Origin of the sequence: Streptomyces sp. NPDC088252, from assembly GCF_044740965.1 — a bacterium.
Lineage (GTDB): Bacteria > Actinomycetota > Actinomycetes > Streptomycetales > Streptomycetaceae > Streptomyces.
The window spans coordinates 1-57,671 of sequence record NZ_JBIURS010000011.1; the positions used below are offsets into that span (position 1 = coordinate 1).

The window sequence follows — 57,671 nt, forward strand, 5'->3', positions numbered from 1 at the left end:
CAAGACGCTCGACTGGGATACCCCAGCCGAGCGTCTACGTGATCTACTCACCACCTAAAACCAGGCGGTGTTGCGAAGACCCCTAGAACCCAAGCCCCGTCGCGGGGTACCGGGCCTCGGCATGTGCGGCGCCCTCGGGCCGGGACGCCGCAGGGGAGGTGCGGGCAGCCGGAGCCCGCGTCAGGCCGAGTGCGGCAGCACTTCCGGCAGCACCGGGTCCGCGAAGGGCAGACCCCGTACGTACCGTTCCGTCTCGTCCAGCGCCTGGTCGGCCATCCGGTGCAGCTCGTCGCCCAGCGAACCCGCGACATGCGGCGTGAGCAGTACATTCGGCAGGTCGTACAACGGCGAGTGCGCGGGCGGGAGTTCGGGTTCCGTCACATCCAGCACCGCGTGCAGCCGACCGGCCGTCAGCTCGGGCAGCAGCGCCTCCTCGTCGACCAGCGAACCCCGCGCCGTGTTGATCAGCGTCGTCCCGGTCGCCATGGCCGACAGCTGGGCCGCGCCGACGAGATGGCGCGTCTCCGGAAGCTGCGGCGCGTGCACCGAAACGACGGAACTGCTCGCGCACAGCTCGTCGAGCGAGGTGAGCCGTACACCGAGCCGCGCCGCCTCCGGACCGTCCACGTACGGGTCGTACAGCAGGACGTCCAGATCGAAGGGGCGCAGCAGCTCGATCACGCGCCGGCCGATGCGGGAGGCGCCGATGATGCCGACCGTACGGCCGTAGTTGCCCCAGCCGTCGAGTTCCGCGAGCCAGTCGTGGTCGGCGCGCAGGGTGCGGTAGCGGTCCGCGGAGTGCAGGACCCGCTTGCCCGCGAAGAGGATCGCGGCGAGGGTGAACTCGGCGACGGGCAGCGCGTTGGCCCCGGCCGCCGTGGTGACGGCGAGCCCGCGCTCCCAGCAGGCGTCGGTGATGTGGTGCTTCACGGAACCCGCCGCGTGCACCACGGCGCGCAGCCGGGGCGCGGCCGACAGCACCTCGGCGGTGAGCGGAGTCGCGCCCCAGCAGGTGAACAGCACCTCGGCCTCGGCGAACGCGGCGGCCACCTCGGGCGTCGGATCGGCCAGGTCGTGGGCGACGAGGTACGGGTCGGTGCGGGTGAGGGCGGCGAGCCGGGTGCGATGGCGGTCGGCGAGCAGGCGGTCGGCGACGCCGGGGCCCATCGCGAGCAGGGCGGTCGGCCGGTTGTCGGTGGCGTGGGGCATGGTGGAACTCGTACTCCTCAGGGCTCGCGCGGTGGTCACTTGACGCTGCCGGCGGTCAGACCGGCCTTCCAGTGCCGCTGCAGCGAGACGAAGGCGACGATCAGGGGGATGACGGCGAGGAGCGAGCCGGTGACGACGAGCGGATAGAAGCTCGGCTCGCCATGGGTGTTGGTGTTCCAGGAGTACAGGCCGAGGCTCAGCGGGAAGAGCTTGCGGTCCGAGAGCATCACGAGAGGGAGGAAGAAGTTGTTCCAGATCGCGGTGAACTGGAAGAGGAAGACGGTCACGAAGCCCGGCATGACCATGCGCAGCCCGATGGACCAGAAGACGCGCAGCTCGCCGGCACCGTCGATACGGGCGGCCTCCAGGGCCTCGTTCGGTATGTAGCCGGTGCTGAACACCCGGGCGAGGTACACGCCGAACGGGTTGACCAGCACCGGTATCAGCACGGACCAGTAGGTGTTGACCAGGCCGGTCTTGGAGGCCAGGAGATACATCGGCAGGGCGAGCGCCGTGGTGGGGACGAGCACGCCCATCAGCACGAGGCCGAACAGCTTCTCCTTGCCCCGGAATTCGTACTTGTCGAAGGCGTACCCCGCGGCGACGCAGATCAGCGAGCAGACGATCGCCCCGCCGCCCGCGTAGAGGAGGCTGTTGAGGTACCAGCGGAAGTAGATGCCGTCGCCGTAGGAGGCCAGGTTCGACAGGTTCTCGCCGAGGTTGAAGCCCTCGAAGGAGAACGCGTTGCCCGCGAGCAGACCGCCGGTGTCCTTCGTGGCGGCGGTGACCAGCCAGACGAGGGGGAAGAGCATGTAGACGACGGCGAGCAGAAGGAAGCCGTTGACCGCGGTCTTCGACATCCAGCGGCCGCGGGAGGCGGGGGAGTTCATGCTTTCTTGCCCTTCCGGCCGGTGAAGCGGGTGACGACGAAGGACAGCAGCGCGGCCGTGAGCGCCAGCAGGATGGAGGCGGCCGCGGCGAGACCGTAGTCGTTGCGTTCGAAGGCCGCGGTGTAGGCGTACATGTTCGGCGTCCAGGTGGAGGAGACGGCGGAACCGGTTCCCTTGTTGAGGATCAGCGGCTCGGTGAACAACTGGAGCGAGCCGATGACCGTGAACAGCGCGACCATCACGACCGAGGCGCGGATCAGCGGCACCTTGATGCTGAGCGCGACGCGCCAGGCACCGGCCCCGTCGACCGTGGCCGCTTCGAGCACGGAGCGGTCGATGGCCTGCAACGCGGCGTAGAAGATCACCATGTTGTAGCCGAGCCATTCCCACAGGGCGATGTTGACGACGGAGGGGAGGGCGCCCTCGGGAGAGAAGAAGTCGAAGCCGATTCCGCCGGACTCCATGGCGCTGACCACGGGGCTGAGCTGGGGTGTGTAGAGGTAGACCCAGATCAGCGCGGCGATGATGCCGGGTACTGCGTGCGGCAGGAAGAGCGCGAGCTGGAAGAACCTGCGGGCGCGGGCCAGCGCGGAGTCCAGCAGCAGGGCGAGGGCGAGGGCCCCGATGAGCAGCAGCGGAATATAGAACAGGCAGTATCCGAGGAGTACGCCGAAGCCCTCGCGGAACGCCCGGTCGCCCAGGGCCGCCGTGTAGTTGTCGAGTCCGCTGAAGACGGTCTCGGTGCCGCCGAAGCCCAGGCCGGACTGTTTCTCGGTGAACAGGCTGAGCCAGACCGCGTATCCGATCGGCAGCACCATGGCCACGGTGAACAGTACGAAGAAGGGCCCCAGCAGGATGGCGGCGGCTCTGGTCGTCCGGGCGCGCTTCATCAGCCTGCGTCCTCGACCTTCAGACCGCGCTTCTTCAGCTCGGCGACCGTGGCGTCGTGCCCGGCCTTCACCGCGTCCTTGATCGTGGTGCCGCCACTGGCGACCTTGCCGAACTGGTCCTTCATGGTGGTGTTCGTGGTGCCGGTCGTCGGGCCCCAGCTCCAGTTCGGGCCGATGGACGTCGCGGCGCCCTCGAACACCTGGTAGATGTCCTCGCCGCCGTAGAAGTCCGCGTCGAAGGCCTTCTTCGCCACCGGGCGCAGCGCCGCCGCGGCCGGGAAGGCGCTCGAAGTGCCGGACTCGATACGGGCCTTGATGCCTTCCTCGGTGGTCGACATCCAGGTGGCGAACTCGACCGCGGCCTCGGCCTTCTTGCTGGTCTTCGTCACCGCGAAGGTGGAGCCGCCGAGCATGCCGCTGGCGGGCTTGCCGTCCCAGCTGGGCATCGGGGCGACGGCCCACTTGCCGCTCTGCTCGGGCAGCGTTCCCTTGAGGACGCCCGCGCCCCAGGCGGCGCCGAGGTAGCCGACGGTGCCGCCGTTCTTGAGCGAGTTGGTCCACTCGGGGCTGAACGAGGCGTTGGCGCGGATCAGGTCGTCGTCGAGCAGGCCCTGCCAGTAGTCGGCGACCTTGTCGGTGGCCGCGTCGGCCGTGGTCACCTTCCAGGTGTCGCCCTCGGGCCTGTACCACTGGGCGCCCGCCTGCCAGGCCATCGCCTGGAACGTGGTCGGGTCGTCGGGGAAGAAGGTGCCGATGCGGGCGTTCTTGTCGGCCTTCTTCACCTTCTCGGCGGCCTTGCGGAAGTCGGCCCAGGTCTTGGGGACCTCGACGCCGTACTTCTCGAACAGGTCCTTGCGGTAGTAGAAGGACTGCGGGGAGGCGTCGAACGGGACGGCCCAGTTCTTGCCGCCGAGCGTGGTCAGTTCGACCGCCTGCGGCAGCAGCTTCTTCCGGATGTCCTCGGTGAAGTACTGGCCGATGTCCTGGAGCGCGCCCTGGCTGACGTACTCCGGAAGCTGCGGGTACTCGATGGAGACCAGGTCCGGCGCGTTGCCCGCCTTCACCGCGTTGGAGATCTTGGCGTAGCCGCCCGCGTTGCCGGACGGGATCTCCTCGTACACCACCTTGATGTCCTTGTGCGAGGCGTTGAACGCGTCGACGACCTCCTTGGACCCCTTGGCCCAGCCCCAGAAGGTGATGCTGACGGGCTTGCCGTCGCTTCCGGCGGCGGCATCGCCGTCGCCGCTGCCGCCACAGGCCGTGAGAACGGCGAGGGCGGTGGCGGCGCCGACTACGGCGAGGGACGTTCTGCTCGAACTGCGGCTCACAGCGAGGCTCCTGAACAGGCGACGACATTGGCGTTGGCCGTGATCCTTGGACCAGCCGTGACCGAAGTCAAGAGCGAAAGAGCGATTGATCGAAAAAAGATCAGATAAGTTGCGTACGGAAGTGGGTGGAATGCCCTGTGTGAGCGGTTCGCGGGCACCGCGGGAACGCCGGCTCCGGAGCTCGTTCCGGGATCGCCGTCGCCGCCTGCGCCCGTGGGGCGCGGGCCACCGCCCGTCCGCGGCCTACGGGAGGCGCGCCCCGCACGAGTCCCGGACCCGCAGCTGCGGCAGCAGCGTCAGATGGCGCCGGGGTGCGCCCGCAGCCTGTCCGAGCCGCTCGACCAGCAGTTCCGTGGCATGGCGGCCCACGTCGCGCTTGGGCGGCGCCACCGCGGTGAGCGGGATGTCCGCGAGCGCGGCCACCTCGTCGTCGTAGGCGATCAGCGCCAGATCGTCCGGCACCCGTACACCCAGTTCGGCCAGGCGCTGCACGACCTGGATCGCGTCCACGTCGTTGTGGATCAGCGCCGCCGTCGCCACGCCCGAGCGGACCGCCTCGCGCAGTGCCTGCACGGCCTGCTCGAAGGCGTCCGGAGCGAGTTCCGCCGGTACGGACTCGATCACGTCCTGCGGTGCGTCCAGCCCGAGCAGGGCCAGGGCCTCCGCGTACCCGGACCGCACCGCGACGGCGGTCGGGGAGTCCGCGCGGGCCATCAGCAGCGGCGCCCCGTGGCCGAGGTCCACCAGGTGGCGTACGGCGAGCAGCACCCCGTGCGCGTGGTCCGAGCAGACCCGGTCCAGGCCGTCCAGCGGGGAGCCCGCGGTGGGCCTGCGCTCCAGCAGGACGGTCGGCACCGGCAGCGAGGCGATCCAGTCGCCGAATGCCGCGGGATCGCCGGGGTGCTGCCAGCCCGGGGCGACCAGCAGGCCCTCGGCCCCGGCGGAGAGCAGGCCCTCGGTGCGGGCCTGGTCCTCCTGCGGCCGGTAGTCGGAGATCCGCAGGATCAGCCGGGCCCCGGCGCGGGCGGCCGCCTCGTGGGCCCCGCGGATGACCTCGGCGAAGTAGTACGTCGACGAGGGCGCGAGCATGCCGAGGACCATGCCGCTGCCGCCGGCCCCCGCGGCGGACACGGGGGCGGCGTCCTGAGGCCAGGAGACCGAGCCGTGGACCCGGTCGAGCAGACCCCGGCCGGCCAGCTCCTCCACGTCCCGGCGCACGGTGACGGGCGAGACGCCCAGCTGCGAGGCCAGGTCCGAGACCCGGGCCGAGCCCCGTTCCCGTACCAGTCCCAGCAGGCGGTCATGTCGTTCAGCAGCACTTTCGCGCACGGCAGCGGTCCCCTCGCAGTGTGTGGCCCGGTCCCCGGTCCGGCCGTTGCCGGGGCCCTTCTCCGACCCTAGAGCAACGTGATCGAACGATGGGAGTTTCGATCATTCAAACGCAATCCATTGACGTTCGATCAATCCGAGTCCAGGATTCCGGCGATGCCGACTCGTCCCGTCCCTGACTGTTCGTACGGAGGAATTGTGAGACATCGCGTCACCGCCGCGGCGCTCGCGGCCCTGACGGCCGCCGCCGGGCTGACCGTCGCCGGTCAGAGCGCCGCACAGGCCGCGCCCGCCGGCCGCACCTTCCATGTCGACTGTGCCGCCGCGCCGGCCGGCGCCACCGGCAGCAAGCAGCACCCCTGGACCACGCTCGCCGAGGCCAACGCGCACACCTACGGACCCGGCGACCGGCTGCTCTTCAAGCGCGGCGCCACCTGCACCGGCACCCTCGCCCCCGAGGGCACCGGCTCCGCCCGTGCCCCGTTCACCATCGCCGACTACGGGAACGGCCCGGCCCGCGCCAGGCTCGACGGAGCGGGCGCCCACGATGTCGTCCTGCTCTCCAACACGCAGTACGTGCACCTCAAGGACCTGGAGATCACCAACGCCGCCGCCCCCGGCAGCGAGCGCAACGGCGTCCGTCTCCGCCTCACCGACTACGGCGTCGCCCGCGGCTTCGACATCTCCGGCCTCTACATCCACGATGTGCGTGGCGGCGACTACAAGACGGTGTCCGGCTCCAGCGCGATCCACATCGCGGTCCTGGGCATGGCGAAGGCCAGCTGGTACGACGGCCTGGACATCGGGCACAACCGCATCGAGGACGTCGACCGCGAGGGTATCTACTTCAAGTCGACCTTCTCCAAGCGCGATCTGGTCGGCCAGCAGCAGGACCCGGACGTCTACCCGGGGGAGTGGACGCCGAGCACCGGTGTCCGCGTCCACCACAACACGCTGAAGTCCCTGGCCGGCGACGGCATGAAGCTCGACACCACCAGCGGCGCCCGCGTCGACCACAACCGGGTCGACGGCTTCCAGCTCCGCTCGCCCTCCGCCAACGCGGGCATCTGGACCTTCAACACCGACGACACGACCGTCGAGTACAACGAGGTCTCGGGCGGCGGGAACACCCACGACGGGATGTCCTTCGACGCCGACGGCGCCTCGCAGAACACGGTCTTCCAGTACAACTACAGCCACGACAACAGGGGCGGATTCCTGCTGATCTGCCCGTACAGCGGCGCGAAGACCATCGGCACGGTCGCCCGCTACAACGTCAGCCGTGACGACGGCGCCCGCCTGATCCAGAACTGCTGGGGCCCGATCCTCGGCACGGAGATCTACAACAACACCTTCCACAACAAGGAGCAGATCCCCGGCTACCTCGTCCAGGACGACGCCGGCAGCCCGGCCACCACCCAGCACGAACTGTCCGTCCGGAACAACGTCTTCGTGAGCGAGGGCACCGGCGGCTACGCCTTCAAGAACCCGACGGCCGGGCTCTCCTTCGACCACAACGCCTTCTACGGCATCGACATGACGCGTCCCGACCCCGGCGGCATCACGGCCGACCCGAAGCTCCGCCCGGACTTCCGGCTCGGCGCTGGCTCGCCCGCCCTCGCCGCCGGAGCCGTCATCGAGAACAACGGCGGCAAGGACTACTTCGGCAACGAGCTGAAGCCCGGCGCCCCCAACATCGGCGCCTACGCGGGCCGGGGAGTGCGGTAACCGACCGCTCATCGAGGACCGTACTTGCGGCCTGTCTTGGAGGTGACCCCTCCGAGCAGGCCGCGCGGCGTCAGCTTCACGAGCCCCATCAACGCCTTGTACCGCGGGTCCGGCACCGAGACCGACCTGCCGCGCGCCAGGTCCACCAGGGCCGCCGCCACGAGCTTGTCCGCGTCGAGCCACATCCAGCCGGGGATGTTGCCGGTCCCCATCCCGGCCCGCTGGTGGAACTCCGTCCGTACGAAACCGGGGCACAGCGCCATCAGCCGCACCCCCGAATCCGTCAGGTCCTTCGCCGCGCCCTGGGTGAACTGCACGACCCACGCCTTGGACGCGCCGTACGTCCCGCGCGGCACGAACGCCGCCACCGAGGCCACGTTGACGACCCCGCCCCGCCCGCGCTCCCGCATCCCGGCCGCGGCCGCCGAGGTCAGTCGCAGTACCGCCTCGCAGTGCACCTTCAGCATCTTCAGCTCATCGGCCATGGGCACGTCCAGGTAGCGCCCCTTGTTGCCGAACCCGGCGTTGTTGACCAGCAGGTCGACCGGGTGGTGACGGTCCGTCAAGCGGTCCTCGACCGCGGCGATGCCCTTGTCCTCGGACAGGTCGGCCGGGAGCACCTCGGCCTCGATGCCGTGCCGGTCGTGCAACTCCGTCGCCTGCTCGCGCAGCCGTTCGGTGTCGCGTGCCACCAGCACCAGGTTGTGCCCGTCGGCCGCCAGCCGCCGCGCGAAGGCGGCTCCGATCCCCGCGGTCGCGCCCGTAATCAGTGCAGTCGTCATGAGCGGCACGTTAGTGCCTGTCCGGCGGATCACGGCCGGACAGGCACCGACGCCCCGCGCCCCCTCCGCGATCAGGCGCCCGCCGCCTCCTTCTCCGTCTTCTCCACGTACTTGAGCGCGGCACTCAGCGTCTCGGGATGCAGCGCGTCGCGCGCCGCGAGCAGCTCCGGGAGCAGCTCGCGCCGCGTCGTCGTGGCCCGGAACTCCAGGTCCACGGTGACGTCGTGGCCGGGCCGGTGCACGATCTCGACCGGGTCCCCGGCGCGGATCGAGCCCGGCTCGACGACCCGCAGGTACGCGCCGGGGGCGGCCGCCCGTGTGAACCGCTTGACCCAGCCCCGCTCGTCGAGATGGGCGGCGAACGTACGGCACGGAATCCGGCTCGACGCGACCTCCAGCACCAGTTCCGGACCGATCCGCCAACGCTCGCCGATCTTCGCGCCGCTCACGTCCAGCCCGCTGGTCGTCAGGTTCTCGCCGAACGCGCCATTGGGCAGCGGCCGGCCGAGCTCCCGCTCCCAGGCGTCGAGTTCCTCACGGGCGAAGGCGTACACGGCCTGGTCGGAGCCGCCGTGATGGCGCAGATCGCACACCGCGTCCCCGGCCAGTCCGCTGCCGCCGGTGCCCTTGGGACCGGGGTCGGTGACACGTACCGGGCCGTCGACCGGCCGCTTGTCGATCCCGGTCGCGCCGCCGGGGGCGTCGGTGTAGTCGACGGTCTTCGGCCGTCCCATGTTCACGGTGAGCAACTTCATCGGCTTCATGCGGGAAACGCTAACGGCCCGGTGCGCGATGGCGAGCGGGCTCCCGATCCACTCCCTGTCGTGCACCAGGCCGTCACCATGTCGACCCCAAAGATGCACGGTAATAATTCGCATCCGACCCAAGAGCGGCTTATGGTTGAAGGGTGATCGAAGCCCGTCATCTCCGTGTCCTGCGCGCCGTGGCCGCCACCGGCTCGTTCTCCGCCGCCGCCCGCGAACTGGGCTGCACCCAGCCCGCGGTCAGCCAGCAGATGAAGGCGCTGGAGGCCTCCGCGGGGACCACCCTGCTGATCCGCACGGGCCGCGAGATGCGGCTCACCCAGGCGGGCGAGGCCCTGGTCCGGCACGCCTCCGGCATCCTCGCCGGGCTCACCGCCGCCGAGGAGGAGGTCGCCGCGATCGCCGGACTGCGGGCCGGCCGGGTCCGGCTGGTCTCCTTTCCCAGCGGCAGCTCCACCCTGGTCCCCGGCGCCCTCGCGGCGCTGCGCGCGGCCCACCCCGGCACCCGGGTCTCCCTGGTCGAGGCCGAGCCGCCGCGCTCGGTCGAGATGCTGCGCGAGGGCGACTGCGACATCGCGCTGGCGTTCCGCTACGGCGTCCCCGGCGCCGAGTGGGACGACCTGGTCGTGCGCCCGCTGCTCACCGACCGGCTGATCGGCCTGGTCCCCGAGGGGCACCGGCTGTCCGGTTCGGCCGCGGTCGGCATCGCCGAACTGGCCGAGGAGTCGTGGATCGCGGGCTGCCCGCGCTGCCGCCGCCAGCTGGTGGAGGTCTGCGAGGAGTCCGGCTTCACGCCCCGGATCGACTTCGCCACCGACGACTACCCGGCGGTCGTCGGTCTCGTCGGCGCCGGACTGGGAGTGGCCGTACTGCCGGAGCTGGCGATCGAGTCGGTGCGTCCCAAGGGGGCCCGCACGGTGACGGTGGAACCGGCCATCGAGCGCGAGATCGTCGCCCTGACCCTGCCCGACCTGGCCCAGGTGCCGGCGGTGGCGGCCACCTTGGACCGGCTGTCCCTGGCGGCCGCCCGCTGAGGGGGCCTGCCTGTGACCCGGCCCCCTCGGTGGCCGGGTGAAATGCGGAAACGTTTTTTTAGTTACTGGGCGGGGTGGGCGGGATCAACCGTGCCCCGTCGGGGACGGAACGCCCGACGGCGCCGCCGCGATCAGACGATTGCGGGCCCGTCCCATGAGCTCCTCGCGTTCGTCCTCGGTCAGTCCGCCCCACACTCCGTAGGGCTCTCGTACCGCGAGTGCGTGGGCCGCGCACTCGGCACGTACCGGGCATCGCATACAGACCTCTTTTGCCGAGTTCTCGCGGGCGCTCCGTGCCGCCCCGCGTTCACCCTCCGGGTGGAAGAACAGCGAGCTGTCGACCCCGCGGCAGGCCGCCAACAGTTGCCAGTCCCACAGATCGGCGTTGGGTCCGGGAAGGCGGGAGAAATCTGCCATTGCTTGTCCCCTCGAAACCATGCTGCGTCGGAATCGTCGTTGTCGTCCATTGGTGACCGTGTCCATGACATTTACATCTACGGTGTAAGTAGATGTAAATATGACTGATTGCGAATCTAGCCACAGACACCAGCAAAAGGGAAGAAAACCCGCTAAATGGGGCATATTTTGATGAGGAGTTTCGGTTGACTGTTGGATGATCCGCGCCGCTCTCCTGTGTGCACGCGTCCTCACGTAGAGTGCCGAACCCGGCCGTCCGACCCGTAACTCTTTCGAGTGACCATCGTTGAGAGGGCGGAGGCGGTTGACAGAAAAAGCGATCGGGCAGATGTCCGAGAGCGTCAACCGCTCAGGTGACGACTTGTAACAGCCTGGAGGCTCAAGGTGACGCGCATCAGCTGCGGAGGACGGTCATGACATCCGTCCTCGTCTGCGACGACTCCCCGCTTGCCCGAGAAGCGCTTCGTCGCGCGGTCGCGACCGTGCCCGGCGTCGAGCGTGTGACGACGGCGGCCAACGGCGAGGAAGTCCTCCGCCGCTGGGGCGCCGACCGTTCGGATCTGATTCTGATGGACGTACGCATGCCCGGTCTGGGGGGTGTGGAGACGGTCCGGCGGCTGCTCTCCGCCGATCCCGGCGCCAGGATCATCATGCTGACCGTCGCCGAGGACCTGGACGGTGTCGCGCTCGCCGTCGCCGCCGGGGCCCGCGGATATCTGCACAAGGACGCCTCCCGCGCGGAGCTGAGGGCCACCGTCACCCAGGCGCTGGCCGATCCGACGTGGCGGCTCGCCCCGCGCCGGCTGCGGTCGGCCGAGATGGGTGCGGCGCCGACGCTCACCGCGCGTGAGATCCAGGTGCTCGAAGGGATGAGCCACGGCCGCTCGAACGCCGAGATCGGCCGTGAGCTCTTCCTCTCCGAGGACACGGTGAAGACGCACGCCAGGCGTCTGTTCAAGAAACTCGGTGCCTCGGACCGGGCGCACGCCGTCGCGCTCGGTTTCCGCTGGGGCCTGGTCCGCTGAGGTCCTGTCATGGCCGGCAGCCGTGCGGTTCCCCGTCCGCCCACCGGCGGACGGGGTGGGGTGACCGACGTGCGCGGGGCGGGCTCCGCCCCGCCGGTGGTGCCCTGCGCGCCGACGGTATGTGACGCTTCCCGGCCGATGACGCATCCTTGAGGCGTGGAGTTCCTCGGGAACGATTCGGTCGAGCGGAAGGGGAGGGCGCAGGACATGACTTCCGGCGCACCCGCTCATAACGCTTCGGTGCACAACTACGGACGCGGCGGAGCGGAAGACGAGGCTCCGAGGCACCATGGTCCGATGCGCGACGACGAGACGACGGTGATCGGTGCACTGGTGCACCGTGCTGTCGAGGGGGACGCGCAGGCCACGCACGACCTGCTGGCCCATGTCCACCCCCTCGCGCTGCGCTACTGCAGGTCCCGGCTGAACCGGCTGCCCGGTGATGCCCGCCACTTCGTGGAGGACCTGGCGCAGGAGGTCTGTGTCGCGGTGCTGATGGCGCTGCCGCGCTACAAGGACACCGGCAGGCCCTTCGAAGCCTTCGTCTTCGCCATCGCGGGCCACAAGGTCGCCGATCTCCAGCGGGCCGCCATGCGCCAACCGGGATCGACGGCCGTGCCTTCCGACGAGATGCCCGAGCGCCCCGACGATTCGCTCGGGCCCGAGGAGCGCGCCCTGCTCAGCAGCGATGCCGCCTGGGCCAAGAAGCTTCTCGCCAACCTCCCGGACAACCAGCGTGAGCTGCTCGTTCTGCGGGTCGCGGTCGGCCTGACCGCCGAGGAGACCGGACAGATGCTCGGCATGTCACCGGGCGCGGTCCGGGTCGCCCAGCACCGGGCGCTGAGCAGGTTGCGGGCCCTCGCGGAGCAGTGAGCCGGCTCACTGCCGATGTCCGTACGAAGCTACAGAACCTCTAGGTGATCTTGCTCGTGGAATGAGACACCCCCGAAGGCCGTTAGCATGGACATCCGCACCGATCAAGGCCATTTGGGGAAGGTGTCATGACTGCAAACGTCGACGGAGTGCCCGAGAAATTCGCGACGCTCGGGCTGACATACGACGACGTGCTGCTGCTGCCCGGCGCGTCCGACATGGCGCCCGACCAGATCGACACCTCCTCGTACATCTCCAAGAACGTGCGGGTGAACATCCCGCTGCTCTCCGCCGCGATGGACAAGGTCACCGAGGCCCGCATGGCGATCGCCATGGCCCGGCAGGGTGGCGCCGGTGTGCTGCACCGCAACCTCTCCATCGCCGACCAGGCCAACCAGGTCGACCTGGTCAAGCGCTCCGAGTCCGGCATGGTGACCGACCCCATCACGGTGCACCCGGACGCGACGCTGCGCGACGCCGACGAGCTGTGCGCCAAGTTCCGCATCAGTGGCGTCCCGGTCACCGACACCGCGGGCAAGCTGCTCGGCATCGTCACCAACCGTGACATGGCCTTCGAGTCGGACCGTACGCGCCAGGTGCGCGAGGTCATGACGCCGATGCCGCTGGTCACCGGCAAGGTCGGCATCTCCGGCGTGGACGCCATGGAACTGCTGCGCCGCCACAAGATCGAGAAGCTTCCGCTGGTCGACGAGGCGGGGGTCCTCAAGGGCCTCATCACCGTCAAGGACTTCGTCAAGGCCGAGAAGTACCCGAACGCCGCGAAGGACAAGGAAGGCCGGCTGCTGGTCGGCGCGGCCGTCGGTGTCGCGGGCGACGCCTTCGAGCGGGCCCAGGCACTGATCGAGGCGGGCGTCGACTTCATCGTCGTCGACACCGCCCACGGTCACTCCCGGCTGGTCGGCGACATGGTCGCCAAGATCAAGTCGAACGCCTCCGGCGTCGACGTCATCGGCGGCAACATCGCCACCCGTGACGGCGCCCAGTCGCTGATCGACGCCGGTGCCGACGGCATCAAGGTCGGCGTCGGCCCCGGCTCCATCTGCACCACCCGTGTCGTCGCCGGCATCGGAGTCCCGCAGGTCACCGCCATCTACGAGGCCTCGCTCGCCGCCAAGGCGGCCGGTGTCCCGGTCATCGGCGACGGCGGTCTGCAGTACTCCGGCGACATCGCCAAGGCCCTGGTGGCCGGCGCGGACACCGTGATGCTCGGCTCGCTGCTGGCGGGCTGCGAGGAGTCCCCGGGCGAACTGCTCTTCATCAACGGCAAGCAGTTCAAGTCGTACCGCGGCATGGGTTCGCTCGCCGCGATGCAGACCCGTGGCGACCGCAAGTCCTTCTCCAAGGACCGCTACTTCCAGGAGGGCGTCGCCTCCGACGAGAAGCTGGTCCCCGAGGGCATCGAGGGCCAGGTCCCCTACCGCGGCCCGCTCTCGGCGGTCGTCCACCAGCTCACCGGCGGGCTGCGCCAGTCGATGTTCTACGTCGGCGGGCGCACCGTCCCGGAGCTCCAGACCAACGGCCGGTTCGTCCGGATCACCTCGGCGGGGCTCAAGGAGAGCCACCCGCACGACATCCAGATGACGGTCGAGGCGCCGAACTACAGCAGGAAGTAACGCGTCAGCGCAGCTGAGGGGCGGCCCGGGGTTCCCGGGACCGCCCCTCAGCCGTGTGTCGGGGATACTGGACAGCGCAGACATAGAGGGAAAGGCCACACCATCGTGACTGAGATCGAGATCGGGCGCGGCAAGCGCGGCCGCCGGGCGTACGCATTCGACGACATCGCCGTCGTTCCGAGCCGCCGTACCCGCGACCCGAAGGAGGTCTCGATCGCCTGGCAGATCGACGCCTACCGTTTCGAGCTGCCGTTCCTGGCGGCTCCCATGGACTCGGTGGTCTCCCCGCAGACCGCGATCCGCATCGGTGAGCTGGGCGGCCTCGGTGTCCTCAACCTCGAGGGCCTGTGGACCCGGCACGCCGACCCGCAGCCGCTGCTCGACGAGATCGCCGAGATGCCCGTCGAGTCGGCGACCCGCCGTCTCCAGGAGATCTACTCCGCCCCCATCCAGGAGGAGCTGATCGGCCAGCGCATCAAGGAGGTGCGCGATTCCGGCGTCGTCACCGCCGCCGCGCTCTCCCCGCAGCGCACCGCGCAGTTCTCCAAGGCCGTCGTCGACGCGGGCGTGGACATCTTCGTCATCCGCGGTACGACGGTCTCCGCCGAGCACGTCTCCGGTGCGGCCGAGCCGCTCAACCTCAAGCAGTTCATCTACGAGCTGGACGTTCCGGTGATCGTCGGCGGCTGCGCCACGTACACCGCCGCCCTGCACCTGATGCGGACCGGTGCGGCCGGTGTCCTCGTCGGCTTCGGCGGCGGCGCCGCGCACACCACGCGCAACGTCTTCGGCATCCAGGTCCCGATGGCGACCGCGGTCGCCGATGTGGCCGGGGCCCGCCGCGACTACATGGACGAGTCCGGCGGCCGGTACGTGCACGTGATCGCGGACGGCGGCGTCGGCTGGTCCGGCGACCTGCCCAAGGCCATCGCCTGCGGCGCGGACGCCGTGATGATGGGCTCCCCGCTGGCCCGCGCGACGGACGCGCCGGGCCGCGGCCGGCACTGGGGCATGGAGGCCGTCCACGAGGACGTGCCGCGCGGCAAGCTGGTGGACCTGGGCTCCGTCGGCACGACCGAGGAGGTCCTCACCGGTCCCTCGCACACCCCCGACGGCTCGATGAACATCTTCGGTGCGCTGCGCCGGGCGATGGCGACGACGGGGTACAGCGACCTCAAGGAGTTCCAGCGCGTCGAGGTGACCGTGGCGGACTCGCAGCACCGCCGCTGAGTACGCCCGGCAGTACGCAGGAGGCCCGGACCGCAGACGCGGTCCGGGCCTCCTTCCGTGTCCGGGCAGGCGTTACGCGGCCTTCTTGGCGCCACCGAACGCGGCTACGGCACCGAGCAGCAGGAAGAGGTAGGACTTGAAGTCCGCCGCCTCGCTCCACGCCTTCGTCAGGACGTCGAAGTGGTCGAAGAAGAGGCTTGAGGCGGACTGGTGGGCCAGGTCGGAGAAGATGATCGAGATGCCCACGAGCTGGCCCAGGTAGACGGCGCCCACCGACAGAACGGCGCTGACCACGGGCAGCACCGGGTTCTGTCCGCCGACCTTGCTCGCCGCGAAGCCGACGAGGAACCCGACGCCGATGGCGATGTAGCCGACCTCGCGCTCGATCGCGCCCGCGATGACGCCGTACAGGAAGGCCGCGACGAGCGCCGTGACCACCGCCGTCAGCAGGCCGAGCCCCAGGTTGTCGCGGGCCGGGGCCGGCGGGGAGAACGGCGCTCCGCCGAACGCGGCGCCGGGCTGACCGGGCTGGCCGTACGGGCCGGGCTGCTGGCCCGCGAACGGGTTGCCGCCGCCGGGCTGGGCGTCGTACGGCTGGTTCGGCGGTGGCACGGGCTGGCTCATGGTGGTATCCCCCTGGGACGGAAGCGCACGGCTGTGCGAGAAGTGACGCCGCAGGCTAGCAGCCGCCTGTGACATCGCCCACCGAAATCCCCCGGAACGCCGTTCCTACAGCCGGTGTGCGGCCCCCGCCGGGGTCGCTCCCCGGGTGTCCAGGAGGAGCTGGGCCTTCACCGCGAGGCCCTGGAGGTCGTACGTACGGTGGTGCTGGAGCAGCACCGTGAGATCGGCGCTCGATGCCGCCTCGTACAGCGAGTCGGCGCGCGGAACCGGAAGTTCACGTACCCGCCAGTCCAGGACGTGCGGGTCGTGGTAACCGATCTGGGCGCCCATGTCCATCAGCCGGATCGCGACCTCCCGGGCGGGGGAGGCCTCCTGGTCCGCGAGGTCGGGCTTGTAGGTGACACCGAGGAGCAGCACCCGGGCACCGCGTACGGACTTGCCGTGTTCGTTCAGGAGGGTGGCGCACCGCTGGATCACGTACTGCGGCATCCGGTCGTTGATCTCCTGGGCGAGCGAGACCATCCGCAGGGGGTGTCCGGGGGTGCGGCTGTGGTACGCGAGGCAGCCCGGGTCGACGGGGACGCCGTGACCGCCGACGCCGGGGCCCGGACGGAACGGCTGGAAGCCGAAGGGCTTGGTCTCGGCGCACCTGATGACGTCCCACAGGTCGACGCCGAGGTCGTGGCAGAGCACCGCCATCTCGTTGACCAGGGCGATGTTGACGTGCCGGAAGTTGGTCTCCAGGACCTTCGTCATCTCGGCCTCGCGCGGCCCGCGGGCCCGGACGACCTTGTCGGTGAGGCGGCCGTAGAAGGCGGCGGCGGACTCGGTGCAGGCGGGGGTGAGGCCGCCGATGACCTTGGGAGTGTTGGCGTAGACGTGGGTCCTGTTGCCGGGGTCGAGGCGGCTGGGGGAGCAGGCGAGGTGGAAGTCGCGGCCGGCACGCAGCCCCGAGCCCTCTTCGAGCAGGGGCAGCACGTAGCTCTCGGTGGTGCCGGGCTGGACGGCCGATTCCAGCAGGACGGTGGTGTGCGGGCGCAGCCGGGCGGCGAGCGCGCGGGTCGCCTCGCCGACGGCGGTGAGGTCGAGGGTGCGGTCGGCGCCGAGCGGGGTGGGCGCGCAGATCACCGCGGTACGGACCCGGCCCAGTTCGGCCGGGTCGGTGGTGGGCCGGAAACCCCCCGAGAGCATCCGGCGGACGTCCGAGGCGGTGAGCGATCCCTCGGCGGGGGTGTGGCCCGCGGAGAGCTCCGCGTAGGCGCGTGGGTCGGTGTCGTAGCCGACGGTCTGGACACCGGCGGCGACAGCGGCTTGGGCGAGGGGCAGGCCGAGGTGGCCGAGTCCGATGACAGCGAGGTCTGCGGGCATGTGGATGGGCCGTCCTTCCCTTGGACCGAGAGAGCGGAAAGCGCAACCGCTGGGGACAGCGCAATGTCAGACTAGGCGTAAATATGACCTATATGTCGCATTGTCGGGCTCCTGTCGTCCTGGTGTTGTCCACAGGCAGTGGCCGAAGTCGTGGACGACGGACAGAATCGAGAGGTGGGCGCGGGGCGTCCGACCGCTCGGTCGGGTCGCGTCCCGTGCCGGACCACCCCGATCTACCCCGGGAGGCAGCGGTGAGGACAGCGACACTGGGACCCGCGGAGCGCGCCGAGGCGCTCGCCGCGATGGCCGAGCGCGAACTGGACGTGCTGGTCGTGGGGGCGGGCGTGGTCGGCGCCGGTACGGCGCTGGACGCGGCGACGAGAGGGCTCTCGACCGGTCTGGTCGAGGCGCGCGACTGGGCCTCGGGCACATCGAGCAGATCGAGCAAGCTGATCCACGGCGGGCTGCGGTATCTGGAGATGCTCGACTTCGCACTCGTCCGGGAGGCCCTGAAGGAGCGCGGGCTGCTCCTGGAGCGGTTGGCCCCGCACCTGGTGAAGCCCGTGCCGTTCCTCTATCCGCTGCAGCACAAGGGCTGGGAGCGGCTCTACGCCGGCTCCGGTGTGGCGCTCTACGACGCGATGTCGGTGTCGTCGGGGCACAGCCGCGGCCTGCCCGTCCACCGGCATCTCTCCCGCCGCCGCGCCCTGCGGGTCGCCCCGGCGCTTCGGAAGGACGCCCTGGTCGGGGCGTTGCAGTACTACGACGCGCAGATGGACGACGCCCGCTACGTGGCGACCCTGGTGCGCACCGCCGCCGGTTACGGCGCGCATGTGGCGAACCGGGCGCGGGTCATCGGCTTCCTCCGGGAGGGGGAGCGGGTCGTCGGTGCCCGGGTGGAGGACGTCGAGGCGGGCGGGGAGTACGAGGTCAGGGCCAAACAGGTGGTCAACGCGACCGGGGTCTGGACGGATGACACCCAGGCGCTGATCGGGGAGCGCGGACTGTTCCACGTCCGGGCGTCCAAGGGCATCCACCTCGTCGTCCCGAAGGATCGCATCCACTCCTCGACCGGTCTGATCCTGCGCACCGAGAAGTCCGTCCTCTTCGTCATCCCGTGGGGACGGCACTGGATCGTCGGGACGACGGACACCGACTGGGACCTGGACAAGGCGCATCCGGCGGCGTCCAGTGCCGATATCGACTATCTGCTCGAACACGTCAACTCGGTCCTGGCCACGCCGTTGACCAGGGACGACGTCCAGGGCGTCTACGCCGGCCTGAGGCCGCTGCTGGCCGGCGAGTCGGATGCGACCAGCAAGCTCTCGCGCGAGCACACGGTGGCACATCCGCTGCCGGGCCTCGTGGTCGTGGCGGGCGGCAAGTACACGACGTACCGGGTGATGGCGAAGGACGCCGTGGACGAGGCGGTGCACGGTCTCGACCAGCGCGTGGCGGAGTGCGTCACCGAGGACATTCCGCTGCTGGGGGCGGAGGGGTACCGGGCGCTGTGGAACGCCCGCGCGAGGATCGCGGCCCGGACGGGGCTCCATGTCGCCCGGGTGGAGCATCTGCTCAACCGTTACGGCTCCATGACCGAGGAGCTCCTCGATCTGATCGTCGGCGATCCGGCGCTGGGCGAGCCGCTGCCGTCGGCGGACGACTATCTGAAGGCCGAGATCGTCTACGCCGCCTCGCACGAGGGGGCCCGCCACCTCGACGACGTGCTGACCCGCCGGACCCGGATCTCCATCGAGACCTTCGACCGGGGCACGCTCAGTGCCCGGCTCTGCGCCAAGCTGATGGCGCCCGTGCTGGGCTGGGACGACGGACAGATGGACCGGGAGGTCGAGCACTACGAGAAGCGGGTGCAGGCGGAGCGGGAGTCGCAGCGCCAGCCGGACGACCTCACGGCGGACGCGGCGCGGCTCGGGGCTCCGGACATCGTGCCGCTGTAGGACCACCCGTCCGGGCCCCGCCGGACTCGTGGGGGCCGGGGCTCAGGCGCGGGGAGCGCGACCGCAGAACTCCGCTTCGAGCAGTGCCGGTTCGAGTGTCTCCGCGTCGTTCAGGGTGTCCGTGTCGACGCGGAATGTGAGGGTGTGCCGGCCGTCGCGCGTGGTGGCGGTACGGACGTAACTGCCCGCTATGCGGCCGTTGTGCCCCCAGACGGTGGTGCCGCAGGAGAGCTTCTGCGGATAGACGCCCAGGCCGTAGACGCCGTGCGTGGCGCCGGTGTTCAGCAGCGCCGCCAGCTGGGCGGGCGCGAGGAGGCGTCCGCCCAGCAGGGCCGCGTAGAAGCGGTTCAGGTCGGTGAGCGTGGAGACCAGCTCCCCGGCCGCGCCCGCCGTGCGCGGGTCGAGACCGGTGACGTCGTGGAGGCTGCCGTCGGCCGGGTCCCGGGTGAAGCCGCGGCCGTGCGGTGCGGGCAGCGCGGTGCGGGCGCCGGGGAGGGAAGTCCCGGTGAGGCGGAGGGGGGTGATGATGCGGCGGCGGATCTCGGTGGCGTAGTCGTGTCCGGTGACGCGCCGGACGACGAGTCCGAGCACGACGTAATTGGTGTTGGAGTAGGCGTAGCGGCCCGGCGCGTTCGTCGGCCGGTGGGTGAGGGCGAGACGGACCGTCGCGGCGGCGGAGACGGGGTGGGCGGAGGCGTCGGCGGTGTAGTCGTAGAGGCCGCTGGTGTGGCTGAGCAGGGCGCGCAGACTGATCCGGCGGCCGTCGTTGCCGTTGCCGTGGATCAGCCCCGGCAGCAGACGCTCGACGGGATCCGACAGCCGGAGCCGTCCCTCCCGGACGAGTTGGAGCACGACGGTGGCGACGAAGGTCTTGGTGATGCTGCCGGCCCGGAACCGGTCCGCCCTGCGGATACCGGGGCCCGTCGAGCGGTAGGTGCCGTACGGTGCGGTGGAGGCGCGGTCGGCCAGCAGCGCCGCCGTGGGGGCGCCCCCCACGGCGACGAGCCGGGGAAGGTAGGAGGCTGCGGGCGTGAGATGTGGTTCGCTGGGCAGGGTCGCTGTTCCGAGGCCGAACAGCGCCAGCAGCAACGGGGCGGCGAGCAGCGCCCTGAGTATCGGCATGGCAGGGAATCCCTTTCTCCGGCCACATCATGACGGGCCCGCGGACCCGGCACCATGACCGGTCCAGGGGTGAGGGACAATGAACGCTCTGCCAGGGCGGGTTGATCGCAGAGGGGACGCATGTCGGAGGCGGAGCAGGCACGGGAGCCCCAACGGGACAAGGACGGACGTCTCCTTGCGGGGCGATACCGGCTCGGGGAGGTGCTCGGCCGGGGCGGTATGGGCACGGTCTGGCGTGCCGTCGACGAGACGCTGGGCCGCACGGTCGCGGTGAAGGAACTGCGGTTCCCCTCGGCCATCGACGAGGACGAGAAGCGCCGTCTCATCACGCGCACGCTGCGCGAGGCGAAGGCGATCGCCCGGATCCGCAACAACGGCGCCGTGACGGTCTTCGACGTGGTCGACGAGGACGACCGGCCGTGGATCGTGATGGAACTCATCGAGGGCAAGTCCCTCGCCGAGGCCATCCGCGAGGACGGGGTGCTGACACCCGGGCGCGCCGCCGAGGTCGGCCTCGCCATCCTCGACGTGCTGCGCTCGGCGCACCGCGAGGGCATCCTGCACCGCGACGTGAAACCGTCCAACGTACTGATCGCCGAGGACGGCCGGGTCGTGCTGACCGACTTCGGCATCGCCCAGGTCGAGGGCGATCCGTCGGTCACCTCGACGGGCATGCTCGTCGGCGCACCGTCGTACATCTCGCCGGAGCGCGCCCGGGGGCACAAGCCGGGACCGCCCGCCGACCTGTGGTCGCTCGGCGGACTGCTCTACGCCAGCGTCGAAGGCTCCCCGCCCTACGACAAGGGGTCGGCCATCGCCACCCTGACCGCCGTGATGACCGAACCGCTCGATCCGCCGAAGAACGCCGGTCCGCTGGAGGAGGTCATCTACGGCCTGCTCGCCAAGGACCCCGATCAGCGGCTCGACGACGCGGGCGCGCGTGCCCTGCTCGACGGTGTGATCCACGCTCCCGAGAAGCCGGACCCGGTGGTGCCCGCGCCCGCCGACGCCACCCAGATCATGACGCTGCCCGGACAGGCCTCCGGGTCCGGCGCCAAGACGGCCCCGAACTCCGGTGAGCAGGGCGAGGGCGCACGGGACCGGCTGCGCGGTGCGCTGCGCTCCGTGCGCAGCGCGAAGGCGGCGCCGGCCGGCGGCGCGGCCCCGGCCACGACGCCGCCCCCGCCCTCGACGCCCCCGTCGGCCGCCCCCTCGACGGGCTCTTCGAAGCCTGCCCGGCCCTCGACCCCGGCGAAGCCGGCCGCGGTCTCCGCCGCCGTACCGCCGCCGCGCCAGGCCACGTCGCCCGCCGCCCCGCCCCGCGCGTCCCTCACGGACGTGGTGCCGCGTCGCACTCTGGCGATCATCGCGGCCGTGATCGTGCTCGCCGTGATCGGCACGGTCCTCGCGCTCACGCTCGACGGAGGCGACAAGGACAACCCGAGCGGCGCCGGTGGCAAGGACGACCAGTCCACCTCGGCCGGGGCCTCGCCGAAGGGCGGCGCCACGGAAACGGACAGCGGCAGCGGCAGCGGCAAGGCCCAGGACCAGGGCGGCGATCAGAGCCAGGGCAAGGATCAGGACCAGGGCAAGGGCGACGATTCGGGCAAGGGGTCGGACGGTTCCAAGGACGCCCCGGGCGCCAAGGGCGACGCGCTGCCCGCCGGATACGGAACCATCACGAACAAGCAGTTCCACTTCACCATCGCGATGCCCGAGGACTTCCGGCTCGACCGCACGTCGGGGCAGAACTCCGGCGGCATCTTCAATGCCGACGGGGGCTTCCCGCGCGTCCAGGTCGACTACACAGATTCGCCCGGCGGCGACGCCGCCGCGGCCTGGAACGCCGCGAAGGGCGGTGTCGAATCCACCAGCAACGGCTACCGCCACCTCGGCGTGAAGAAGGTCCAGTACAACGGCTACCCGACCGTCGCCGACTGGCAGTTCGAGCGCACCCAGCAGGGGCAGCGGGTCCGGGTGCTGAACAGGGGCTTCAAGGTCGACGGCTCCCACGGCTACGCGATCATGATCAGCTGCAGGTCGAGCGAGTGGGACGGCAAGGAGTGCCGGACGCTGCGCAGGACCGCGTTCGACACGTTCGAGCCCATCGACTGATCGGTGGTGAAAAGGGCCGGGATGCACCTACCCCGGCGCGCGTCCGGCACTTGCCACGTATCGTGAGACCTGAAGACCGTACACAGCCGGAACGGCGGGTCAATTGCACGGTGAGTGAGCGCATTTGACGGATTCGTGCGGGTTCGGTGACCGGGGGACAGCGCGCTCTGGGGAGGCGTCGTGGACGACTACGCGGGTCGGGTGCTTGCCGACCGCTACCGCCTTCCGCTGCCCCCGTCCGATGAGTACGAACTGGTCGAGACCCGGGCGTTCGACACCTACAGCGGACAGGAAGTCCTGATCCGGCAGGTGCCGTTGCCCGAGGTGGTGGACGCCGAGGTGCTCGACGCCGACGGCCCGGTGCCGACGGCCCGGCGGGTCACGGGGCACGCGGTGCGACGGTCCACGGACCCGGCGGTCCGGCGCGCCATCGAGGCCGCGCAGGCGGCGGCCCAGGTCCCCGACCATCCCCGGCTCGACCAGGTCTTCGACGTGTTCGCCGAGGCCGGCTCGCTCTGGATCGTGAGCGAATTCGTCATGGCCCGCCCGCTCGCCGCCCTGCTCGCGGAGCGTCCCCTCGACCCCTTCCGGGCCGCCGAGATCGGCTCCGACGTGCTGACGGCGCTGCGGGTGCTGCACGCCCATGGCTGGACCCACCGGAACATCACCGTCCGCACGGTGCTGGTCTGCGACGACGGCCGCGTCGTGCTGACCGGCCTGGCGACCGGTGCGGCGGAGGAGGCGCTCTGCGGGTACGTGCCGACGCCGCAGCCCGACGACGGGGACGAGATCGCCTTCGGCCGCCCGGCGGTCGGGACGGGCCCGGCCGGGCCGTACGCACCGCCTCCGCCGGCCCCGTCGCCCCCGCCCGTCCCTCCGGCCGAGGTGCCGTCCTCGCGCGGCCCGGCGGCGATCGGGACCGGCCGCACCCCCGGCGACCCGTACGGCGACGACGAGGCGCACGCCGATGACGCGTACCCCGGGGACCGGTCCGGCGACGACCCCCACGGCGGTGCGCAAGGCAGTGGGCCGGGCGAACTGGAGGCCGTGCGGCGGCCGGTGAGTCCCGCTCTGCCCGCGCCCGCCCCCGGAACGGAGGGCGCCGCGCGGTCGCGGGCCGAGCGCGCCGGAGCCATCGCCGCCTACCGCGCGGGCGCCCGCGCCGCGGCCCGGGTCGGCGAGGACCCGCGCCGGGCCGGGGCGGGCGAGGCGGAGGACACCGGCAGCCTCCCGGTGCAGCGCACCGCGCGGCCGAAGGACACGGGACCGTCCGCCCCGGACAGCCGCCCGCAGCCGACGGGCTCCTGGAACCGGGCCGATGAGGACCCGGCCGATGAGGACCCGTACGCCGAGGACCCGTACACCAAGGCTCCGCACGGGGACGACCCGTACGAGGAAGACCCGTACGACGACGAGGACGACGACGGCTACGGGGACGACGGCCGGGCGCCCGGCCGGCGGCTGCATCTCACCGGCACCTGGAGCGACGGCCCCGGCTCCGGGCGTCCCGTCCCCGCCGGAGGCTCGGGCGAGGACGCCCTGCGCGCCGACGCCCGGCGCCACGGCAGCTCTCCGGCGCTGCCGGCGCACCCGGCCCCACAGCGGCAGCAGCCGGGCCACTGGGACGACGTCGTCGCGGGCGGGAGTCCGGGGCCCGCCTATCGCGGCCCCGCCACCACCCTTGCCGCCGAGCGGGCCCGGCAGACCCGGATCGCCCTCGTCGGCGCGGTCACCGAGCGCTGGGCGCCCGAGCAGGCGGGCCCCGTTCACGAGAACTGGCAGCTGGCGCCGCCGATCGGCCCCGCCACCGACCTCTGGGCACTGGGCGCGCTCCTCTACCGCGCCGTCCAGGGCCACGCCCCGTACCCCGAGGAGAACGCGGCGGAACTGGTCCAGATGGTGTGCGGCGAGCCGCCCGCCTTCGCCGAGGAGTGCGGTCCGCTGCGCCCCGTCGTCGAGTCGCTGCTGCGCCAGGACCCCACCGAGCGGCCGGACTTCGAGGAGCTGAGCGGCTGGCTGCGTTCCCTCGTGCGGTCGGCGCCCGAGCCCGAGGCCGGTCTGGACGTCGTACCGCTGCCGTCCGTCGACGGCACCCGGCTTCCCATCGTGCGCCGCCGGGGCGAGCTGGTCCGCAGGCGCCGCGGTCGCTTCGGCCAGGGCTCGGCCCACGGCCGCCACCGCCACACCAAGGAGAAGACCGACCGGCGCGACAGGCCCGGACCGGAGAGAGCGCCCAGAGCGCCGCGCGAGCCCAAGGGCCCCAAGGCGCTGCGCACCCCGCCGCCCGGCCCCCGGCAGGGCGAGGGACGGGCGCCGCGGCGGCTGGGGCGGCTGCTGCTCGTGCTGATCCTGCTGGCCCTGGTCGCGGCCATCGCGTACGCCATGCTGTTCATGCCCAAGGCGGACAGCCACTCCGGCGCCCGCTCCACGGGCCCCGCGTCGTCGGCGTCCGGCTCACCGGAGCCGGGCGACGGCGGGACCGGCGGGCAGTCGTCCACGCAGCCCCCCGGCGCCCAGCAGCCGCAGACCAGCCGCTCCGCCGTCGCGCTCGCTCCGGGCTACGCCCTGCGCAAGGACCCGGAGGGGTTCGAGATCGCGGTGCCCAAGAGCTGGCAGCGCAGCCCCGCCAACGCGGACCGTCAGATCCGTTACGGCAGCGACGGCTTCAGCCTGCTCATCGTCCCCGGACGCGACACCGTCAAGGCCAACGGTGACGACCCCCTCGTCTACCAGGCCGACAAGGAACTGGAGTTGCAGCCCTTCCGTGACTCCAGCTGGTCGGGGTCGAGCGGGCTGCGCCGGATCGACGTCGGCCGACAGGCCATGGCCGAGGGCCAGTTCACCTGGCAGGACGCCTCCGGGCGTGAGGTGTACGCCCGTAACCTCGCGATGATCGTCGGCGGCCGCTACCACATTCTCCAGGTCATCGGCCCGGAGAACCGGCGCGACAAGGTTTCGGACATCTACGAACAGGCCATCGCCTCCTACCGTGTGACGCACTGAAACGCCCCGGCGCCACGGCCGGACGACGCCGGAGCGACAAGCATCACAGTGCGGTCTCGTGGGGGAGGCGAGGTTCCGTGGCCCCGGTCCTCCTCCGTAATCTGGCCTCCGAAGGAACGGGGCGGGGATACGTGGATCGATCACAGGGCACGGACGCGGGACTGGTGCTGGCCGGAAGGTACCGGCTCGGTGAAGTTCTCGGGCGCGGCGGCATGGGCAAGGTCTGGCGGGCCCACGACGAGGTGCTGCACCGCACGGTCGCGGTCAAGGAGCTGACCGCCGGGCTGTACGTCGCCGAGGCCGACCGGATCGTGCTGCACGCACGCACGCAGAAGGAGGCCCGCGCGGCGGCCCGGATCACGCACCCGGGTGTGGTCACGGTCCACGACGTGATCGAGTACGACAACCGGCCCTGGATCGTCATGCAGTACGTCGACGGTCCGTCGCTCGCCGACGAGGCCAAGGAGTCCGGCGAGATCGAGCCGCGCGAGGCCGCCAGGATCGGCCTCCATGTGCTGGGCGCCCTGCGCGCGGCACACGCCGCGGGGGTCCTGCACCGGGACGTGAAGCCCGGCAACGTCCTTCTGGCCAGGGACGGCCAGGTGCTGCTCACCGACTTCGGGATCGCGGCGATAGAGGGCGACTCGACCATCACCAGGACCGGTGAACTGGTCGGCTCCATCGACTATCTGGCGCCCGAACGGGTGCGCGGCGGCGATCCCGGCCCGGCGTCCGACCTGTGGTCCCTCGGCGCCACGCTCTACACCGCGGTCGAGGGACGCTCGCCGTTCCGCCGTACGTCCCCGATCTCCACCATGCAGGCCGTCGTCACCGAGGAACCGCCGCCGGCCCGGAAGGCCGGCCCGCTCGCCCCCGTGATCACCGCGCTGCTCCGCAAGGAGCCCGACGACCGGCCGTCGGCGGCGGAGGCGGAACGGATGCTGCTGGAGGCCATGGAGGGCCGCGAACCGCGGGCCGCGCAGGCGTACGTACCGACGCAGCGCGTCCCCGACGAAGTGCTGCGCACGCTGGACACGGACGCCGCGTCCGGGGCGGGTGCGGCGGGCACGGCCCAGCTGTCCGGTCCGGCGGCCGGTTCCACCGCCGACCCGGTGCCGTCCCCGGTGACCCGGCGCAGCCGCGGCCGGTGGCGTACGGCGGTCCTGGTCATCGCCGCCGCCGCGCTGGTGGGCGGCGGTGCGGGGCTCGCCGCGATGAAGTACCGGGACCGTGCGGAGAGCCCCGCCGCAAACGGCGTCACGGCTACCCATGCGGCCGTCACCCCCTCCGAGCCCGGCACTTCGCGTGCGCCCAAGCCCCGCACCTCGAAGAAGGGCGTCCCCGACGGCTGGAAGCGGGTGGACGACCCCGAAGGCTTCAGCCTGATCGTGCCCGACGGCTGGGTGCGCCGGGCGGACGGCAATCAGATCGACTACACCCCGGACAACGGCGTGCACTACATCCGGATCAGCATCGACCCGTCGCCCGACTTCGAGAACTCGTACATGCACATGCTGAACCTGGAGAAGCAGCTGGCCGAGCGGCTTCCCGGGTACGAGCGCAAGACGCTGCACTCCAACACGTACCGCGACCGGGCGGGCTCGCTCTGGGAGTTCACCTGGACCGAGACCAAGAACCATCCGGGCCCGCGTCACGCGATCGACCAGATGTACTTCGGGGAGGACGGCGGCCCGGAGTATGCGATGTACATGACGGGTCCGGCGGCGGACTGGGACACCACGCGGGAACAGTTCGACACGATACTGCGTGGATGGCAGGCGCCGGACAGCGCCGAATGAGCCCCGCCGGATCGTGCCGACGACCACAGGGGTCCTGATCAGGGGCTTTGTTGCCAGTGATCACTGGCTTGTTTGTGGGGAGTGTGAAAACCCGTTACTCACGGGTACCCAAAGTGTGCGGCTGGCCGTACTCTCGCCCTCATGACGGACTCGCAGGCCTCCACGTCCACCTCCTCCGCCCCGGTCGGCACCAACCCCGTGGCCGCCGCCCCCGCGGGTGTGCGCACCGCCGCCGACGTGGTGACGCCCGAGGTGATCGCCCAGCTGACCCGTGGCGTCGTCGGCTCCGGCCGCACGGCCAACCACACCCCCTTCACCGGGGAGAAGCTGGCCGACCTGCCCGAGTCCACGCCCGAGGACGTGGCGACGGCCTTCGAGCGGGCCCGTGCCGCCCAGGCAGCCTGGGCCGCGACCCCCGTCCGTGCCAGGGCGGCCGTCCTGCTCCGTTTCCACGACCTCGTGCTCGGTCGCCAGGCCGAGGTGCTCGACCTCATCCAGCTGGAGACCGGCAAGGCCCGGCTGCACGCCCACGAGGAGGTGCAGGCCGTCGCCGTCGTGGCCCGCCACTACGGGCGCGCGGCCGCCTCGTACCTGAAGCCCAAGCGGCACACCGGAGTCGTGCCGACGCTCACGAAGGTCACCGAGCTGCGTCAGCCGCGCGGTGTGGTCGGCCAGATCGCGCCGTGGAACTACCCCTTGGAGCTCTCCGTCGGTGACGCGCTGCCCGCGTTCGTCTCCGGCAACGCCGTCGTGATGAAGCCCGACACCGAGACCGCGCTGACCGCGCTGTGGGCCCGGGACCTGCTCATCGAGGCCGGACTGCCCGCCGAGGTGTTCCAGGTGGTCCTCGGTGACGGGCCGGTCATCGGCCCCGAGGTCGTCAAGCACGCCGACTACGTCTCGTTCACGGGTTCCACCCGCACCGGTCGCGAGGTCGCGCAGGGTGCGGCGGCCCGGCTCGTCGGGGTCTCGCTGGAGCTCGGTGGCAAGAACGCCATGCTGGTCCTGGAGGACGCCGACGTGGAGAAGGCCGTCGCGGGCGCCGTCCGCGCCTGCTTCTCCTCCGCGGGCCAGCTCTGCATCTCCATCGAGCGGCTGTACGTCCACGAGTCGGTCGCCGACGACTTCGTGGCCCGCTTCGCCGCCCGTACGAAGGCCATGCGGCTCGGCAACTCCCTCGCCTACGGGGCCGACATGGGCTCCCTGGTCGGCGAGCGCCAGCTGGAGACGGTCACCCGGCACGTCGCGGAGGCCGTCGAGAAGGGCGCCACGCTCGTCGCGGGCGGCGTCGCCCGCCCCGACATCGGCCCGCTCTTCTACGAGCCGACCATCCTCGACGGCGTCGAGGCGCCGATGGCCGTCTGCAACGAGGAGACCTTCGGCCCGGTCGTCTCCATCTACCGCTTCACCGACGACGACGAGGTCGTCGCCCTCGCCAACGCCACCCCGTACGGGCTGAATTCGAGCGTCTGGACCAGGAACTCCAAGCGGGGCCACCGGGTCGCCGCCCGGCTGCGGACCGGCACGGTCAACATCAACGAGGGGTACGCCCCGGCGTACGGCAGCGTGCAGTCCCCGATGGGCGGCATGAAGGACTCCGGTCTCGGCCGACGGCACGGCTCCGAGGGCATCCTCAAGTACACCGAGGCGCAGACCCTCGCCCAGCAGCGGCTGATTCCGCTCGCCCCGGTCTTCGGCATGGACGACGAGAAGTACGCGGCGTTCATGACCCGCAGCCTGAAGGCGATGAAGGCGTTCCGCCTGCGCTGACTCCGTAGCACCGCAGCACCTTCTGTCCTTTTCGTGCCGAGGAGAGCCATGCCCCAGGACAGCCCTGCCCGGAATCGGTCGGTCTCCCCCGAACCGGCCGACGACGACGCCGCGTACGACTACGACGTGCTGGTCGTCGGCTCGGGTTTCGGCGGTGCGGTGTCGGCCCTGCGGCTGACCGAGAAGGGCTACCGGGTCGGGGTGCTGGAGGCGGGCCGCCGCTTCACCCCCGGAACCCTCCCCAAGAACTCCTGGGATCTCAGGAACTACCTGTGGGCCCCGGCCCTCGGGCTCTACGGCATCCAGCGCGTGCATCTGCTCGGCAAGGTGATGGTGCTGGCCGGTGCGGGGGTCGGCGGTGGTTCGCTCAACTACGCCAACACGCTGTACGTACCCCCCGCGCCGTTCTTCGAGGACCGCCAGTGGGCGTCCATCACCGACTGGCAGGACGAGCTGAAGCCGTACTACGACCAGGCCACGCGGATGCTCGGGGTCCGGCTCAACCCGACGACGACCCCCTCCGACGTCCATCTGAAGGCGGCCGCGCAGGCCATGGGCGTCGGCGACACCTTCCATCCCGCTCCCGTCGGCGTCTTCTTCGGCGACGGCGAGGACGCCGACGGCACGGCGAGGGCGAAGCCCGGCGGCACGGTCGCCGACCCGTACTTCGGCGGCGCGGGCCCCGCCCGCAAGGCCTGCACCGAGTGCGGCGAATGCATGACGGGCTGCCGCCACGGCGCGAAGAACACCCTCAACGAGAACTACCTCCACCTCGCCGAGAAGGCCGGAGCCGTCATCCACCCGATGACCTCCGTCGTCGCGATCACGGACCATCCGGAGGGCGGCTACCGCGTCACCACCGTCCCCACCGACCGTCGCAGGAAGGCGAAGCCCACCCGGCTGCGCGCCCGCCAGGTGGTGGTCGCGGCGGGCACGTACGGAACGCAGACCCTGCTGCACACCATGAAGGACCGTGGTCTGCTGCCCCGGCTCTCGGCCCGGCTCGGCGAGCTGACCCGTACCAACTCCGAGGCGCTCGTCGGCTCGCAGACCAGCGACCGGCGCTACCGCAAGAAGCACGGCACCGCGAAGGCCGACTTCACCCGGGGCGTCGCGATCACCTCCTCGATCCACCCCGACGCGAACACCCACATCGAGCCGGTCCGCTACGGCAAGGGCTCCAACGCCATGGGCGCGCTGTCCATCCTCCAGGTGCCGTACGGCGGGCGCCGGGTGCTGGGCTGGCTCGGAAACATGGCCAAGCACCCGACGCTCGCCGTGCGCTCGCTCTCCAACCGTCGCTGGTCGGAGCGGACCATCATCGGGCTCGTCATGCAGTCGCTGGACAACTCCCTGACGACGTACCGCAGATCCGGCGGCACCGGAAAGGGCCTCCTCACTGCCCGGCAGGGCCACGGCGCGCCCAACCCCACACAGATCGAGGAGGCGACGCGCAGCGCCACGCTGCTCGCCGAGGAGATCAACGGCTTCGCCGGTTCGAACATCGGTGAGCTGATGGGCACTCCGCTCACCGCGCACTTCCTCGGCGGCTGCCCCATCGGCGCGAGCGCCGAGGAAGGGGTCATCGACCCCTACCACCGGCTCCACGGACACCCCGGCATCTCGGTGGTGGACGGTTCGGCGGTCTCCGCGAACCTCGGCGTCAACCCGTCGCTCACCATCACCGCTCAGGCCGAGCGCGCCATGTCCTTCTGGCCCAACAAGGGCGAGGCGGACCCGCGCCCGGCACAGGGCGAGGCCTACGAACGACTGGCCGCCGTGGAGCCGAAGACGCCGGCGGTGCCGAAGGAGGCCTTCGGCGCACTGAGGCTGCCGTTCCTCGGGCTGCCGGCCGTCCCGCCGAAGAAGAGGCCGTAGCGCCGACGGCGGCGGGCCGGGACAGCGGAAAGGGGCTGCACCCCCCTCCGAGTGCAGCCCCTCTACCGACGGTGACGAAGCCTCTTACACGGCCGCGTCACCGTTCCTGCGGCGCCGCACGATGAACATCGCGCCCGCGCCGAGCACCACGGCCGCACCGCCCGCGGCGGCGAACACCGGCACCGCGGAGGACGAACCGGTCTCCGCCAGGCTGCCGGAGACCTTGCCCGTCGGATTGTCGGCCGGCTTGGTGGACGGCACCGGAGCGCTGCCACCGGTCTGCGGCTTCGAGCCGCTTTCGCCGGAGTTCACGATCTTGAACTTGTACGCGACGTCGCTGACGCCCGCGCAGTCCTTGTCGCCCACGTAGAGACCGGCACCGAGGGTGAAGCCGGCACCGACGGGCGCGCTCGCCTTCACGTCGATGCGCAGCGGGATGTCGACCTCGTAGCCCGCGCGGATCTCGTCGGACTGGCCGACGTAGCCGACGGCGCGGCCGTCCTCGCTGAGCTCCTCCCACTTGCCGGTGTCCGTGTCGAGGGCCTGGAGACTGACGTGCCTGGACTTGAAGAGGTCGTCGCCGTTCTTGTCGGAGGAGGCGCCCGCGAAGTAGTCGATCTCCTTCACGGTGGACTTCGACGCGTTGTAGACGTTCATCTTGAACGTGTGCCAGCCGCTGCCCCGGGCGATCTTGCCGGGCAGACCGTTGATGGAGATGTCCAGGTCGGACTTGGCGCACTCCGTCGGCTCGGGATCCTGGGACTCGGACGGGGACTGCGACGGGGACGCGGACACGGACGCGCTCGGGGACGCGTCGGCGACCAGGTCCGGGGCCGGAGAGGCGCTTTCGGTGGTCTCGGCCGCCTCGCTCGGACCGGTCCCGCCGGATTCCTCGGCGGGCGTGGTGGCGGACTCGGTGGCCGACGGGTCCGCGCCGGTCTCCGGGGACTCGGAGCCGCTCGGCGTGGGTGTGGCGCTCTCGGCGACTGTGGTCACGTCCGTCGTGTCGGCGAACGCGGCCGGGGCGGCCAGGACCGCGGCCGGTGCGATGACGGCCATGGCGGCGGCGAGCGCCAGTGTGCGGCGAAGCTTCATGATGACCTCAGGAGTCCGGCGTACCGCTGTGAGCGGTACGGATGTCGGGACGGGCCAGCCGTGAGGTTCACAGGCGGGGCCGGTGGTTCCGCATGGTTGACCCGCGGTCCGACGCAATGGTTGTCCGGATACTCACAAAACATTTATGTGACACGGCTCACGTCTGTCTCCGCGGGTCGGCCGGCCGCGGTGCTCCACGCACAGGCGTGCACGGCGCAAGAGGCGGCCGGACGGGGGAGGCCCGTGGTGCGAGAGGTGCGCGGGGGGTGCGGGAGACGGCATGAGCAAGGGCCCCGGTGGACCGGGAATCGGTCCACCGGGGCCCTGCGTGAATCAGTACCGGGGTGCGGCGTCGGCGCCGAGCCGGACGGCTGTCCCCATGCAGGCCGTTCCACCCGGATACGGTCGGCTCCGGGCGTCCCCGGAGCCGACCGTTCTTGGGGTGACCGGGCTGCTGTCCCCTGCCGACCGGTCACGCACGCTGGGGCGCGGTCCCACGGCGTACCCTGCAGTACGCCACGCGCTCCAGCGGAGCCACGCGTGGTTCCTTCCAAAGCCGCCCCTGGCTGGCACGGACACCGGGACCAACGAAGCCGTGCCTGACCCGGTCACGCGCCGTACGGGTGAGAGTCGGCCCGAACTGGGATACGCCCGCACACCCGGGCCGCGCGGCGTTCAGGCCCGCCCGCGGCAGAGCTCCAGCAGCGTCATGGCGAGGGAGGTGCCGGGCTTCCCGAGCGCGTCCCGGTACTGGCCGAGGATCTCCATCTCGCGGGAGAGATTGATCCGTCGGCCGCCGGAGGTGATCCGCGCCTCCTGGATGACCGCCGAGACGGCCATCCGCTCCTGGACGAGCCCGATGATCCGGTCGTCGAGGGCGTCGATGCGGGACCTCGCGCCGTCGATCAGCGCGGCGGCCTCCTCGGTGTGCGCGCCGGTCTTCTCGGCGGCGGTCTTCGCGGGGGCGGCGGCGGACTTCGCGGGGGCGGTGCTGGTCATGACGGTGGACTCCTCGTGGGATGCGGCCCCCGAAACCGACCGGTCCGGAACGACAGAACGCCCCGGGCCTTTCGGCCCGGGGCGCCTGGAACGTTGCTTGTCAGTGGATCAAGCAGCACGACCATGGCAGCCGGCGGGCCGGATGCCATAGGTAAAGACGAAGGTCGTGTGCTGACGCATGTCCTCAGTATGGCCCCGCCGCGCATGCGGACCAACACGGGGCCCGGATGCTGAGACACCCACGGGCCCCGGGCCCGCTGCCCGCGCTTCCCGCACTCCCGTCCGGACGTGACGACGCCCGCCTTCGCAACCCCGGTAGAATCGACAAAACCGACCCCCCTTCACCGCCGGAAGGCCGCCCCGTGCCAGCAGCACCCCCCGCCGCCCCCGACATCGCCACCGACGTGGTCCTCGTTGTCGACTTCGGGGCGCAGTACGCCCAGCTCATCGCCCGACGCGTCCGTGAGGCCCGGGTCTACAGCGAGATCGTCCCGTCCACGATGCCGGTGGCCGAGATGCTGGCCAAGAACCCCCGGGCGATCATCCTGTCCGGCGGCCCCTCCTCGGTGTACGCGGAGGGCGCGCCCTCCCTGGACCGGGCGATCTTCGAGGCCGGTGTCCCGGTCTTCGGCATGTGCTACGGCTTCCAGCTGATGGCCACCACGCTCGGCGGCACCGTCGACGACAACGGTGCCCGTGAGTACGGCCGTACCCCGCTCACCGTCTCCAAGTCCGGCTCCACGCTCTTCGAGGGCACCCCCGCCGAGCAGTCGGTCTGGATGTCGCACGGCGACGCCTGCTCCGCCGCCCCCGAGGGCTTCACGGTCACCGCGTCCACGGACGTCGTACCGGTCGCCGCCTTCGAGAACGACGAGAAGAAGCTCTACGGCGTCCAGTACCACCCCGAGGTCCTGCACTCCACGCACGGGCAGCAGGTCCTGGAGCACTTCCTCTACCGCGGCGCCGGCATCGAGCCGACCTGGACCACGACCAATGTGGTCGAGGAGCAGATCGCGCTGATCCGTGAGCAGGTCGGCACCAAGCGCGCCATTTGCGGACTGTCCGGCGGTGTGGACTCCGCGGTCGCCGCCGCCCTCGTGCAGAAGGCCATCGGCTCCCAGCTGACCTGCGTCTACGTCGACCACGGCCTGATGCGCAAGGGTGAGAGCGAGCAGGTCGAGAAGGACTTCGTGGCCTCCACCGGCGTCCAGCTGAAGGTCGTCGACGCCGAGGAGCGGTTCCTGAGCGCGCTGGCCGGGGTCTCCGAACCCGAGCAGAAGCGGAAGATCATCGGCCGGGAGTTCATCCGCGTCTTCGAGCAGGCCCAGGCCGAGCTCGTGGCCGAGGGCGCCGCCGACGGCGAGGAGGTCGCCTTCCTCGTCCAGGGCACGCTCTACCCGGACGTCGTGGAGTCCGGCGGAGGCACCGGCACCGCCAACATCAAGTCCCACCACAACGTCGGCGGTCTCCCCGACGACATCGAGTTCCAGCTCGTCGAGCCGCTGCGCCAGCTGTTCAAGGACGAGGTCCGGATGGTCGGCCAGGAGCTCGGCCTGCCCGACGAGATCGTCCAGCGCCAGCCGTTCCCCGGCCCCGGCCTCGGCATCCGTATCGTCGGCGAGGTCACCAAGGAGCGGCTCGACCTGCTCCGCGAGGCCGACGCCATCGCCCGCGAGGAGCTGACCGCGGCCGGTCTGGACCGCGACATCTGGCAGTGCCCGGTGGTCCTGCTCGCCGATGTCCGCTCGGTCGGCGTCCAGGGCGACGGCCGCACCTACGGCCACCCGATCGTGCTGCGTCCGGTCTCCTCCGAGGACGCCATGACGGCCGACTGGTCGCGACTGCCGTACGAGACCCTCGCCAGGATCTCCACCCGCATCACCAACGAGGTCGCCGACGTCAACCGCGTCGTGCTCGACGTGACGAGCAAGCCGCCGGGCACCATCGAGTGGGAGTGACCTTTTTACAGGGCCAACGCTGATGCCGTCGCTCATTCGTTTGGGCGGCGGCATTGTCGTACCAGCTGGGTAGGCTGGTTCATTGGACGAGAGTCACTCCCATGGGAGCAATCATGAGCGCCGCACCCGAGTTCGAGTTGGACGAGAAGTACAACTATCCGGTTCCGCCGCCCGGTGGCTGGACGGCTGACGACCTCGACCGGCTGCCGAATCTGCCGAGGCGCACGGAGTTGATCGACGGGAGTCTCGTTTTCATGAGTCCGCAGACAAAGTTTCATATGCGAACCATGCGTCTGCTGGAAAACGCACTTCTCGATCAGGCTCCGGACGATCTCGATGTCTTCCGGGAATTCAGTATCAGGCTGAACAAGCGGAACCGGCCGGAGCCGGACGTGCTCGTGGTTCCGCTCGGAGCGGATACCGGACCGAACGACACTTGGCTGCGGCCGGAGGACGTCATTCTGGCCGTGGAGGTCGTCTCGGAGGAGTCGGAAGACAGGGACCGCGAGGTCAAGCCCCGCAAATACGCTGCCGCAGGCGTCCGGCACTTCTGGCGGGTGGAGCAGAACGAGGGCCTCCCGGTGGTGTACGTCTACGAGCTCGATCCCGCGCTCGGGGCTTACGTGGCCACCGGCATCCACCACAGCAGACTGAAGCTGGACGCCCCCTTCCCCATCGATGTCGACCTCACCGCGGTCAACCGTCGCCGCCCCTGAAGGAGCTCGCCTCCGCCCCCGCGACGGATCATTCGCCGACACCCCTGGCCACTTGCGGCAACCGGCGGTAACTTCCGATCCCGTACGCCCTGGGAGCCCCGAGGAGTCGCCATGCCCGAGCCCACGCCCATACCCCTGGACCAGCTCCACTTCGCGATGCCGCCCGTCCACGAGTCCGTGGAGGAGGAGCGCGCGTACCGCAAGGAACGGCTGGTCGGGGCGCTCAGGCTGTTCGGGGAGTACGGGTACGAGGACGGGGTCTCCGGGCACATCACCGCGCGGGACCCGGAGTTCACCAGCTGCTTCTGGGTCAACCCCTTCGGTGTGCCCTTCGACGGGCTCGTGCCGGACGAGCTGATCCTGGTCAACGGGGAGGGGCAGGTCGTCGAGGGGCGACGCCATGTCAACCAGGCGGCGTTCGCCGTCCACGCGCAGGTGCACCGGGCGCGCCCGGACGTCGTCGCGGTCGCGCACACCCACTCCGTGCACGGGCGGGCCCTGTCCGCGCTCGGCGAGCTCGTCGAGCCCATCACCCAGGAATCCTGCGCCTTCTACGAGGACCACGTGCTGTACGACGCGTACACCGGGGTCGTCGTCGACGAGGAGGAGGGGCGCCGGATCGCCGCCGCGCTCGGCGGGCACAAGGCGATCGTGCTGCGCAACCACGGACTGCTGACCGTCGGCGACTCGGTGGACGCGGCCGCCTGGTGGTTCATCACGCTGGAGCGCTCCTGCCAGGTGCAGCTGACGGCGCGGGCGGCCGGAAAGCCGGTGTTGATCGAGCACCGGGACGCGGTCGCCACCCGCGAGCAGCTCGGCAGCGATCTGGTGGCCTGGATCAACTACCAGCCTCTGTGGCGCCGGATCAGTCGCACATTCTGACGATCCGCGCCGTCGGGCCGCCCCGATGCGGCCCGGAGCCCTCCCGTACGGCACAATTCGCAGCATTAACAGCCGAGTTGGCTGTACCGGGTCAGGAAAGGGCGGCGTTCTCCGTGGCGTTGGACGAGGCGAGGGCGAGCAGCACGCACGGCGGCGGCTGCACGTGCGGCGACTGCCCGCACGGGGCGCGCGAGGGCCACCGGCGCGCGGTGGCCGCCTTCCTGACCAAGCGGGACGAATTCGCCGCCGGGCAGGGGCTGCCGCCCGGGGTCGCCCAGTCCGCCTCCGCGACCCGTCAGTGGGTCTCCGACGAGCTGACCCAGTCGGCCAGGACCGTCGCCGAACGGGGCCGGGAAGCGGGCGACGCCTGGCTGTACCGGGTGTGGCGGCGCACCCTGATCGCGGTGTGGGGGAGCCTCGTCGTCCTGGTCGTCGCCGAATCCGCCACCGCCATCGGTGCGGGCTGGACCAACGCCCGTACGGCGGGACTGGTCGCCGGACTCGTCACCGCGGGCCTGCTGACCGGTGCCGCCCATGTCCACCGGGCCCGCGGCGGCCTCCTCGCCCCGGTGATCGGCGAGGACAACCGGCTCTCCACCTCCCGGGCGGTCGCCGCGTCCTGGGTGCTGCTCGCGGTCTTCTCCGTACTCGTGCTGGCCCTCCAGCTGGCGGGCGCCTCCGGCCACGCCGAGCGTGACGAACTGATCGAGGGGCTGGATCTGGCCCGGGGCGCCGGTGTGGTGACCGTGCTGGCACTGGTGTGCGCCGTCGCCGTGGTCGTACGCCGGGTGGTGACCGTACGCGCCCTGTCGGGGCGGCTGCAGAAGCTGCGGGCCGACCGGCCGCGCGCCGCCGATCTGCTCACCGACGACTCCGGGCGGGGCAGCTTCACGGATGTGCAGTACGTGCTGGTGAGCACCGTCGCCGTACTGTTCGCCGCGGTCCGCCTGGCCCGCAGGCCCGAGCAGCTGCCCGATCTGCCCTGGGGGCTCGCGCTGCTGGTCACCGTCTCGGCGGTCGCGTACTTCGCCGGGAAGTACGCGGAGGGCGGGCGCCCGGTGGTGCTCTCGGTGGTCCGGGCCCGGGAGGCCGGGGATCTGGACGCGCCGATCCGTACCGGCGACGACATCGAGATCCGGGGCGCGGGCTTCGTGCCGCCCGGTGCCGGGACGCCGGACCGGCTGGCCCGCATGGTCGTCCGGATCGGCCGGGTCCATGTGCATGTGCCGCTGATCCCGGTCACCGGCGGTTTCGCCAACCCGACCGACGGGGTGCTCACCGTGCCGGTACCGGTGGAGGTGGAACCGGGGCTGGTGGAGGTGCAGGTCGTGACCGCCGCCGGAGTGGAGACGAACCGCGTCGAGATCGATGTGACGGACTGACGGCCGGGGACCCCGCCGAGTGGCGGAGACCGGCCGACCGGCCGCCTCAACGGGTGGGCGGCACGTGCACCGCGTACGTATGGTCTGGTGACGGATCTACGGAAGGCGGGACAGCCACATGCAGGGATATGGCACCAACGTACGCGGTCTCGGCGAGCAGAGGGGGCTCAGGGAACTGGCGCGGGAGCACGCCCTGCTGCCGCTGCGGCTCTTCCTCGGTGTCACCTTCATCTACGCCGGGCTCGACAAACTGACGGACAGTTCCTTCTTCCGTGCGAGCGGCGCCGGATCCATCGGCGAGACGCTGCACGCGGTACGCGACTCGTCCGCGGTCCCGGCCCTCGTCGACCTCGCTCTGAAGAGCCCCGGCGGCTTCGGGTACGCCATCGCCATCGGTGAACTCCTCGTCGGCGTCGCCACCCTCCTCGGCCTGTGGGCGCGGCTCGCGGCGCTCGGCGGGGCGCTGATCTCGCTGAGCCTCTGGCTGACGGTGAGCTGGCAGGTCAAGCCGTACTACTACGGCAACGACCTGGCCTACCTCATGGCCTGGCTGCCGTTGCTGCTCGGCGGGGCCACGGCGTTCTCCGTGGACGCCCTCCGCGCGTCACGGCGGCGACGGATCCGGTAGTTCACCCAGGTCGTGGTGGCCGCCAGCCAGAGGCCGCCGAAGAACAACGGGAAGAAGAAGACCCACGGGGCGTCCCAGGACCCCGCCGCGTCCGCCGCGTATCCCGCCGCCAGGACGAGCATGGCGAGGCCCGCCACCGCCCGTCCGGGACGGATCTCATGACACAGCACGGGTGACCTCCACCTGTCCGATGCCGACTTCGAGAGTGAGCGCGACCGTGCCGGCCGGTTCGCTGCCCGGGGGCGGCGGAAGCGTCCTGTGCTCCTGTCGCGACGGATTGACGTTCACATCGACCTGCGTCCCCGTCTGCGCGCCGCTCGGCCGGCTGACCGGCAGCGTGATGTCGCCCAGGCCCGCCCGCGCGTCCACCTTCACCGTCACCGCCCTCGGTACGACGACGACCGTGCGGCCCGCCGCGACCCGTACCCGCGTCACGACGGTGTCGCCCCGGGGGACCTTGATCTCGGTGAGGTCCAGCCGCGCCACCCCCGAGCCCAGTTCGTAGTGCGGTCGGACCGCGGCCGCCGAGGCGGGGCGCCAGCCCTCGCGCACCCACTGGGTGGTGATGTCCTTCGGCAGCGCGGACGCGCCCGCCAGCAGGGCCGCCGTGATCATCGACAGCATCACCGTGCCGAAACCGGTCCGGCCGAGGAACGCGCTGACCAGCATCCCCAGCCCGAACACCGCCAGCGCGCCGGCCAGACCGAACTGCAGACTCGTGCCCAGCGGGTGGGAGTCCCAGCTCAGGCCCGTGCCCAGGCCGCCCGCGATCAGCGCGAACAGGAAGACCAGGCCGCCGATCGAGGTCGGACCCGTGGTGCCGGGCTCCCGCCGTGGTGCGCGGAACGGATCGTCCGCACTCGGTCCCCGCGGGCGGGTCGCCCGTCTGTCGAGCGTCACGTCGGCCGGGCCCCACAGATAGCCGGGGCCCACCGGCCCCGACGTGCCGTCCTTGACGATCGGATCCCGCCACCACGACGGGCTGCCCGGCGACGGCGGGGCCTTCACCTCGGGCGGCGCGTCCGCCACCGCCTGCGCGGTCGCCGGATGCAGCGGACCCTCCGGCGCCGCCGCCCTGCGGTTCTGCGTCCAGACGGCGAATCCGACGACCGCGAGCGACAGCATCGCGGAGAACGCCAGCGTGCCGCCGTTGCCCAGCATGGAGAGGAACAGTCCGCAGCCGATCAGCGCGAGCAGCACCGCGATGAGCGACGCGCCCTCGACGCGGCCGGACAGCAGTCTGCGCGCCTCGTTCTCGTCCTCGCCCTCCAGCGGGATCAGCAGCCAGGCGAAGCCGTAGAAGATCAGTCCGATGCCGCCGGTCACGGACAGCACACCGAGCACGATCCGGAAGATCACCGGATCGACGTCGCAGTACCGGCCGAGCCCACCGCACACCCCGGCCACGAGCTTGTGCCGCGGGCTGCGCCGCAGCTGCGGCCTCGGTTCGGGGGGCGGTGCGACGCCGGGGGAGGCGTCCTGGGGAACGGTCATGGCTCCATGGTGACGGGCCGAGCGCCCGTCCGGGACCCGCGCCGACCCTGGCCGATCCCTGATATTGCCCCCGCGGACCCCTGGGGGCATGCGTCCACGCGTCTGCGGGCCGGGCTCTCAGGGTCGCGTCGGGGGCGGACCCTGATGCCGTCACCCGTTCGGACATGTGACGATCGGTGCATGCCAGCCGCCACGTCCCGAGCCACGAGCTCCCTCAACGCCGACCCGGAGGAGCCGCCGCTGCGCAAGCTGTACCGCAGCGCCGACGGACGGTTGCTCGGCGGTGTCGCGCGCGGCCTCGCCGGGCACCTCGGGCTGCCCGTCGCCTGGGTGCGGTTCGTCTTCCTCGGCCTGTTCTTCGCGGACGGCCTCGGCGCGCTGCTGTACGCCGTGTTCTGGATCGTCGTCCCGCTCGGCGTCGGGGGCGTGGAGGCGCCGCGCTCCGTCTTCGAGACCGCCCCGGACGGCAGACGCCGCCTCCGCAAACCCGACAAGGGCCAGGTCTTCGCCCTCATCGCGCTGTTCTTCGGCGCGATGATCTTCGTCGGCAATGTCGACATGGGCAGCAAGGCCGACCGCTACATCTGGCCCACGCTGCTGATCGGCGCCGGTTCGGTACTGGTGTGGCGGCAGGCCGACAACGCCCGGCGCGCCCGCTGGATGGAGGTCGGCAGCCGCCGCCGGGTCCTGCATCTGGCCCGGGGTCTCGCCGGGGTCGCCCTGGTCGGTCTGGGCCTGGCCGTCTTCATGGTGGTGCGCGGCTCCGCGGCCCAGCTCGGCAACGTCCTGACCGCCGCGATCGCCGTCCTCACCGGCATCGCGCTGCTGGCCGGCCCCTACCTCGTGCGCATGACCCAGGACCTCTCCGAGGAACGCACGATGCGCATCCGGGCCCAGGAGCGCGCCGAGGTCGCCGCCCATGTCCATGACTCGGTGCTGCACACCCTCACCCTGATCCAGCGCAACGCCGAGGACGCGGGTGAGGTCCGCAGACTGGCCCGCGCCCAGGAACGCGAACTGCGCAACTGGCTCTACAACCCCGAGGGCACCGGCAAGGACGAGGACGACGAGCCCGAGACCCTCGCCGAGGCGGTCAAGCGCGCCGCCGCCGAGGTCGAGGACAAGCACGGCGTCCCGCTGGAGGTCGTCGTCGTCGGCGACTGCCCGCTGGACGAGAAGCTGGCCGCGCAGATGCAGGCCGCACGCGAGGCGATGGTCAATGCCGCCAAGTACGGTGGCGAGGGCGGCGCCGTGCAGGTCTACGCGGAGGTCGAGGGCCGCACGGTCTTCGTCTCGGTGCGCGACCGGGGCCCGGGATTCGATCCGGATTCCGTCCCGGGGGACAGAATGGGCGTACGAGAATCAATCATCGGCCGGATGCAGCGCAACGGCGGTACGGCGCGACTGCGTTCGGTGCCCGGCGGGGGCACGGAGGTCGAGCTGGAGATGGAGAGGGCGAGCGATGACCAAGACCACTGAGCCGACCGGGAGCCCGGAGCGCCGGGTACGGGTCGTGCTCGTCGACGACCACCGGATGTTCCGCACCGGCGTCCAGGCCGAGATCGGCCGCACCGAGGAGACGGGCGTCGAGGTGGTCGGCGAGGCCGCCGACGTCGACCAGGCGGTCACCGTCATCACGGCGACCCGCCCCGAGGTCGTCCTCCTCGACGTCCATCTGCCGGGCGGCGGCGGCGTCGAGGTGCTGCGCCGCTGCGCGCCGCTGATGGGCGCCGTGGAGAACCCGGTCCGTTTCCTGGCGCTGTCCGTCTCGGACGCCGCCGAGGACGTCATCGGCGTCATCCGCGGCGGCGCCCGCGGCTATGTCACCAAGACGATCACCGGCACCGACCTGGTCGACTCGGTCTTCCGGGTCCAGGAGGGCGACGCGGTGTTCTCGCCCCGGCTGGCAGGCTTCGTCCTCGACGCCTTCGCCTCCACGGACGCGCCGCCGGTCGACGAGGACCTGGACCGGCTGACGCAGCGCGAGCGCGAGGTGCTGCGGCTGATCGCCCGCGGCTACGCGTACAAGGAGATCGCCAAGCAGCTGTTCATCTCGGTGAAGACGGTCGAGTCGCACGTCTCGGCGGTGCTGCGCAAGCTCCAGCTGTCGAACCGGCACGAGCTGACCCGCTGGGCGACGGCGCGACGGCTGGTCTGAGGTCACCCGACAGGCTCTGAGCCGGCCGGCCGCGGTCCGGACCGGCTCAGGACGGGCCTCGTGGGCCACCATCCGCCCCGCCGCCGAGCCGTGTCCGGCGCTACACCACCCGGGTCGCTCCGGCGAAGGGCATCTGGTCGATCGGTGCGATGCGGACCGGCGCTCCCGGGCGCGGGGCGTGGATCATCCGGCCGTTGCCGATGTAGAGCCCGACGTGGCTGACGCCGGAGTAGAAGAACACCAGGTCGCCCGGGGCCAGTTCGGAGCGTGCGATGGGCTGCCCGGCGTTGATCTGGGTGTACGTGGTCCGCGGCAGCGAGACGCCGGCGGACCGCCAGGCGGCCTGGGTGAGCCCGGAGCAGTCGAACGAGGACGGGCCGGTCGCGCCCCAGACATACGGTTTGCCGAGTGCTCCGAACGCGAACGCGACGGCTGCGGCGGCACGGGCGTTGGGGGCGAGGACGGGGCCGCGCGCGGTGCCCCGGTCGGCACGGCCGGCGGAACGCGCACCGTCCGAGGCCTCGTAGGCGCTGCGTTCGGCCGGGGACAGGGTGGCGAGGAGCCGCTGCGCGTCGGCCAGCTTGGTCCTGACCGTCGCCTTGTGCTTCTTCAGCTCGGCCTGGCGCGACGCCAGCGCGGCCAGCCTTTCCCTGGCCTGGGAGCGCAGCTGGGCGATCCTGGCGACCTGCCGCTCCACCGTGTCGACCTCGGCGGCCTGGCGGTCGCTGATCCGGTCCACGTACGCCGCGCGCTCCAGATACTGGTCGGGGTCGGAGGAGAGTGCCAGCTGCAGGGCGGGGTCGAGGCCGCCCGTGCGGTACTGCGCGGCGGCGAGCGAACCCAGCGCGTCGCGCGAGGCGTTGAGGCGCTCGGTCCGGCGGGCCGCCTCGTCGCGCAGGGTGTCGACGGCCTCGGCGGCGGCGGTGGCCTTCTCCTTCGCACCGTTGTACTGCTCGGTGGCGACTTCCGCGTCGTGGTACAGCTGGTCCACCTCGGACCTGACCTGGGCGGGGGTGCGCTGGGGATCGGCGTGCGCGGAGCCTGGCAGAGCGGCGGCGGTGGCGGCCCCGGCGAAGGCGAGGGTGGCTGCGGTGCGGGCAGCAGAGCCGGTGTACGGGCGCTGCTTGGGTTTCCGATGCGCTGCCACGGGGGCGTGCGTCCTTCCTGGTGACTGCCCGACGGGGACTACCGGCGGGCCCGCCCGGGATCCGGCGGCGGGTCACCCACGGCGGGGCGGCCCACCGCCGGATCCCCGGCGGGGTGACCGGCGTGCCGTCCGGGGGCGGAGCGGCGGTGAAGACGGTCACCTGCTCAGGGACGCTAAACCCGGGGCACGGGGAAGAGTTGTAATGACGCTTATTGCCCGAATTTGGCGCGGCGTTGTCTGTATCTGATCGGAAAAATGACAACAGAGTCAGGCAATTGGTGCAGACACGAGTGAAGCGCCAAGAAGCCGCACCTGCCTGCGGAGTGGTGATATGGGCGGGGCTAGGCTGCGGCCTCATGGACGTACTCATTCATGTCTTCGTCGCCCTGCACATCATCGGTATCGCCTCGCTGCTGGGCGGTTTCCTGACCCAGATGAAGGCGATGGGCGCGGGCACGGCCCGGTTCGTCCCGGCGATGCTGCACGGCGCGCTGACGATGCTGGTCACCGGGGTCGCGCTGGTCGGGCTCAACGAGGCCGATGGCCACCACGTGAACAACATCAAAATCGGGGTCAAGCTGCTGCTCCTGGTCGTCATCCTCGCGCTCGTCTACGTCAAGCGGGACGAGGAGAAGGTCGACAAGGGAGCCTTCGCGGCGGTGGGCGGGCTGACGCTCGCCAACATCTTCATCGCCACGCTCTGGACCTGAGGGTCCGAGGGCCCGGGGACCGCGGCCCGGCGTTCGGCGGCCGGGAGCCGCGGTCCGGGCCCCGAGTCCTGAGCTCCGAGTGTCGCGGTCCGAGGTCTGCGGATCGCGACCAGCGCGGCGCCGGGCCGGGGCCCGGCCGGTCGGCGCGTGGACCGGCCCACGCGCCGACCGCGGGGGAGCGAGGAGCGGGCCTAGGCCGGCCGCACGCTGCCGTGGATCGGCATGTAGTAGATCGACTCCTCGCGCACGTTCGCGCCCGGCTTCGGCGCGTGGATCATCATTCCGTCGCCCTTGTAGATGCCGACGTGGCTGATGTCGTCGTAGAAGAAGACGAGGTCGCCCGGACGCAGATCCGCCGTGGCGACCTCGGTGCCGATCTTCACCTGGTCCCAGGTGGTGCGCGGGATGTCGACTCCCGCGGCCTTCCACGCGGCCTGGGTGAGTCCGGAGCAGTCGTACGAGGACGGGCCCGTCGCACCCCAGACGTACGGCTTGCCCAGCTGGGCCCTGGCGAAGGCGAGGACCTTCTCCGCCTTGGTGGTGGCGCTGCTGTCCGAGCCGGTCCCGGCTCCCGCCCCCGCACCGCTGCCGGATCCCGCCGCCTTGGCGGCCTCCTCGGCCTTGCGGTCCGCCTCCGCCTCGGCGGCGGCCTGCTGCCGCGCCAGTTCCTCCGCCTTGCGCTCGGCCTCCGCCTCCTTCTTCCGCTCCAACGCCGCGAGCCGCGCCTTCTCCTCGGCGGTCAGCTTCGACAGCATCGTCTGCGCCTCGCCCAGCTTCTGCTGGACGTTCTGCTTGCTGGTGCGCAGCGTGGCCTGCGTCGTGGTCAGCGCCTCCAGGCCGCGCACCGCTTCGGCGCGCTTCTTCGAGGCCTTCGTCTGCTGGGCGCGGAAGTCCGTGACCGCCTTCTGCTGCTGAGCGGTCATCCGGTTCATCAGCTGGCTCTGGTCGAAGTACGACTGCGGGTCGTCGGCCAGGAAGAAGGTGGCGCTCGGCGTGAGGGACCCGGTGCGGTACTGCGCGGCCGCGTAGGCGCCGAGCGTCCTGCGGGCTTCGTTGAGTTCGTCGGCGCGCTTCGCCACGTCGTCCAGGAGGGCGTCCACCTTGGTGCGCTGGGCGGCGGAGGCCTCCTTCGCCTGGTTGTACCGCTGGGTCGCGGTGCCCGCCTGCCGGTAGAGGTCGTCGACCTTCTTCTGGACGTCCTCGATGCTGGGCTTCGGAGCGGGGGCCGCCGTGGCGCTCTGCGTGGAGAGCAGGGTCACGGACGCCAGCGCGGCCGTCGTGAGGCCGACGGCCGGTGCGGTGGTGCGCATCCGGGTGCGCGGTTTGCGATGCGATGCCAAGACGGCATCTCCTTCCGTGGACCGCCTACCGGGTCAGCTGTCGGGTTCGGGCGGAACGGAAGGCTGCCCTACGGTCCGAGTGGGGGATAAGGACCGATTCACCCCGGTGACGCGTATGGGTCCCCGGCTCCGGACGTCCGTGAGGGCAGCCCGGATTCGGCGCGGGGGCCTGCTCGGCGTGGTTCGCCTCAGGGGGTACGGGCCACCCGGTCGAGCACGGTAGCCAACCCGTGGTGCCGCTGTGAAGGTCGATGTTCGATATGCCCGATACGTTTTCGTGACCTTTGCGGGGCGAGGGTGGCGAGCGTGGTCGCGGCCCGGAATTCCACACGGGGCGTGGATGTCCACTCTCTTTGCGTGCCCGGTGGCCGGGTGCGGTTCGCCGAGCGGCAGTCACGTGTCGGTGCGGCGGCCTAGACTCGACAAGCGATGAGCAGCCTCTTTGACGACAGCTTCCTGGCCGGCCTCCAGCACTCGGAGGAAGAGCCCCCGCCGCCCCCCGAGGACTCCGCACCCGAAGCGGTGCCGGAGGACCTCTTCGCGGGCGTCTTCGACGGGCCCTCGCCGCCCAGGGACGCGTACTACCGTGACGGCGCGCACCGCCCCGTCATCGACTCCGCGGCGCTCCTCGACGGGCTGAACACCGAACAGCGCGCCGCGGTGGTCCACGCCGGCTCCCCCCTGCTCATCGTCGCCGGGGCGGGCTCCGGCAAGACCCGGGTGCTGACCCACCGGATCGCCCACCTCCTCGCCGAGCGCGGGGTGCATCCCGGCCAGATCCTGGCGATCACCTTCACCAACAAGGCCGCGGGCGAGATGAAGGAGCGCGTCGAACAGCTCGTCGGACCGCGCGCCAACGCCATGTGGGTCATGACCTTCCACAGCGCGTGCGTACGCATCCTGCGCCGCGAGTCGAAGAAGCTCGGCTTCACCTCGTCGTTCTCGATCTACGACGCCGCCGACTCCAAGCGGCTGATGGCCCTGGTCTGCCGTGATCTCGACCTCGACCCGAAGCGCTTCCCGCCGAAGTCGTTCACGGCCAAGGTCTCCAACCTGAAGAACGAACTGATCGACGAGGAGACCTTCGCCGGCCAGGCCGCGGACGGTTTCGAGAAGACCCTCGCCCAGGCCTACGCGATGTACCAGTCACGGCTGCGCGAGGCCAACGCGCTGGACTTCGACGACATCATCATGACGACGGTCCACCTGCTGCAGGCGTTCCCCGACGTCGCCGAGCACTACCGCCGCCGCTTCCGGCACGTCCTGGTCGACGAGTACCAGGACACCAACCACGCCCAGTACACCCTCGTACGCGAACTGGTCGGCCCGGCCGGCGAGCGCGACGCCCCCGCCGAGCTGTGCGTCGTCGGTGACGCGGACCAGTCGATCTACGCGTTCCGCGGCGCGACCATCCGCAACATCCTCCAGTTCGAGGAGGACTACCCGAACGCGACGACGATCCTGCTGGAGCAGAACTACCGCTCCACGCAGACGATCCTGTCCGCCGCCAACGCGGTCATCGAGCGCAACGAGAGCCGCCGCCCCAAGAACCTCTGGACGAACGCCGGCACGGGCGCCCGGATCACCGGCTACGTCGCCGACACCGAGCACGACGAGGCCCAGTTCGTCGCCGACGAGATCGACCGGCTGACCGACGCGGGCGACGCCAAGGCCGGCGACGTCGCGATCTTCTACCGTACGAACGCGCAGTCCCGGGTCTTCGAAGAGATCTTCATCCGCGTCGGCCTGCCCTACAAGGTCGTCGGCGGCGTGCGCTTCTACGAGCGCAAGGAGGTCCGGGACGTCCTGGCCTACCTCCGGGTTCTCGCCAACCCCGAGGACACCGTCCCGCTGCGCCGCATCCTCAATGTGCCCAAGCGCGGCATCGGCGACCGCGCCGAGGCGATGATCGACGCGCTGTCCCTGCGCGAGAAGATCACCTTCCCGCAGGCGCTGCGCCGGGTCGACGAGGCGTACGGCATGGCGGCCCGGTCGGCCAACGCCGTCAAGCGGTTCAACACGCTGATGGAGGAGCTGCGCACGATCGTCGAGTCCGGCGCGGGCCCGGCGGTGGTCCTGGAGGCCGTCCTGGAGCGGACCGGTTACCTCGCCGAGCTGCAGGCGTCCACCGACCCGCAGGACGAGACCCGGATCGAGAACCTCCAGGAACTCGCCGCCGTCGCCCTCGAATTCGAGCAGGAGCGCGGCGAGGCCGGCGAGGAAGGCGCGGGCACGCTCGCCGAGTTCCTGGAGCGGGTCGCGCTCGTCGCGGACTCCGACCAGATCCCCGACGAGGACGAGGACGGCTCCGGCGTCATCACGCTGATGACGCTGCACACCGCCAAGGGCCTCGAATTCCCGGTGGTCTTCCTGACGGGCATGGAGGACGGCGTCTTCCCGCACATGCGCGCGCTCGGCCAGGTCAAGGAGCTGGAGGAGGAGCGGCGGCTCGCGTACGTCGGCATCACCCGTGCCCGCGAGCGGCTCTACCTGACCCGGGCGGCGATGCGCAGTGCCTGGGGTCAGCCCTCGTACAACCCGCCGTCCCGGTTCCTGGAGGAGATCCCGGACCAGCACCTGGAGTGGAAGCGGACCGGTCCGATGGCGGCCCCGGCCGGGCCGACGTCGGGGATCACCTCGTCGCTGTCCTCGTCGCGTTCGCGGTCCGGCCCCTCGGGCTTCGCGACCCGGCGGACCTCGGACAAGCCGACGATCACGCTGGTGGTCGGGGACCGGGTCACGCACGACCAGTTCGGGCTGGGCACGGTGACGGCGGTCGAGGGGATCGGCGACCAGGCGAAGGCGACGGTCGACTTCGGGGACGAGCGGCCGAAGAAGCTGCTGCTGCGGTACGCACCCGTCGAGAAGCTGTAGGCGGGCCGGCGGCCGGAGCCGTCGCGTCGGCCGCCGCCCGCCGTCCGCGCGATGGCGGAGCGGTCGGCGGGCGGTTCAGCTCGGGTCGACGCCGTGGCTGCGGAGCCAGGGGAGCGGGTTTATGGCCGCGCCCCCACCGGGCCGCACCTCGAAGTGCAGATGCGGGCCGCTGGAGTTCCCCGTGTCGCCCGAGTACGCGATGACGTCACCGGCCTTGACCGGGCCCGAGCGGATCTTGGTGGCACTGAGGTGGCAGTACCAGGTCTCGGTCCCGTCGGCCATGGTGACGATGGCCATGTTCCCGTAGGCACTGTTCCACTGGGTGCGTACGGTTCCGTCGGTCGCAGCCATCACGGGCGTACCCTCGAAGACGGGGAAGTCGATGCCCGTGTGCACGGACATCCAGTTGACGCCCGCCTGGCCGAAGTACGCGCTGAGGCGGTGCTGCGTGACCGGCATGACGTACTTGGGGCGCAGCGCCTCCTTGCGGGCGGCCTCTTCCTCGCGCTTCTTCTTCTCGGCGGCCTGCCGCTCCCTCAGGTCGATGCGTTCCTGGGTACGGCTGGCGCGGTCGGCGAAGTTCTCGGCGTCGGCGCGGAGGTTGGCGAGCTGGGTGTCCAGCTTGTTGTTGGCCGCGGTCGGCTTGACGGATCCGGGGTCGGCCGCCGCCATCGTCGTGGTGTTGTCGTCCTTCTTGTCCTCGCCGCCCAGACCGCTGACGGAGGCCGCGGCGATACCGGCCACGCTCATCACGCAGGCGGAGGGAACGGCGACGGTGAGGAGTGCGGAACGCTTCGCGGGGGAACGTCGCCGACTGCGGCTGCCGCCGCCACCGTTGCGCGTCGCGGGGCGACCGAGGGGGCTGTGGGCGGCGGGTGCGGTGTCGACGGCAGCGGCTTCCGTGCCGTCGTCGCTGTCGTCCGCCGCGGCTTCGTGACCGTCGGTGCCATGGTGGCTGTCGGTGCCGTGTCCGGCGGTCTCGAAGTCCGCCTCCGGGAGGCTGAACTCGGCGGTGGTGTGGGGTTCGTACGCGGCGAAGTCGAAGGAGTCCTGATCGGCGTAGGAGTCGTACGGCTGGTGCGTTCCTCGGGCCCCGTGCGCCGTGTGTGCCTCTTGTGCTTCGTATGCCTCGTGTGACGACGGCGCCTCGTGCAACACCTGTGCGGTTTGCGTAGTTTGCGCGGTTTGCTGTTCGTGCTCGGGCGTGGCGCCGGTGTTCCAGGAGGTGGCGTCGTATGCGCCGGTGTCGTAGGCGGTCGTGCCGGTCGTCGCCCACTGGCCGGTCCCGTACCAGCCGTTGGTGTCCCACTGGCCCGTGGAGTCCGGGGTGCCGCCCTGTGCCGGGATGTCGGTGAAGGCGGTGACGGTGGCGGTGGCCGTGGTCCCTGCCGTGCCGTAGTCGGTGTCGGACGTCCAGGCGGTCGTGGTGTCGTACGCCGGATCCGCGGCGTACTGCGACTGGGGCTGCGTCGCGTACGGGGCGTAGGTGTCGTACGAGGCGGTCGGGTGTGCGCCCGTGTCCCACTGCGTTGAGTCGTAGTGGCCGCCGTATCCGGCCCGGGTGGCCTGCACGGCCTGGGCGGCCTGCGCGATCTGCCCGGTGTCGTAACCGCTGCCGTACGTGCCGTCGTGGCTGCCGGGGAGGGAACCGAAGAGCGGATCGTTGTCGAAGCCGCCGGGGGCCCGGCCGTCGTATCCGGCGAACCCGGCGTGGGGGGGCTGGTCGTCCACCAACTTCTCTCTCGCCTCGGCAGCAGGACCTTTGTCTGGGTTCCGGCGGGGGATCCCAGGGGGGAGCAGTGGCCGCGACTGTACCCGGCGGTATGCGACGCCGACAATCTTCGGCGGGTTCGGGCGGCTCAGGAAACGGGCAATCGGCCGTCTTTCGGCGGACTGTCCACACAGCCTTGGCTCTATGTTCGAAACGCGTTCCATTTGTGAGGCCTGTGGTGCGAGTGGCGCGGGGGTGGTTCCGCCCGGTTTGTCTTCTCTCGGTGAAGCCTCTGCCAAGAAACCGTCGCCGGGCGACAATCGCGCCGATGGAATCGGGCGCGTGCCGTCGGATCGAGTGTGTGCCGCGGGAACCGGGCGTGTGCCGGAGGCGACTTCGCTGCCTCTCCCCCTGGGGCGAGTGATCGCGAATCCGGAGACACGCGCAAGTCCCCGTCGCCGGCCGGGCGATGGCGGAGCGTCGGGCGGCCCGTCGATGCCGGAGACAGCACCGGGGGCGGGCACCGCACCACCGATGGCGTGTGCGGCGTGGGGCAGAATCCTGCGCTGTGATGATGACTGCTCGTGAGCTCAACCGCGCGACCCTGAGTCGCCAACTGCTGCTGGAGCGTGAGCCGCTGAGCGTCCCCGACGGGGTGCGGCGCATGGTCGCGCTCCAGGCGCAGCACCCGGCCTCGCCGTATCTCGCGCTGTGGAACCGGCTCACCGATTTCGCTCCGGCCGAACTCGACGCCGGCTTCACCAGACGTTCGGTGGTCAAGGCGACCCTGATGCGGATCACCCTGCACGCCGTGCACGCCGAGGACTACCCGGTCTTCCGCGCGGCGATGCAGCCCACGCTGTACGCCTCCCGGCTCGGCTTCCGTTTCGCCGCCACGGGACTGACCCCCGCGGACGCCGACGAGCTGGTGCCGGAGCTGCTGGCCTTCACCCGGAGCCCGCGCACCTCGGCGCAGATGCAGGCGTGGGTCGAGGAGCGGACAGGCGCCGAGAAGAAGGACGGGGCGTGGTGGGGGCTGAAGGCGTACGCGCCGCTGCACCACGCCCCGACGGACGCGCCGTGGTCATTCGGCTCCCGGCCGTCCTTCGTCGCGGCCGGGCCGGGGCCCGCCCCCACGGGGCGGGCGGTGGAGCCGCAGGCGCTGCGGACCCTGATCCTGCGCTATCTGGCGGGGTTCGGGCCCGCGTCGGTGGCGGACGTGGCGCAGTTCGCCATGGTGCGGCGGGCCCCCGTCCGTGAGGCCCTCGGTGCGCTGGACGGCGCCGTCGAGCAGCTCCGGGGGCCGGACGGCGTCACGTTGTTCGACCTCCCCGGCGCCTCCCGGCCGCCCGCGGACACCCCCGCGCCGCCCCGGCTCATGGCGATGTGGGACAGCATTCTGCTGGCCTACGCCGACCGCAGCCGGGTGATACCCCCGGCCTACCGCCCTCTGGTGATCCGGAGGAACGGCGACGTGCTGCCCACCCTGCTGGTGGACGGCCATGTCGCCGGGGTGTGGCGCCCGTTGGGCGGCGGGATCGAGGCCACGGCCTTCCACCCCCTTCCGGCCGCCACCTGGGACGGACTCGCCGCCGAGGCCCGGTCCTTGACCGAGCTTCTCGGCGACCGCGAGGCCGCGGTCTACAGCCGCTACCACCACTGGTGGGCGAAGCTCCCCGACGCGGAGGTGCGGCTGCTGTGACCACCGGGCCGTCGCCCGGACCCCGGCGGTACGTGCTCGACGTTCACCGGCGCGGGACGAGGATCACGCCACCGAAACGGTCCCGGTGCCCCCGGCCGCTTCGGTGACTGCTGCCGCTCCGGTGTCCCCGGCCGCTGTGGTGACTCCTGCCGCCCCGGTGGCTTCGGCCAGTGCCTCGTGGGACTCCAGGGCCTGCCGGACCGCTCCGGCGACGGTCGGGTGGACGGGGAGCGCGAGATGGCCGATCCCGCTGAAGCGTACGTTCAGCACGTCGAGATCCGGATGGTCGATGCAGGCCGCCTCGGCCGGGACGATCAACCGGTCCAGCTCGCTCCAGAAACTCACGAACCGGGTACGGCAGCCGGGTGCCGGCCTGCGCAGTTCCTCGATCGGCGCGGAGCCCGTGCGCATCTGGCGCACGATCGGGTGAGCACTCGCCAAAGGGGCGACGGCCGTGCCCCCGTGCGGTGTGCCGAGGGTGACCAGGGTGCGGACCCGTTGGTCACCGCCCAGCCGCTGCACGTAGTAGCGGGCGATCAGGCCACCGAGGCTGTGCCCGACGATGTCGACCTCGTGGTGACCGGTGCGGGCACAGATCTCCTCGACGTGTCGCCCGAGCAGCTCGGCCGCCGTACGGATGTCGCAGGTCAACGGCGAGTAGTTGAGCGACTCCAGGTGGCGTCGGCCGTGCCGGGCGAGGGAGCGGCGGAGCAGGACGAAGACCGAACGGTTGTCGATGAAGCCGTGCAGGAGTACGACGGGCGGCTGCTCGCCGCCCTCGGCCGGGAGGGCGGTCGTCCCGGCGGGTGCGGGGGCGGCGGGCGGTCCGGCCGGGCGCGACGGAGGGCGCCGTTCCCCTGCGATGCCGGTGGGGTAGAGGAGCACGTGCCCGGCGAGGACCACCAGCTCAAGCGCGGTGGCCTTGAACAGCGCGGACGGCAGCCGGGCGCAGCACGGAGACGGCCGGCGCAGCGGTGGGGGAAGGAAAGGCAGGACCCTCATGGCCGACCTCCTGCTCCGGCAGGCGGGGAGGCGGCTCCCGTCCCCGTATGCCCTCATGGGGTGCCGTCGCAAAGGTGCGGGCGGCACGCGCGGCCATCCGGCCGGGGCCGGTTCGCGCTCCGACGCTCACCGGTGGTGACCGGCGCATGCTCGGCCCACGGTCCCGACAGCGATGGTCCCGATACCAGTTTCCGACACCGACGGTCCCGGCGCCGATGGCTCCGACGCCGACGGTCTTGGCGCCGATGGGGCGACAGGCCGTACCGCCGTGCCGCGCGGCTGGCGGCGCGGCGGTACGGTGACCTCGTAGCGGCTCCCCTGGCGGCCGGTCCCGCACGGCAGGTGTGCCGCCTGAAACGGGAACGGCGCCCGGTGAACGTGTCCCACGTGTGATTTCCCCCTCCCCGCCCACCGCGAAACGGCGGGTTGCGGGATGCTGTCGATAACGTTCGTTCACATCCCCGGCCCTTCAGGCACGGGAGACGCATGTGGAGGCAGTGATGGGTGTGACCGGTCCTATCCGTGTGGTGGTGGCCAAGCCGGGCCTCGACGGCCATGATCGCGGGGCCAAGGTGATCGCGCGGGCGTTGCGCGACGCCGGTATGGAGGTCATCTACACCGGGCTCCACCAGACGCCGGAGCAGATCGTGGACACCGCGATCCAGGAGGACGCCGACGCGATCGGCCTGTCGATCCTCTCCGGCGCGCACAACACGCTCTTCGCCAAGGTGATCGAGCTGCTGAAGGAGCGCGAGGCGGAGGACATCAAGGTCTTCGGCGGCGGCATCATCCCGGAGGCGGACATCGCGCCGCTGAAGGACCAGGGCGTCGCGGAGATCTTCACCCCCGGTGCGACGACGGCGTCGATCGTCGACTGGGTCAACGCGAACGTCCGGCACCCCGCGGAGGCCTGATCCTTCCCACCACGAGGCAGCGGGCCGCTCGGCCCGCCTGCCCAGGGTGGTGTCCCCGGCCGCACCGGCCTCCGGCCGCGTGATGCCCGGAATCGGCGACGGTCGGACCCGGGTGACGGCCGGACCCGGGGGGCAGGCCGACGGACCCGCCCTCCCCAGCCGTGCACAGGTCCCGGGCCCCTGCCCGCGGCCCACGCGCAGACCGTCCGGCGCCCCGGCCGCCGAACCGGAGTCCGCCGAGCGAAACCCGGAATCGGTCGAGCGGAACCCGTGGTCCCTCGACCCCCTCAGCCCGGTATCAGCTCCACGTCCATCGCCGCGCGCAGCCGCAATGTGGAGACCAGGCGTCGGAACGCCTCCGACCAGTAGCCGTTCGCGCCCGGTGAGGCGTCTTCCGGTTCGTCCGGGGTGGTGGTGAGGATTTCGAGACGGTCCGCCTCGGCCGGGTTCAGGCAGCGTTCGGCGAGGCCCATCACACCGCTGAAGCTCCAGGGGTAGCTGCCCGCGTCCCGGGCGATGTCCAGGGCGTCGACGACCGAGCGGCCGAGCGGCTCGGCCCACGGCGTGGGACAGACCCCGAGCAACTGGAACGCCTCGGACAGCCCGTGCGCCGCGATGAAGCCGGCCACCCATGCGCCCCGTTCGGACGGGGGAAGTACCGCGAGGAGCTTCGACCGCTCGGCGAGCGACGCCGTACCGGGGCCGTGCGACGGGGGGACGGAGGGGGAGCCGAGCAGTGCGCGGGCCCACTCCGGATCCCGCTGCCGCACTGCCGCCCGGCACCATGCCGCGTGGAGCTCCTCCGCCCAACCGTCGGCCACCGGCAGGGCGACCACTTCCTGCGCGGTACAGCCACCGAATCGCGCGGGCCAGGTGGCCAGCGGTGCGGCCTCCACCAACTGGCCCAGCCACCAGGACCGTTCGCCCCGACCGGACGGCGGCACCGCCACCACGCCGTCGCGCTCCATCGCCGCGTCGCACTCGTGCGGGGCCTCCACGGCGACGGAGGCGGCGTCATCCGTGAGGTCCGGACTCACACAGGACATCGCGCGGGCCGCCATCCGTCCGGCGAACGCCGACTCCGGCAGCGCTGACAGCAGCTCGGCGGCCGTCGAGCGGACATTGCGGCTGCGGTCGGAGAGGGCCTGTTCCAGGAAGGGCTCGTCCACCGCGGACAGTCCCGTGCGCAGAGAATCGAGGAACATCAGCCGGTCCTCGGCGCGCTCGGTCGTCCACGTGGTGCCGAGCAGCGCGAGCGCCTGAGTCGGATCGTGCGAGCGTACGGCCCCGAGCAGGGCGACCCGTTCGGCGAAGAGGCCCTCCTGCCAGAGCCGGGAGACCGCTTCCGGATCCGTGACGTCGGGCAGTGACGAGCCGCCGGGCGAGCCGCGCAGCGCGAACTTCCACTCGGGGTTCAGTCCGGCCAGCCACAACCCGCGCGGTCCGGCGAAGGCCAGTGCCTGAGGCCGTAGATCGGTGCGGGACCTGGCCGCGTCCAGCAGGGGCGGGAGCAGCGCGGGCGGTGCCCCGTAGCCGTGCCGGTTGGCGGTGGCCAGCCACTGCGGGATCAGCTCCATGAGATCGGGCGCCGTGCCGCGCCGGCCGCCCGAGCCGCCCGATGCCGAACGGTCCGTGAGGAGTTGGGCCAGCCTGCGCCGGGCGGCCGGAGGCAGCGGCGGGCGGGGATCGACGGGCGCCGGGCGGGGACGGGCGGCCGCGGCGGCGGGCAGCAGCCCCGCCCTGCGCCGAACGGTGTGGAGCGCCGCCGCGTCCAGCAGTCCGACCGGCCCGCCGCCTCCCTCCGGGGGGCGGCGGTCGGTGCCGAGGAGCGCCGAGGTGACGAGCTCCTCCCACGGCATGTCCGTGACGGTCGGTGGCATGGCGGTGGTGGTGCGGGGCGGCGCTGTGGTGGTGCGAGGCATGGGTCCTCCTTCGAATCCGATGTCAGATGAGCGGCACGGTTTCGGACGTCGTTGTGGTGCGGCTGATCTCGGCGCCGCCGGTCCCGGTACCGTCGGCACCCACGTCCGTGGACCAGGCCGTGAACGGGTCGAAGCCCCGGTGGCCGCATGTGCCGAAGACCGTGACCGGGGAGCCGCCGGAGAGTGCGACGAGCTTCCACAGACCGGGCCTGGACAGCGCCGCCGGGGTGAGGGGCAGGGCTGCGTCCCCTGCCGCGTCCACCAGTTGCCACCCGTCCCCGGACGGCACGGGTATGACATCGCGCAGCGTCACCGGCCAGGAGTCCAGCCAGGGATCGTTGTGCAGCGCGTCCCCGTACGCACCGATCGCGGTCGCCACCGTGCCGCCCGTCGGTGGCGAACCGGCCGACGACGGGACACCGAACTGCCGGCCCAGTTCCGCCCTCAGCCGGCCGGCGCCCGGATAGGGCGTGACCTCGGCATCGATCGTGACGCCCACCGGCAGTGCCAGAGCGGGGGAACGTCCGGCCGCCCCGAAGGAGAGCAGGAACGCCATGCGGCCCGAGTCCCTCCCGTACAACCAGATCCGGCGCGTGACGAGCTTGCCGTCCGGGGCGTCGTACTGGGCGAGGACCAGCCAGTGGTCGCGGACCGATGGGCCCTCGGCGGGGGCGGTCAGCCCCACGCGTGTGCGGACCGTGGCCGCCAGTGGCTCCGGCAGCCGGTCGATGCGCAGCCATGCGCTGTCCAGCAGATGGAGCAGCGCGCACTCCTCCAGCAGTCGCACCGGCCAGCCCGGCCCGGAGGCCGGGACGGCACCCAACTCCCTCACCCGTGAGGCCAGACCTGGAGCCTGGGCGTCGACCATGCGGGCGGCCGTCTCCTCCCACAGCCCGTACTCCGACTGATCGGCCGCCGCCAGACCGCCGCGCAGCAGATCCCCCAGCCGCTGCTCCAGCTCCTGCGCACCGCCGGTGATCCGTTCGGCCCGGCGCACGGCGCGCCGCCGGACGGCCTCCGGATCGGCCGGTCCGGTGGCCGGGGTGTCGCCCGCCGCGGGCCCGGCCTTCTCCCCGTTCTTCTTCTCCTCACCGCGACTGCGACGGCCCGTCAGCCACTCACCGGCCCAGTCCGGGACCCCGCCCGCGGGCAGGGCCGATTCGCCGGACGCCCAGACCAGCAGCAGGCCCAACGCGTGCTTGCACGGGAACTTCCTGCTGGGACAACTGCACTTGTACGCAGGGCCGGTGGTGTCGACCACGGTCTGATACGGCTTGCTCCCGCTTCCTCTGCACAGCCCCCAGACCGCGCCCGAACCGTCACACCCGGCGCCCGACCACGGCCCGGCCGAACCGAGCTTGCTCCCCGCCCTGCGTGATGCCTCGTCAGGAGCCAGGGCCAGGACCTGCTCCACCGTCCAGCGCGCTGCCGGGTCGGCCGCGCGCAAGGGTTCTCCCCCGTGAGATAGCAGCATGGGGACGACGGTAGGGCGCGCCGCTGACAATCCTTCTGACCTGCTGATTCGTCGTCATGCGTACCACTTGACTTTACTGTCCCTTTGCGATTCGCTGCGAGCTCTGACACTCGGATCCGGGGGGATGAACCGATGAGCCATGTCGTCCGCGACATCCGTCACGCAGGCACCGTGCGTACTGCCGTCTGCGCAACCGTCGTCCTCGGCCTCGCCATGGGCCTCGGTGCCTGCTCCGAGGCCGTCGACCAGGTGGACAGGGCCGTGGACGAGACCTACGAGGTCACGTACGAGGTCACCGGCACGAACGTCGACGAGATCCAGTTCCACGGGGGCGGGGGCAAGGCCATGGAGCCGAAGATCGAGACGGTCGAGTCCCCCACCCTGCCGTGGCGGAAGACCGTCACACTGCGCGGAATCATGCCCCCCGCCGTCATGCCGGTCGCCCTGGACGGGGACGGGGTCGAGGTGGCCTGCTCGATCACGTACGAGGGCAAGGTCATCAAGAAGGCCGAGGGCAAGGGCCTGCTCGCCGCGGGCGGTTGCGTCGCGGTCTCGCCGGTGGCGGGCTGAACTCCGCCCCGAAGCGGCTGAATCGGTCCTGACCTGCGGTCGGGACCGATTGTCAGTGCCGTGGTGCACGGTGGGAACCACATCAGGTCGACCGATCTGGAGGGGGATCCATGACCGTGTCCGAAACCACCGCAGCCGTGGCCGCGCAGGCGCTGCGACCGCATGCCGAGGACGCCTTCGCCCATGAGCTGAAGGCCCTCGCCGCGGCCGACGACCGCCCGCG

Annotated in this window: 46 protein-coding genes and 1 riboswitch (1 of these 47 running past the window's edge); of the genes, 26 read left to right on the top strand and 20 right to left on the bottom strand. The window is 71.3% G+C overall.

Annotated features, from left to right (window positions below):
- Nucleotides 1-180 precede the first annotated feature (180 nt).
- From ACIOHC_RS22835 to ACIOHC_RS22855, 5 genes are all read right to left on the bottom strand, one after another.
- On the bottom strand, nt 181-1,209 hold the full coding sequence (locus ACIOHC_RS22835) for a hydroxyacid dehydrogenase (protein WP_365690021.1): 1,029 nt from the start codon (nt 1,207-1,209) through the stop codon (nt 181-183).
- 35 nt (nt 1,210-1,244) lie between these two features.
- Nucleotides 1,245-2,099, bottom strand: a complete 855-nt coding sequence (locus ACIOHC_RS22840) for a carbohydrate ABC transporter permease (RefSeq protein ID WP_376222237.1) — start codon at nt 2,097-2,099, stop codon at nt 1,245-1,247.
- Complete coding sequence (locus tag ACIOHC_RS22845; RefSeq protein WP_266358671.1) at nt 2,096-2,989, bottom strand: carbohydrate ABC transporter permease; 894 nt, start codon at nt 2,987-2,989, stop codon at nt 2,096-2,098. The genes ACIOHC_RS22840 and ACIOHC_RS22845 overlap by 4 nt, the downstream gene beginning before the upstream one ends.
- Complete coding sequence (locus tag ACIOHC_RS22850; protein WP_351074527.1) at nt 2,989-4,317, bottom strand: sugar ABC transporter substrate-binding protein; 1,329 nt, start codon at nt 4,315-4,317, stop codon at nt 2,989-2,991. The genes ACIOHC_RS22845 and ACIOHC_RS22850 overlap by 1 nt, the downstream gene beginning before the upstream one ends.
- 243 nt (nt 4,318-4,560) lie before the next feature.
- A complete protein-coding gene (locus ACIOHC_RS22855; RefSeq protein ID WP_365690020.1) occupies nt 4,561-5,646 on the bottom strand; it encodes a substrate-binding domain-containing protein in 1,086 nt (361 codons plus the stop codon).
- 198 nt (nt 5,647-5,844) lie between these two features.
- Between ACIOHC_RS22855 and ACIOHC_RS22860 the strand changes: the two genes are divergently transcribed.
- Nucleotides 5,845-7,374 (top strand): right-handed parallel beta-helix repeat-containing protein, encoded by a 1,530-nt coding sequence (locus ACIOHC_RS22860; RefSeq protein WP_401843759.1) that lies wholly within the window; start codon nt 5,845-5,847, stop codon nt 7,372-7,374.
- 8 nt (nt 7,375-7,382) lie between these two features.
- On the opposite strand, the gene ACIOHC_RS22865 is transcribed toward ACIOHC_RS22860, so the two are convergent.
- Complete coding sequence (locus ACIOHC_RS22865) at nt 7,383-8,156, bottom strand: SDR family oxidoreductase (protein ID WP_351074523.1); 774 nt, start codon at nt 8,154-8,156, stop codon at nt 7,383-7,385.
- Between the two features lie 71 nt (nt 8,157-8,227).
- Nucleotides 8,228-8,911, bottom strand: a complete 684-nt coding sequence (locus ACIOHC_RS22870) for an MOSC domain-containing protein (RefSeq protein WP_351074543.1) — start codon at nt 8,909-8,911, stop codon at nt 8,228-8,230.
- Nucleotides 8,912-9,063: 152 nt separating this feature from the next.
- Here ACIOHC_RS22870 and ACIOHC_RS22875 point away from each other — a divergent pair, with 152 nt between their 5' ends.
- Entirely contained in the window at nt 9,064-9,954 is an 891-nt protein-coding gene (locus tag ACIOHC_RS22875; RefSeq protein WP_351074521.1) for a LysR family transcriptional regulator, read from the top strand.
- 84 nt (nt 9,955-10,038) lie between these two features.
- Here the strand turns inward: ACIOHC_RS22875 and ACIOHC_RS22880 are convergent, their stop codons facing one another.
- Nucleotides 10,039-10,371 (bottom strand): WhiB family transcriptional regulator, encoded by a 333-nt coding sequence (locus ACIOHC_RS22880; protein ID WP_351074519.1) that lies wholly within the window; start codon nt 10,369-10,371, stop codon nt 10,039-10,041.
- Between the two features lie 413 nt (nt 10,372-10,784).
- Between ACIOHC_RS22880 and ACIOHC_RS22885 the strand changes: the two genes are divergently transcribed.
- The 4 genes from ACIOHC_RS22885 (at nt 10,785) to ACIOHC_RS22900 (ending at nt 15,133) form a co-directional block, all read left to right on the top strand.
- Nucleotides 10,785-11,396 (top strand): response regulator transcription factor, encoded by a 612-nt coding sequence (locus ACIOHC_RS22885; protein ID WP_003948568.1) that lies wholly within the window; start codon nt 10,785-10,787, stop codon nt 11,394-11,396.
- A gap of 297 nt (nt 11,397-11,693) precedes the next feature.
- Nucleotides 11,694-12,269: a sigma-70 family RNA polymerase sigma factor gene (locus tag ACIOHC_RS22890; RefSeq protein WP_351074517.1), complete on the top strand. Its 576-nt coding sequence runs from the start codon at nt 11,694-11,696 to the stop codon at nt 12,267-12,269.
- Between the two features lie 128 nt (nt 12,270-12,397).
- Nucleotides 12,398-13,903, top strand: coding sequence for an IMP dehydrogenase (guaB, locus tag ACIOHC_RS22895; protein WP_351074515.1), 1,506 nt, complete (start codon nt 12,398-12,400; stop codon nt 13,901-13,903).
- Between the two features lie 105 nt (nt 13,904-14,008).
- Complete coding sequence (locus tag ACIOHC_RS22900) at nt 14,009-15,133, top strand: GuaB3 family IMP dehydrogenase-related protein (RefSeq protein WP_072486665.1); 1,125 nt, start codon at nt 14,009-14,011, stop codon at nt 15,131-15,133.
- 72 nt (nt 15,134-15,205) lie between these two features.
- Here ACIOHC_RS22900 and ACIOHC_RS22905 read toward each other — a convergent pair whose 3' ends face one another.
- On the bottom strand, nt 15,206-15,757 hold the full coding sequence (locus ACIOHC_RS22905) for a hypothetical protein (RefSeq protein WP_351074513.1): 552 nt from the start codon (nt 15,755-15,757) through the stop codon (nt 15,206-15,208).
- 105 nt (nt 15,758-15,862) lie between these two features.
- Nucleotides 15,863-17,125 carry a nucleotide sugar dehydrogenase gene (locus tag ACIOHC_RS22910; protein WP_351074511.1) on the bottom strand — a complete coding sequence of 421 codons (1,263 nt, stop codon included), beginning with the start codon at nt 17,123-17,125 and terminating at the stop codon, nt 15,863-15,865.
- A gap of 251 nt (nt 17,126-17,376) precedes the next feature.
- On the opposite strand from ACIOHC_RS22910, the gene ACIOHC_RS22915 reads away from it, so the two are divergent.
- A complete protein-coding gene (locus ACIOHC_RS22915) occupies nt 17,377-19,083 on the top strand; it encodes a glycerol-3-phosphate dehydrogenase/oxidase (protein ID WP_351074510.1) in 1,707 nt (568 codons plus the stop codon).
- Between the two features lie 42 nt (nt 19,084-19,125).
- Here ACIOHC_RS22915 and ACIOHC_RS22920 read toward each other — a convergent pair whose 3' ends face one another.
- Entirely contained in the window at nt 19,126-20,205 is a 1,080-nt protein-coding gene (locus ACIOHC_RS22920; RefSeq protein ID WP_351074509.1) for a serine hydrolase domain-containing protein, read from the bottom strand.
- Between the two features lie 120 nt (nt 20,206-20,325).
- Between ACIOHC_RS22920 and ACIOHC_RS22925 the strand changes: the two genes are divergently transcribed.
- From ACIOHC_RS22925 to ACIOHC_RS22945, 5 genes are all read left to right on the top strand, one after another.
- On the top strand, nt 20,326-22,320 hold the full coding sequence (locus tag ACIOHC_RS22925; RefSeq protein WP_351074508.1) for a protein kinase domain-containing protein: 1,995 nt from the start codon (nt 20,326-20,328) through the stop codon (nt 22,318-22,320).
- Between the two features lie 180 nt (nt 22,321-22,500).
- The gene (locus ACIOHC_RS22930; protein WP_351074507.1) at nt 22,501-25,323 is read left to right on the top strand and encodes a protein kinase; all 2,823 of its coding nucleotides are present in this window, start codon (nt 22,501-22,503) and stop codon (nt 25,321-25,323) included.
- A 131-nt stretch (nt 25,324-25,454) separates the two neighbouring features.
- Nucleotides 25,455-27,122 (top strand): serine/threonine-protein kinase, encoded by a 1,668-nt coding sequence (locus ACIOHC_RS22935; protein WP_401843763.1) that lies wholly within the window; start codon nt 25,455-25,457, stop codon nt 27,120-27,122.
- A 141-nt stretch (nt 27,123-27,263) separates the two neighbouring features.
- The gene (locus tag ACIOHC_RS22940) at nt 27,264-28,892 is read left to right on the top strand and encodes a succinic semialdehyde dehydrogenase (protein ID WP_365690011.1); all 1,629 of its coding nucleotides are present in this window, start codon (nt 27,264-27,266) and stop codon (nt 28,890-28,892) included.
- A gap of 48 nt (nt 28,893-28,940) precedes the next feature.
- Nucleotides 28,941-30,770: a GMC family oxidoreductase N-terminal domain-containing protein gene (locus ACIOHC_RS22945; protein WP_401843765.1), complete on the top strand. Its 1,830-nt coding sequence runs from the start codon at nt 28,941-28,943 to the stop codon at nt 30,768-30,770.
- Nucleotides 30,771-30,854: 84 nt separating this feature from the next.
- On the opposite strand, the gene ACIOHC_RS22950 is transcribed toward ACIOHC_RS22945, so the two are convergent.
- On the bottom strand, nt 30,855-31,865 hold the full coding sequence (locus ACIOHC_RS22950) for an LAETG motif-containing sortase-dependent surface protein (RefSeq protein ID WP_401843767.1): 1,011 nt from the start codon (nt 31,863-31,865) through the stop codon (nt 30,855-30,857).
- Between the two features lie 675 nt (nt 31,866-32,540).
- Entirely contained in the window at nt 32,541-32,864 is a 324-nt protein-coding gene (locus ACIOHC_RS22955) for a chorismate mutase (protein ID WP_351074499.1), read from the bottom strand.
- A 362-nt stretch (nt 32,865-33,226) separates the two neighbouring features.
- On the opposite strand from ACIOHC_RS22955, the gene guaA reads away from it, so the two are divergent.
- From guaA to ACIOHC_RS22985, 6 genes are all read left to right on the top strand, one after another.
- Complete coding sequence (guaA, locus tag ACIOHC_RS22960; protein ID WP_351074498.1) at nt 33,227-34,822, top strand: glutamine-hydrolyzing GMP synthase; 1,596 nt, start codon at nt 33,227-33,229, stop codon at nt 34,820-34,822.
- A 113-nt stretch (nt 34,823-34,935) separates the two neighbouring features.
- Nucleotides 34,936-35,538: a Uma2 family endonuclease gene (locus tag ACIOHC_RS22965; RefSeq protein WP_351074496.1), complete on the top strand. Its 603-nt coding sequence runs from the start codon at nt 34,936-34,938 to the stop codon at nt 35,536-35,538.
- A 111-nt stretch (nt 35,539-35,649) separates the two neighbouring features.
- Nucleotides 35,650-36,420, top strand: coding sequence for a class II aldolase/adducin family protein (locus ACIOHC_RS22970; protein ID WP_351074494.1), 771 nt, complete (start codon nt 35,650-35,652; stop codon nt 36,418-36,420).
- 113 nt (nt 36,421-36,533) lie between these two features.
- Nucleotides 36,534-37,802, top strand: a complete 1,269-nt coding sequence (locus ACIOHC_RS22975; RefSeq protein ID WP_351074541.1) for a hypothetical protein — start codon at nt 36,534-36,536, stop codon at nt 37,800-37,802.
- Nucleotides 37,803-37,920: 118 nt separating this feature from the next.
- The gene (locus ACIOHC_RS22980; protein WP_401843769.1) at nt 37,921-38,430 is read left to right on the top strand and encodes a DoxX family protein; all 510 of its coding nucleotides are present in this window, start codon (nt 37,921-37,923) and stop codon (nt 38,428-38,430) included.
- 15 nt (nt 38,431-38,445) lie between these two features.
- Nucleotides 38,446-38,592, top strand: a complete 147-nt coding sequence (locus ACIOHC_RS22985) for a hypothetical protein (RefSeq protein WP_401843772.1) — start codon at nt 38,446-38,448, stop codon at nt 38,590-38,592.
- On the opposite strand, the gene ACIOHC_RS22990 is transcribed toward ACIOHC_RS22985, so the two are convergent.
- Nucleotides 38,587-39,924 (bottom strand): PspC domain-containing protein, encoded by a 1,338-nt coding sequence (locus ACIOHC_RS22990; RefSeq protein ID WP_401843773.1) that lies wholly within the window; start codon nt 39,922-39,924, stop codon nt 38,587-38,589. The two genes, ACIOHC_RS22985 and ACIOHC_RS22990, sit on opposite strands and share 6 nt — an antisense overlap.
- Before the next feature lie 180 nt (nt 39,925-40,104).
- On the opposite strand from ACIOHC_RS22990, the gene ACIOHC_RS22995 reads away from it, so the two are divergent.
- The gene (locus ACIOHC_RS22995) at nt 40,105-41,403 is read left to right on the top strand and encodes a PspC domain-containing protein (protein WP_351074490.1); all 1,299 of its coding nucleotides are present in this window, start codon (nt 40,105-40,107) and stop codon (nt 41,401-41,403) included.
- Nucleotides 41,387-42,082 (top strand): response regulator transcription factor, encoded by a 696-nt coding sequence (locus ACIOHC_RS23000; RefSeq protein ID WP_351074489.1) that lies wholly within the window; start codon nt 41,387-41,389, stop codon nt 42,080-42,082. Before ACIOHC_RS22995 ends, ACIOHC_RS23000 begins: the two co-directional genes overlap by 17 nt.
- A 100-nt stretch (nt 42,083-42,182) precedes the next feature.
- Here the strand turns inward: ACIOHC_RS23000 and ACIOHC_RS23005 are convergent, their stop codons facing one another.
- Entirely contained in the window at nt 42,183-43,229 is a 1,047-nt protein-coding gene (locus tag ACIOHC_RS23005) for an NlpC/P60 family protein (protein ID WP_401843774.1), read from the bottom strand.
- A gap of 356 nt (nt 43,230-43,585) precedes the next feature.
- On the opposite strand from ACIOHC_RS23005, the gene ACIOHC_RS23010 reads away from it, so the two are divergent.
- Nucleotides 43,586-43,939, top strand: coding sequence for a hypothetical protein (locus ACIOHC_RS23010; protein WP_351074474.1), 354 nt, complete (start codon nt 43,586-43,588; stop codon nt 43,937-43,939).
- 191 nt (nt 43,940-44,130) lie between these two features.
- Here ACIOHC_RS23010 and ACIOHC_RS23015 read toward each other — a convergent pair whose 3' ends face one another.
- Nucleotides 44,131-45,279, bottom strand: a complete 1,149-nt coding sequence (locus ACIOHC_RS23015; protein WP_401843777.1) for an NlpC/P60 family protein — start codon at nt 45,277-45,279, stop codon at nt 44,131-44,133.
- A gap of 6 nt (nt 45,280-45,285) precedes the next feature.
- A riboswitch (cyclic di-AMP (ydaO/yuaA leader) is annotated at nt 45,286-45,451 on the bottom strand.
- A 257-nt stretch (nt 45,452-45,708) separates the two neighbouring features.
- Here ACIOHC_RS23015 and pcrA point away from each other — a divergent pair.
- Nucleotides 45,709-48,153, top strand: coding sequence for a DNA helicase PcrA (pcrA, locus tag ACIOHC_RS23020; protein ID WP_351074472.1), 2,445 nt, complete (start codon nt 45,709-45,711; stop codon nt 48,151-48,153).
- Between the two features lie 75 nt (nt 48,154-48,228).
- On the opposite strand, the gene ACIOHC_RS23025 is transcribed toward pcrA, so the two are convergent.
- A complete protein-coding gene (locus tag ACIOHC_RS23025) occupies nt 48,229-49,884 on the bottom strand; it encodes a peptidoglycan DD-metalloendopeptidase family protein (protein WP_365690001.1) in 1,656 nt (551 codons plus the stop codon).
- A 548-nt stretch (nt 49,885-50,432) separates the two neighbouring features.
- On the opposite strand from ACIOHC_RS23025, the gene ACIOHC_RS23030 reads away from it, so the two are divergent.
- Nucleotides 50,433-51,566 (top strand): winged helix DNA-binding domain-containing protein, encoded by a 1,134-nt coding sequence (locus ACIOHC_RS23030; RefSeq protein WP_401843780.1) that lies wholly within the window; start codon nt 50,433-50,435, stop codon nt 51,564-51,566.
- A gap of 63 nt (nt 51,567-51,629) precedes the next feature.
- Here the strand turns inward: ACIOHC_RS23030 and ACIOHC_RS23035 are convergent, their stop codons facing one another.
- Nucleotides 51,630-52,568: an esterase/lipase family protein gene (locus tag ACIOHC_RS23035; RefSeq protein ID WP_401843783.1), complete on the bottom strand. Its 939-nt coding sequence runs from the start codon at nt 52,566-52,568 to the stop codon at nt 51,630-51,632.
- A 500-nt stretch (nt 52,569-53,068) separates the two neighbouring features.
- On the opposite strand from ACIOHC_RS23035, the gene ACIOHC_RS23040 reads away from it, so the two are divergent.
- A complete protein-coding gene (locus ACIOHC_RS23040) occupies nt 53,069-53,482 on the top strand; it encodes a cobalamin B12-binding domain-containing protein (RefSeq protein WP_266415302.1) in 414 nt (137 codons plus the stop codon).
- Between the two features lie 287 nt (nt 53,483-53,769).
- Here ACIOHC_RS23040 and ACIOHC_RS23045 read toward each other — a convergent pair whose 3' ends face one another.
- Together ACIOHC_RS23045 and ACIOHC_RS23050 are read right to left on the bottom strand one after the other, a co-directional pair.
- Nucleotides 53,770-55,404: a DUF5691 domain-containing protein gene (locus ACIOHC_RS23045; RefSeq protein WP_351074465.1), complete on the bottom strand. Its 1,635-nt coding sequence runs from the start codon at nt 55,402-55,404 to the stop codon at nt 53,770-53,772.
- A gap of 22 nt (nt 55,405-55,426) precedes the next feature.
- Nucleotides 55,427-56,878, bottom strand: a complete 1,452-nt coding sequence (locus tag ACIOHC_RS23050) for an SWIM zinc finger family protein (protein WP_351074464.1) — start codon at nt 56,876-56,878, stop codon at nt 55,427-55,429.
- Between the two features lie 132 nt (nt 56,879-57,010).
- Here ACIOHC_RS23050 and ACIOHC_RS23055 point away from each other — a divergent pair, with 132 nt between their 5' ends.
- The gene (locus ACIOHC_RS23055; protein WP_351074463.1) at nt 57,011-57,448 is read left to right on the top strand and encodes a hypothetical protein; all 438 of its coding nucleotides are present in this window, start codon (nt 57,011-57,013) and stop codon (nt 57,446-57,448) included.
- 110 nt (nt 57,449-57,558) lie between these two features.
- A protein-coding gene (locus ACIOHC_RS23060) for an AAA family ATPase (protein WP_351074462.1) crosses the window boundary here: on the top strand, nt 57,559-57,671 show its 5' portion. 1,000 nt of this gene lie beyond the right edge of the window; only the first 113 of its 1,113 coding nucleotides appear in the window; the start codon lies at nt 57,559-57,561; its stop codon lies off the right edge, out of view.

What these genes read in the sequence shown, in the direction of transcription:
- ACIOHC_RS22885 (WP_003948568.1), top strand. Translation starts at nt 10,785, where the DNA reads ATGACATCCGTCCTCGTCTGCGACGACTCCCCGCTTGCCCGAGAAGCG.
- ACIOHC_RS22950 (WP_401843767.1), bottom strand. Translation starts at nt 31,865, where the DNA reads ATGAAGCTTCGCCGCACACTGGCGCTCGCCGCCGCCATGGCCGTCATC.
- ACIOHC_RS22890 (WP_351074517.1), top strand. Translation starts at nt 11,694, where the DNA reads ATGCGCGACGACGAGACGACGGTGATCGGTGCACTGGTGCACCGTGCT.
- ACIOHC_RS22965 (WP_351074496.1), top strand. Translation starts at nt 34,936, where the DNA reads ATGAGCGCCGCACCCGAGTTCGAGTTGGACGAGAAGTACAACTATCCG.
- ACIOHC_RS23040 (WP_266415302.1), top strand. Translation starts at nt 53,069, where the DNA reads ATGGGTGTGACCGGTCCTATCCGTGTGGTGGTGGCCAAGCCGGGCCTC.
- ACIOHC_RS22840 (WP_376222237.1), bottom strand. Translation starts at nt 2,099, where the DNA reads ATGAACTCCCCCGCCTCCCGCGGCCGCTGGATGTCGAAGACCGCGGTC.
- ACIOHC_RS22980 (WP_401843769.1), top strand. Translation starts at nt 37,921, where the DNA reads ATGCAGGGATATGGCACCAACGTACGCGGTCTCGGCGAGCAGAGGGGG.
- ACIOHC_RS23055 (WP_351074463.1), top strand. Translation starts at nt 57,011, where the DNA reads ATGAGCCATGTCGTCCGCGACATCCGTCACGCAGGCACCGTGCGTACT.
- ACIOHC_RS22865 (WP_351074523.1), bottom strand. Translation starts at nt 8,156, where the DNA reads ATGACGACTGCACTGATTACGGGCGCGACCGCGGGGATCGGAGCCGCC.
- ACIOHC_RS22870 (WP_351074543.1), bottom strand. Translation starts at nt 8,911, where the DNA reads ATGAAGTTGCTCACCGTGAACATGGGACGGCCGAAGACCGTCGACTAC.
- ACIOHC_RS23035 (WP_401843783.1), bottom strand. Translation starts at nt 52,568, where the DNA reads ATGAGGGTCCTGCCTTTCCTTCCCCCACCGCTGCGCCGGCCGTCTCCG.
- ACIOHC_RS22845 (WP_266358671.1), bottom strand. Translation starts at nt 2,989, where the DNA reads ATGAAGCGCGCCCGGACGACCAGAGCCGCCGCCATCCTGCTGGGGCCC.
- ACIOHC_RS22970 (WP_351074494.1), top strand. Translation starts at nt 35,650, where the DNA reads ATGCCCGAGCCCACGCCCATACCCCTGGACCAGCTCCACTTCGCGATG.
- ACIOHC_RS22955 (WP_351074499.1), bottom strand. Translation starts at nt 32,864, where the DNA reads ATGACCAGCACCGCCCCCGCGAAGTCCGCCGCCGCCCCCGCGAAGACC.
- ACIOHC_RS23010 (WP_351074474.1), top strand. Translation starts at nt 43,586, where the DNA reads ATGGACGTACTCATTCATGTCTTCGTCGCCCTGCACATCATCGGTATC.
- ACIOHC_RS22880 (WP_351074519.1), bottom strand. Translation starts at nt 10,371, where the DNA reads ATGGCAGATTTCTCCCGCCTTCCCGGACCCAACGCCGATCTGTGGGAC.
- ACIOHC_RS23050 (WP_351074464.1), bottom strand. Translation starts at nt 56,878, where the DNA reads ATGCTGCTATCTCACGGGGGAGAACCCTTGCGCGCGGCCGACCCGGCA.
- ACIOHC_RS23045 (WP_351074465.1), bottom strand. Translation starts at nt 55,404, where the DNA reads ATGCCTCGCACCACCACAGCGCCGCCCCGCACCACCACCGCCATGCCA.
- ACIOHC_RS22995 (WP_351074490.1), top strand. Translation starts at nt 40,105, where the DNA reads ATGCCAGCCGCCACGTCCCGAGCCACGAGCTCCCTCAACGCCGACCCG.
- ACIOHC_RS22910 (WP_351074511.1), bottom strand. Translation starts at nt 17,125, where the DNA reads ATGCCCGCAGACCTCGCTGTCATCGGACTCGGCCACCTCGGCCTGCCC.
- guaB (WP_351074515.1), top strand. Translation starts at nt 12,398, where the DNA reads ATGACTGCAAACGTCGACGGAGTGCCCGAGAAATTCGCGACGCTCGGG.
- ACIOHC_RS22925 (WP_351074508.1), top strand. Translation starts at nt 20,326, where the DNA reads ATGTCGGAGGCGGAGCAGGCACGGGAGCCCCAACGGGACAAGGACGGA.
- ACIOHC_RS22990 (WP_401843773.1), bottom strand. Translation starts at nt 39,924, where the DNA reads ATGACCGTTCCCCAGGACGCCTCCCCCGGCGTCGCACCGCCCCCCGAA.
- ACIOHC_RS22940 (WP_365690011.1), top strand. Translation starts at nt 27,264, where the DNA reads ATGACGGACTCGCAGGCCTCCACGTCCACCTCCTCCGCCCCGGTCGGC.
- ACIOHC_RS22945 (WP_401843765.1), top strand. Translation starts at nt 28,941, where the DNA reads ATGCCCCAGGACAGCCCTGCCCGGAATCGGTCGGTCTCCCCCGAACCG.
- ACIOHC_RS22905 (WP_351074513.1), bottom strand. Translation starts at nt 15,757, where the DNA reads ATGAGCCAGCCCGTGCCACCGCCGAACCAGCCGTACGACGCCCAGCCC.
- ACIOHC_RS23000 (WP_351074489.1), top strand. Translation starts at nt 41,387, where the DNA reads ATGACCAAGACCACTGAGCCGACCGGGAGCCCGGAGCGCCGGGTACGG.
- ACIOHC_RS22835 (WP_365690021.1), bottom strand. Translation starts at nt 1,209, where the DNA reads ATGCCCCACGCCACCGACAACCGGCCGACCGCCCTGCTCGCGATGGGC.
- pcrA (WP_351074472.1), top strand. Translation starts at nt 45,709, where the DNA reads ATGAGCAGCCTCTTTGACGACAGCTTCCTGGCCGGCCTCCAGCACTCG.
- ACIOHC_RS22920 (WP_351074509.1), bottom strand. Translation starts at nt 20,205, where the DNA reads ATGCCGATACTCAGGGCGCTGCTCGCCGCCCCGTTGCTGCTGGCGCTG.